General features: G+C 59.4%; 45 protein-coding genes (2 of these 45 running past the window's edge). 27 read left to right on the top strand and 18 right to left on the bottom strand.

Translation table 11 applies throughout. From position 1 onward, the window contains the following. The 6 genes from QFX16_RS03060 to cobG all read right to left on the bottom strand — a co-directional run. A protein-coding gene (locus QFX16_RS03060; RefSeq protein ID WP_283182783.1) for a TcdA/TcdB pore-forming domain-containing protein crosses the window boundary here: on the bottom strand, positions 1 to 5,396 show its 5' portion. The gene continues 1,690 nt to the left of window position 1, outside the view; only the first 5,396 of its 7,086 coding nucleotides appear in the window; its start codon is at positions 5,394 to 5,396; its stop codon lies beyond the left edge, outside the window. Between the two features lie 75 nt (positions 5,397 to 5,471). Then, positions 5,472 to 12,377, bottom strand: coding sequence for a TcdA/TcdB pore-forming domain-containing protein (locus QFX16_RS03055; RefSeq protein ID WP_283184512.1), 6,906 nt, complete (start codon positions 12,375 to 12,377; stop codon positions 5,472 to 5,474). 681 nt (positions 12,378 to 13,058) lie between these two features. Further along, positions 13,059 to 14,762 (bottom strand): precorrin-3B C(17)-methyltransferase, encoded by a 1,704-nt coding sequence (gene cobJ, locus QFX16_RS03050; RefSeq protein WP_283182782.1) that lies wholly within the window; start codon positions 14,760 to 14,762, stop codon positions 13,059 to 13,061. Further along, on the bottom strand, positions 14,762 to 15,493 hold the full coding sequence (locus tag QFX16_RS03045) for a precorrin-2 C(20)-methyltransferase (RefSeq protein ID WP_283184511.1): 732 nt from the start codon (positions 15,491 to 15,493) through the stop codon (positions 14,762 to 14,764). The genes cobJ and QFX16_RS03045 overlap by 1 nt, the downstream gene beginning before the upstream one ends. After that, a complete protein-coding gene (locus QFX16_RS03040) occupies positions 15,493 to 16,119 on the bottom strand; it encodes a precorrin-8X methylmutase (protein WP_008038718.1) in 627 nt (208 codons plus the stop codon). Before QFX16_RS03040 ends, QFX16_RS03045 begins: the two co-directional genes overlap by 1 nt. Continuing rightward, a complete protein-coding gene (gene cobG, locus QFX16_RS03035; protein ID WP_283182781.1) occupies positions 16,112 to 17,419 on the bottom strand; it encodes a precorrin-3B synthase in 1,308 nt (435 codons plus the stop codon). The genes QFX16_RS03040 and cobG overlap by 8 nt, the downstream gene beginning before the upstream one ends. A 144-nt stretch (positions 17,420 to 17,563) precedes the next feature. Between cobG and cbiE the strand changes: the two genes are divergently transcribed. From cbiE to QFX16_RS02995, 8 genes are all read left to right on the top strand, one after another. Beyond that, positions 17,564 to 18,775: a precorrin-6y C5,15-methyltransferase (decarboxylating) subunit CbiE gene (gene cbiE, locus QFX16_RS03030; protein ID WP_283182780.1), complete on the top strand. Its 1,212-nt coding sequence runs from the start codon at positions 17,564 to 17,566 to the stop codon at positions 18,773 to 18,775. Further along, positions 18,768 to 19,865: a cobalt-precorrin-5B (C(1))-methyltransferase gene (locus tag QFX16_RS03025; RefSeq protein WP_283182779.1), complete on the top strand. Its 1,098-nt coding sequence runs from the start codon at positions 18,768 to 18,770 to the stop codon at positions 19,863 to 19,865. The genes cbiE and QFX16_RS03025 overlap by 8 nt, the downstream gene beginning before the upstream one ends. Then, positions 19,862 to 20,590 (top strand): cobalt-precorrin-6A reductase, encoded by a 729-nt coding sequence (locus QFX16_RS03020; protein WP_283182778.1) that lies wholly within the window; start codon positions 19,862 to 19,864, stop codon positions 20,588 to 20,590. The genes QFX16_RS03025 and QFX16_RS03020 overlap by 4 nt, the downstream gene beginning before the upstream one ends. Before the next feature lie 305 nt (positions 20,591 to 20,895). Continuing rightward, a complete protein-coding gene (locus tag QFX16_RS03015; protein WP_283182777.1) occupies positions 20,896 to 21,294 on the top strand; it encodes a DUF2946 domain-containing protein in 399 nt (132 codons plus the stop codon). Between the two features lie 48 nt (positions 21,295 to 21,342). Continuing rightward, positions 21,343 to 21,822, top strand: coding sequence for a copper chaperone PCu(A)C (locus QFX16_RS03010; RefSeq protein WP_283182776.1), 480 nt, complete (start codon positions 21,343 to 21,345; stop codon positions 21,820 to 21,822). A 21-nt stretch (positions 21,823 to 21,843) separates the two neighbouring features. After that, positions 21,844 to 22,293 carry a DUF2946 domain-containing protein gene (locus tag QFX16_RS03005; RefSeq protein ID WP_283182775.1) on the top strand — a complete coding sequence of 150 codons (450 nt, stop codon included), beginning with the start codon at positions 21,844 to 21,846 and terminating at the stop codon, positions 22,291 to 22,293. Positions 22,294 to 22,377: 84 nt separating this feature from the next. Beyond that, entirely contained in the window at positions 22,378 to 24,495 is a 2,118-nt protein-coding gene (locus tag QFX16_RS03000; protein WP_283182774.1) for a TonB-dependent copper receptor, read from the top strand. Between the two features lie 131 nt (positions 24,496 to 24,626). After that, complete coding sequence (locus QFX16_RS02995) at positions 24,627 to 26,003, top strand: PepSY-associated TM helix domain-containing protein (protein WP_283182773.1); 1,377 nt, start codon at positions 24,627 to 24,629, stop codon at positions 26,001 to 26,003. Between the two features lie 68 nt (positions 26,004 to 26,071). Here QFX16_RS02995 and QFX16_RS02990 read toward each other — a convergent pair whose 3' ends face one another. Next, positions 26,072 to 26,386, bottom strand: a complete 315-nt coding sequence (locus QFX16_RS02990; protein WP_283182772.1) for a hypothetical protein — start codon at positions 26,384 to 26,386, stop codon at positions 26,072 to 26,074. Between the two features lie 407 nt (positions 26,387 to 26,793). Here QFX16_RS02990 and QFX16_RS02985 point away from each other — a divergent pair, with 407 nt between their 5' ends. The 14 genes from QFX16_RS02985 (at position 26,794) to ureC (ending at position 40,248) form a co-directional block, all read left to right on the top strand. Beyond that, positions 26,794 to 27,582, top strand: a complete 789-nt coding sequence (locus QFX16_RS02985; protein WP_283182771.1) for an ABC transporter ATP-binding protein — start codon at positions 26,794 to 26,796, stop codon at positions 27,580 to 27,582. Continuing rightward, entirely contained in the window at positions 27,579 to 28,526 is a 948-nt protein-coding gene (locus QFX16_RS02980; RefSeq protein ID WP_283182770.1) for an ABC transporter substrate-binding protein, read from the top strand. Before QFX16_RS02985 ends, QFX16_RS02980 begins: the two co-directional genes overlap by 4 nt. Further along, on the top strand, positions 28,523 to 29,533 hold the full coding sequence (locus tag QFX16_RS02975; RefSeq protein ID WP_283182769.1) for a FecCD family ABC transporter permease: 1,011 nt from the start codon (positions 28,523 to 28,525) through the stop codon (positions 29,531 to 29,533). The genes QFX16_RS02980 and QFX16_RS02975 overlap by 4 nt, the downstream gene beginning before the upstream one ends. 322 nt (positions 29,534 to 29,855) lie before the next feature. Then, a complete protein-coding gene (urtA, locus tag QFX16_RS02970) occupies positions 29,856 to 31,121 on the top strand; it encodes an urea ABC transporter substrate-binding protein (protein WP_283182768.1) in 1,266 nt (421 codons plus the stop codon). A gap of 269 nt (positions 31,122 to 31,390) precedes the next feature. Further along, positions 31,391 to 32,893 (top strand): urea ABC transporter permease subunit UrtB, encoded by a 1,503-nt coding sequence (gene urtB, locus QFX16_RS02965; RefSeq protein WP_283182767.1) that lies wholly within the window; start codon positions 31,391 to 31,393, stop codon positions 32,891 to 32,893. After that, the gene (gene urtC / locus QFX16_RS02960) at positions 32,893 to 33,972 is read left to right on the top strand and encodes an urea ABC transporter permease subunit UrtC (protein WP_283182766.1); all 1,080 of its coding nucleotides are present in this window, start codon (positions 32,893 to 32,895) and stop codon (positions 33,970 to 33,972) included. Before urtB ends, urtC begins: the two co-directional genes overlap by 1 nt. Next, positions 33,969 to 34,841, top strand: a complete 873-nt coding sequence (gene urtD, locus QFX16_RS02955) for an urea ABC transporter ATP-binding protein UrtD (RefSeq protein ID WP_283182765.1) — start codon at positions 33,969 to 33,971, stop codon at positions 34,839 to 34,841. The genes urtC and urtD overlap by 4 nt, the downstream gene beginning before the upstream one ends. A gap of 130 nt (positions 34,842 to 34,971) precedes the next feature. After that, positions 34,972 to 35,670: an urea ABC transporter ATP-binding subunit UrtE gene (urtE, locus tag QFX16_RS02950; RefSeq protein WP_283182764.1), complete on the top strand. Its 699-nt coding sequence runs from the start codon at positions 34,972 to 34,974 to the stop codon at positions 35,668 to 35,670. Positions 35,671 to 35,700: 30 nt separating this feature from the next. Further along, positions 35,701 to 36,540 (top strand): urease accessory protein UreD, encoded by an 840-nt coding sequence (locus tag QFX16_RS02945; RefSeq protein WP_283182763.1) that lies wholly within the window; start codon positions 35,701 to 35,703, stop codon positions 36,538 to 36,540. A gap of 162 nt (positions 36,541 to 36,702) precedes the next feature. Further along, positions 36,703 to 37,005, top strand: a complete 303-nt coding sequence (gene ureA / locus QFX16_RS02940; protein ID WP_033055605.1) for an urease subunit gamma — start codon at positions 36,703 to 36,705, stop codon at positions 37,003 to 37,005. Between the two features lie 9 nt (positions 37,006 to 37,014). Then, positions 37,015 to 37,548, top strand: coding sequence for a GNAT family N-acetyltransferase (locus tag QFX16_RS02935; protein ID WP_283182762.1), 534 nt, complete (start codon positions 37,015 to 37,017; stop codon positions 37,546 to 37,548). 6 nt (positions 37,549 to 37,554) lie between these two features. After that, on the top strand, positions 37,555 to 38,088 hold the full coding sequence (locus QFX16_RS02930; protein WP_283182761.1) for a GNAT family N-acetyltransferase: 534 nt from the start codon (positions 37,555 to 37,557) through the stop codon (positions 38,086 to 38,088). Continuing rightward, positions 38,088 to 38,393: an urease subunit beta gene (locus QFX16_RS02925; protein ID WP_030128285.1), complete on the top strand. Its 306-nt coding sequence runs from the start codon at positions 38,088 to 38,090 to the stop codon at positions 38,391 to 38,393. The genes QFX16_RS02930 and QFX16_RS02925 overlap by 1 nt, the downstream gene beginning before the upstream one ends. A gap of 154 nt (positions 38,394 to 38,547) precedes the next feature. Beyond that, positions 38,548 to 40,248: an urease subunit alpha gene (ureC, locus tag QFX16_RS02920; protein WP_283182760.1), complete on the top strand. Its 1,701-nt coding sequence runs from the start codon at positions 38,548 to 38,550 to the stop codon at positions 40,246 to 40,248. A 4-nt stretch (positions 40,249 to 40,252) separates the two neighbouring features. Here the strand turns inward: ureC and QFX16_RS02915 are convergent, their stop codons facing one another. The 4 genes from QFX16_RS02915 to QFX16_RS02900 all read right to left on the bottom strand — a co-directional run bounded on the left by QFX16_RS02915 (position 40,253) and on the right by QFX16_RS02900 (position 47,448). Next, on the bottom strand, positions 40,253 to 40,414 hold the full coding sequence (locus QFX16_RS02915; protein WP_283182759.1) for a hypothetical protein: 162 nt from the start codon (positions 40,412 to 40,414) through the stop codon (positions 40,253 to 40,255). A gap of 90 nt (positions 40,415 to 40,504) precedes the next feature. Next, positions 40,505 to 45,610: an NEL-type E3 ubiquitin ligase domain-containing protein gene (locus QFX16_RS02910; RefSeq protein WP_283182758.1), complete on the bottom strand. Its 5,106-nt coding sequence runs from the start codon at positions 45,608 to 45,610 to the stop codon at positions 40,505 to 40,507. Between the two features lie 561 nt (positions 45,611 to 46,171). After that, a complete protein-coding gene (locus QFX16_RS02905) occupies positions 46,172 to 46,477 on the bottom strand; it encodes a chaperone modulator CbpM (protein WP_283182757.1) in 306 nt (101 codons plus the stop codon). 23 nt (positions 46,478 to 46,500) lie between these two features. Continuing rightward, on the bottom strand, positions 46,501 to 47,448 hold the full coding sequence (locus QFX16_RS02900) for a DnaJ C-terminal domain-containing protein (protein WP_283182756.1): 948 nt from the start codon (positions 47,446 to 47,448) through the stop codon (positions 46,501 to 46,503). Positions 47,449 to 47,745: 297 nt separating this feature from the next. Between QFX16_RS02900 and QFX16_RS02895 the strand changes: the two genes are divergently transcribed. Then, a complete protein-coding gene (locus QFX16_RS02895) occupies positions 47,746 to 49,020 on the top strand; it encodes an Hsp70 family protein (RefSeq protein ID WP_283182755.1) in 1,275 nt (424 codons plus the stop codon). 130 nt (positions 49,021 to 49,150) lie between these two features. Here the strand turns inward: QFX16_RS02895 and QFX16_RS02890 are convergent, their stop codons facing one another. From QFX16_RS02890 to QFX16_RS02880, 3 genes are all read right to left on the bottom strand, one after another. Beyond that, positions 49,151 to 50,164 carry an AI-2E family transporter gene (locus QFX16_RS02890; protein WP_223433627.1) on the bottom strand — a complete coding sequence of 338 codons (1,014 nt, stop codon included), beginning with the start codon at positions 50,162 to 50,164 and terminating at the stop codon, positions 49,151 to 49,153. A gap of 144 nt (positions 50,165 to 50,308) precedes the next feature. Continuing rightward, positions 50,309 to 50,614, bottom strand: a complete 306-nt coding sequence (locus tag QFX16_RS02885; RefSeq protein ID WP_283182754.1) for a PsiF family protein — start codon at positions 50,612 to 50,614, stop codon at positions 50,309 to 50,311. A gap of 64 nt (positions 50,615 to 50,678) precedes the next feature. After that, positions 50,679 to 51,473, bottom strand: a complete 795-nt coding sequence (locus QFX16_RS02880; RefSeq protein WP_283182753.1) for an AraC family transcriptional regulator — start codon at positions 51,471 to 51,473, stop codon at positions 50,679 to 50,681. A 96-nt stretch (positions 51,474 to 51,569) separates the two neighbouring features. On the opposite strand from QFX16_RS02880, the gene QFX16_RS02875 reads away from it, so the two are divergent. After that, the gene (locus QFX16_RS02875; RefSeq protein WP_283182752.1) at positions 51,570 to 52,457 is read left to right on the top strand and encodes a DMT family transporter; all 888 of its coding nucleotides are present in this window, start codon (positions 51,570 to 51,572) and stop codon (positions 52,455 to 52,457) included. A 222-nt stretch (positions 52,458 to 52,679) separates the two neighbouring features. After that, positions 52,680 to 53,615, top strand: coding sequence for an IS110 family RNA-guided transposase (locus tag QFX16_RS02870; RefSeq protein WP_283180612.1), 936 nt, complete (start codon positions 52,680 to 52,682; stop codon positions 53,613 to 53,615). A 109-nt stretch (positions 53,616 to 53,724) separates the two neighbouring features. Here QFX16_RS02870 and QFX16_RS02865 read toward each other — a convergent pair whose 3' ends face one another. From QFX16_RS02865 to QFX16_RS02855, 3 genes are all read right to left on the bottom strand, one after another. Beyond that, positions 53,725 to 54,615 carry an esterase/lipase family protein gene (locus tag QFX16_RS02865; RefSeq protein WP_283182751.1) on the bottom strand — a complete coding sequence of 297 codons (891 nt, stop codon included), beginning with the start codon at positions 54,613 to 54,615 and terminating at the stop codon, positions 53,725 to 53,727. Positions 54,616 to 54,724: 109 nt separating this feature from the next. Next, entirely contained in the window at positions 54,725 to 55,030 is a 306-nt protein-coding gene (locus QFX16_RS02860) for a DMT family transporter (protein WP_283182750.1), read from the bottom strand. Continuing rightward, positions 55,031 to 55,669: an FMN-dependent NADH-azoreductase gene (locus QFX16_RS02855; RefSeq protein ID WP_283182749.1), complete on the bottom strand. Its 639-nt coding sequence runs from the start codon at positions 55,667 to 55,669 to the stop codon at positions 55,031 to 55,033. It lies immediately after the preceding gene. 110 nt (positions 55,670 to 55,779) lie between these two features. Between QFX16_RS02855 and QFX16_RS02850 the strand changes: the two genes are divergently transcribed. Next, positions 55,780 to 56,694 carry a LysR substrate-binding domain-containing protein gene (locus tag QFX16_RS02850; RefSeq protein ID WP_283182748.1) on the top strand — a complete coding sequence of 305 codons (915 nt, stop codon included), beginning with the start codon at positions 55,780 to 55,782 and terminating at the stop codon, positions 56,692 to 56,694. Between the two features lie 128 nt (positions 56,695 to 56,822). Then, positions 56,823 to 57,353 carry a ferritin-like domain-containing protein gene (locus tag QFX16_RS02845; protein WP_283182747.1) on the top strand — a complete coding sequence of 177 codons (531 nt, stop codon included), beginning with the start codon at positions 56,823 to 56,825 and terminating at the stop codon, positions 57,351 to 57,353. A 130-nt stretch (positions 57,354 to 57,483) separates the two neighbouring features. On the opposite strand, the gene QFX16_RS02840 is transcribed toward QFX16_RS02845, so the two are convergent. Then, on the bottom strand, positions 57,484 to 57,671 hold the 3' end of the coding sequence (locus tag QFX16_RS02840; protein ID WP_283182746.1) for an AsmA family protein. 1,888 nt of this gene lie beyond the right edge of the window; 188 of the gene's 2,076 nt are visible here — the last part of the coding sequence; the start codon falls outside the window, past its right edge; the stop codon is at positions 57,484 to 57,486.

Genomic DNA, 57,671 nt, shown 5'->3' with positions numbered 1-57,671 from the left:
GGCCAAAGTTTCGAGTCCTTGACCAACAGTTCGTAATCCCACAGGAAGTTCGACCACCCAGGCATGGCGCCCTTGAGCAGCAGGTCTTGCTGACGGTCGGTCAGATGACCTGCAATCGCCAGCAGCAAGACTTCGTCCTCACCCAATAGGTAGACCACCTCGGCTTCACGCCCAGTGCGCTGGGTCACTTGCTGGACAATCCGAATGACCCCCGGCCCCAGGACCTGGAACACCGAAATGCTCGAACCGGGCACCGGATCCATCAGCCTATAGAATCGATTGACCTGCCCGGTGACCACGTCAGAGCGCCAGATGAGTGCTTCCCGGGAGCAATAGAAATACGCCTGCCCACCCATCACCGCGCCCAGCCTGGCTTGGTTCGCCAGTGCTGATGGGAGGTCGCGAGCGTAGATAAAACGATCACGGGCCTGCTCATAAAAAGCCGTGGTGAGTGGTGGTTCTTGTGGGTCTGCGAACGGAACCGGGAAATTCTGTACCGCTGTGAATGGGCTGGCCAAACGATTGGTGCGGGCCAGTTTCCTGACTCGGGCCTGGATAATCGCAGTGTCGACAGTCGGATCGTTCTCCAGCTCTTCGAGCAGCAACTGCTGTTTTGCCCAGTTGACTCGAAACGAGTTATGCGAAGTCTGGATAACCAATTCAGGCGTACCCATGACGTGAACGTCGACAGTTCCCACCTTCAAAAGGCCTTCGCCGACAACGATGTCCTCTTCGCTCAACCAGAGCGCACGCAGCGTCCAGGCCATGGGGCGAGCCTTCTGTGCCAGCGACAGATTGACCGATCGCACGCCCGGGGCGAGTGTCAGCGCACAATGACCGCCCACCCCTTCAACACTGTAGGACAGCTTGCCGTGCAACATTTTGGGCAGCTCGGGCACCAGCAACGAACGCGGCTCCTTATCCAGCAAGACACTGATCGTCGTCTCGACCTCTTTCGGATACAAGTTGTGCAAGATGTACTCGGTGGGGAACTTGTAAAAGGTGAACCAGAACTGGCGATTGCCTGCTGTGTCGTACTCCAGCTTCAGCGCAGTTTCAAAATGCTCGGAACGCGTGGTCGAAAACGGCAGGGCCGAGTAATTGAAACCGAACCAGGTGTTGGCCACACACGGCAGGACAATGGCCTGAAAGGTCGTCAAATCGCCAATAGCCGCATGCTCCGGCAACTTAAGGTGTTGTCGAATGTTGATGGCTTTCGAACGATCAGGATTGTCATTCGGCGGGTGCAGCACGGAGGTGTTGGCCGATAAAATTTCCTGACTACCAAACGTCAGTCGCTGGTTGCGCAAATCAATCTCGCGGATGACCGCATAAGGACTCGGATAAAACACACCCTCCCTGATCGAGTGACCGCCCGAGCGATACGCCTTATCGACGCGGTTCAGGTACTGGCCGATCCGCCGTCCTCGCTCCAATGTGCCGTTGAACCCTTCGACCAGCGCGCTCACGCCAATGGCCAGCCCGCCCAGAATCACACCGGCCCCGCCAAGAAACGCAGCTGCCGTACTGGCACCTGCCAGGCCGGCGCCTATGCCGGCCGCAGACAGTGCCAACCCCGCGGAATCGAACGCCAACTGCGTGCCGTATTGCGCCCGTTGCAGATCGTCCTTGGCATTGGCCAGCAGATAGATATCGAAACCCAGAGTAGCCAGCTGCATCACCGTGGCCAAACCATCCCTGGCAATATGTCCCAGCGCGTTGACCACTACCGAGGAGGTGGTCCGGGCGACCAGCGGTGCGTCGTTTAACGCCACCCTGAACAGTTTGACCAGATCCGCGATGTCGAGCAGATTGCCATGGGCCAGTTGCGCGTAACTGAGGTAACCGTGCATTCGCACGGCAGTCGTCAGGCTCCGGTCTTCATTGATGTCGCTGATTTGCTCATGGGACTGGAGCGCCACCAGCAGCGCCTGAACCGTAAAAGCCGCATTCAAGGTATGCACGGCGCTAACATCGGTCGGGTCGACATAACCCGGTACGGACGGCTTGACCGACAGTGTCTGGAAGGTCTCCGTCAGGTAGGAGCGGATCCGCGACAGAACTCCGTCGGTGCTTGACACCCTGACGGTGCGCGTGGGGTCCTTGAGATTGACCAGGCTGATTTCATAGTGTCCACCCGACACCTCTCGCACACTGTCGAACACCGGAACAAAGTCTCGCCCAAGGTTACTTTCCGCGTGGAGGCGATCAGCGCTGTGCTGAATCTGCTGCGCCCAGTGACGGGCGTCCAGCTCGTTCAGTCCACGCCCCAGTCGGGCATTTTCCGCCAATGAACGGGCCCGTAACTCAGCATGGTGTTCCCATGGCGCCACCGTTACACCGGTGCTGATCGGATCATGGCTCAGCAAACCCGACACATTGATCTGCGACGGCAGTGTCAGATCGGCAATACGCGGGCCATTGAGGTCGACGACGTTGAACGTCGCTTCCATCAAGTAACTGATCTCATAGAGTTTGGCCAGCTCAGGGCTGCTCAGAAATCGCTCCAGACCACGGTGCAGGTCCTGCGCCTGGTCAAATCCGAAGACACCGAAATTCGGATCGTAGAAGTGATAGACGCTCGACTCGCCATTGACGACTTTTGCCACCAACAGGGAATGGCTTTCGGTGTTGAGCATCAAGGTACTGGTGGAAGTCCTGGCTTCCAGTGTCTGCATGACCTGATTCAGCCCGGACTCTCCTGACAAAGTGCCCGACCGCGCCATTGGCACGGTTCGCAGCTCATCGAGGGTCCGCAGAAAAGCATGGGTTTCATTGGCGTCGGGCGCAAGGTTGGCATTGGCCAACCTGCCGCTCAAAGCGTCCACGGCCGAGGGGCCTTTTTCGAGGGCTGCCGCCATAGCCAACACCAGTGGATAACAGCGCCTTCCGGGATCGCCTTCACCTCTGACCAGTAACCCCTGGGGCATCAGCCTCCCCGTCGAAGCACCTTGCGCGATGAAGGTTTCCAGCACCGTGGCGCTGCGCTGGAAGATGTGCTGGCGCAGTTCGTATTGGGCCTGAAACCTGATGCGGGCCATGTGATCGCCCCATTGACGCAAGGTCAACGGCTTCTCGAACGCAAGGGCCTTGAGCACCTGAGCGCTGTTTTTCGATGGCTCAACCGATGCCTGGGCAACTGCAAACCCGGCTTCGAATGCAGGATGCCTGCGTGCGAGCAAGGCCTGCTCGATGGCCAGATATCGCTGGGCGAAACCCCGGTCGGCGGTGCTCTGAGCGAGGGTTCGGGTGCGCCGCCAGGCATCGTCGAATCCGGCATTATCCAGCGTCTGCGCGCCGAACAGCCCCCCGAGTAGTACTCGATGCACCGGGCTCAACTGATCAAGCGGCAGAGAGCCGTGGCCAATACGGGCAATCATTTCGTTCAAGTTACCGATCGGCTCAAAACCGTGTGAGACCGGAAGTTCGACACGGGCTTGCGCCAGGATCTGCTGACGCTCATCGAAGCTCAGGGACCAAGGCTTATCGAAGCTCAGGTCGCCGCTGAGTTTTTCGTTCATGGCCCGGATGAAGGGGACACCGAGGTCATCCACCAGTTGCTGCAAGAGGTCGGTCTGCAAAACGGGACGGCCTTCAATCACAGGCCAACCCTTTTCAAACGTCATAAGCCGACCTTTAAGCAGCTCTGTGATGTTGCCTTTGAAATGGGCCTTATAGCCGCCCTGGCTCGCTTTGGTTGTTTCAAGCTCGAACCAGGCCGCCTCAGTCCTGGCATTGTCTTTCCAGCTGTGATGGGTTTCTTCTTCGGTGGCGAGGTTAAAGCCGTCGAACAGGTCAACCTTGTCGCTGATCAGTTGGCGGCTTTCAAGCACCGCATGGTCTTCGACAAAGTCACTCAAACCGCTGGACACCGCCGTCGGCCCGCTCATTACAAGGGCGGATTGGGCACCGAATTTGATGCCGTCGGCATCGTAGTCATTGATCGCCTGCAAAAAACTGTTGAGGCTGTGGATATTCGCCTCCCAGGTTGAAATCGGACCGTGTTGTTTCTCCAGCTCCCGGATAATCAGATCGGGGAATGCCTGACGATCCTGAAGCGATACATTGCTGCTCAAGGCTTGCGCAACGACCCGGTCCAGGAACTGATAGTTGCTGCGAATTTTTTCCATAACGGCGGCGAGTTGCGCAGAACCCGCATGACCACTCAACAGGGCATTGGATAATCCGTTAAATGGCGTCTTGATTTGATCAGACATCGAATCAGGCGTGTTTTTGTTCCCGGCGCGCAGCCCGTTCGCTGCAACCATGACGTCATTGAACGGCGCAAAAATATCGTTGAGGGACGGTGCGCTTTTGGCAAAGGCTATCAACGCATCCCTGTGTCGTTCAGGCACCAGGCGGCGAAAATCCGCATAGGCCTGTCCCCGATTCGGAAGTAGTGTCGGGTTGTGATCGAACAATAACTGCATCACACCTATACGTTCTTCGGCACCGAAGGCGGTGAGATCCACACCACCGAGCACTTTATGCAGAGACGGCAGCAAGTCAGCGTCAAGATAGGTTCCACTCTCGATGTTCAGAACCTGTAAACGTGTGATATCGGATGCAGCCGCCAGGTTGGTGCGAAATGAGATTTCGCGCTCATAAATATCGAACAACGGTTGATCGATAAGCTCTACGTGTATGTCTCGATGGGCAATTTCCACGCGTTGCAGAGATTGAAGATTTCGGGCCTTGAGCGCCTTGAGCACACCTTCGTCCTGGCCATAGGCACTGACTAAAAGATCGATCCGCGCCTGATCGGCGCTCCCGCCCGCCTGGGTGACAGTCTGGATATGCTCGAACATCTGCTGTCGCAACACTCGAGTTCGCTCGATGTAACGACGAGCCAGCGCAGCAGACGTATCGACTGCGCCTTGTGGCGCAGAAATCGCCCCCAGCGCTTTGGCTGACTCGACGATAATGCGATGGGTCTCATGGGCCAGCAAAGCATCGCTGTCATACCACAGGTTGAGGCTGTAACCCTGTGGGGCAAGCATTTGCCTCCAGACATTGATGTAGTCTCCCTGAATAGCGCCAATGCCCCCGCCCACCCAGACAAAGTGCAACTTTTTAGGGACGGGTTTGGCTGTATTCAGTAGTTCGACAGTTGTACTCAAACGCAGGAAATAGTCCGTCAATTTATCCCGGACTTTTTGCAGTGTGGCAGCCGAACCTTTCGGGTTTATTGATTCGAGGGTTTCCTTCAATAGGCTTATCGGCGTCAGTTGGGCGTCAAGACTCGACGCTTCGGTAGCACCGTCGAAGTAACGCAAGGCCGCTGCATGCTCCGGCATGTCTTTGAAACCGCTCAACGCAAACTCCAACTCGCTGCGATCAAACGGCGTGGAAATAGTGTCAGTCTGATTTAGCGTTCCCGTCGTTGTACTTTTCATTTTCATATCCTTATGAAAAAAAAAGACAGCCACTGACACATCGAACAGGTTCAATGTGTCAGTGGCTGTCAGAACTCAATCTTCTATTTTTTCAACTATTGCGGTGGGCAAAATGTCTTTGAGTAACACACTGTTCGTGCTGCCCTTCCTGGCCAGGGCACTCACCAGTGTTGACACCGCGAAGGACTGATAGCTGCTCATCGTCAGAAATACGTTCCGTTGCAAAACGACATCGGTCGAGAACACGTCGCGAAAGATCAAACTGTGTCCGCTGTCCGCATCCACAATCACCAAGTGCTCATCGACCCGGCTCGCCCACAACTGATCCGCAACCACGATATCCCAGATCAGTTTTCCCGGAACCGAAGGCGAGCGGTCGAGCGAATGACGGCAATCGACAATGACCGATTCAAGTTTCAACCACGCGGCTCTGGTAAGCCGACAGGTCGTTGAACCTTGACCCAGTTTGAGCACCAGGATGCTGACATCATCGGCAATCAACGGGAGCAGGTCCGTACGCGTTTTCGACCCCTCGACCACCAGGACTTCAGCGTTTCGCTGGACATAGCCGAGCGGCCCGACCTTGTTGTTCTGCGGATAGGTGTGCAAAAAACCATCCCCGCTGTCATGCAGCATCACATTGGTTTGATGCTGAGTGCCGACGAGCGTGAATTGCGCAGCAATAGCGGCCTTCGGAATACGGATCAACCGTCCGGTCCGGACCACGTACCATTGTTGGTAGTCAGGGTCTTTGACGGACAGAAAATCGGCGCTTCGATGTTCGTTCGCCAGCGCCGCCAGGCCCTCTCTCAATTCACCTTCCAGTGCTGCGACCCAATGGCTGTTAACGCCCGTAATCCGTACCGGTTCGTTGTACTGTAAATCCACCTCCACACCTTCAAGCGTCGTTGCCCTCAGGCCAGAGCCTTCCACTGTTACGTCACTAAAGGTCCAGCTCGCCCATTCCTGCGTCGGGGCTGGCAATGCCTCAGCCAGTAACAGTTTCGTTCCCTGGGCAAATGCCGTGCTCAAGCGGTCTGGATCGATAAAACCCTGACGGATAATCTTGCCGGTTGAAAGATCAAACAGCCAGGTGGCCTGATTGTCTGGAGTAATACTCAGCAACCGTACTTCTTTGCCGTGCCCCATTTCAGCGAGCAGCAGCCGACCACCCAAGTACCAGGCGCACAAACCGGCTTTGAAACCGGTCAAACCCAGGATGGCAAAACTCGGCACCGGGTATTGCAACGCAACCGTTTCCAGCGCCGACCACCATTGGGTATTTCCCTTGAACCAGTGCTCGGTCAGCCCGCCGAGTTTCAGATTCCCGTCCGGCGCAATGTCAAAGAACAGACCAGAGTCGGTCAGGGCGAGATAGTCCCGTTCAACGGCGATAACATTTTTCAACCCCGGGGGAGAGATGTTGCTGGACGACCATTGTGCGCGACCATCCTCCATCGATCTTTGCTGACGCGTGAGGCTTTGGCGAGGTTTGTCGTAGGTAACGAACACGTCGCCCTCGGCACCGGCGGGGGTGATGAGCAGAAGTTCATTCAAGGCCTTGATCGAATCTGCCCATCCCCGCGCATGGTGACGCCTGGCAGGTGCACGAATAATCAACCCATCACTGCTGCGCACCCAAACCAGATCCCGCGACTTTGCATCGATCTGCCAACAAATCGAAACCAGTGCACCGGGACGCCAGTTCACTGTATTGGCGGACTCTGCCAGCAACACATAGTCGCCCAGCACCTGCTTCCAGTCCTTCAGCGTGTCAGCCTCCAAAACACCCTGCAGCGCAGGATCCTGACCGCGGGTGATCGAGCTGAGCAACACGGCCCGGTCATGGATCACATAGGTCAGTTCATCGCGCTGGCCGTCCTTTCCAGGGAGCTGCTGCACGATCTGAATGCCGCCATTGGTCACGGCCTCAAAGCGGACAATCGCCAGGCCATCTCTATAAATCAAACGATAGCGCTGAACCAGCGTCCCGGTGATCGCATCGACCTGCCAGACAATGAAACTCTCGGGGTGATAGAAGTAAGCCGAACCCTCCAACACCGCCCCCAATACCACCTCATCGGACACCAGGACATTCGGGTCGCGGATGTACAGAAAACGATCCTGCGCCGAGTCGTAATACGCGGTTACCTTCCTGGGTTCGTCCGGCTTTTCGAACGGCACCACGAAGTCGCGAACGGGGGTGTAAGACGTGGCCAGGCGATGTTCATGGGTCAGTGTCTTGAAGTGATCCAGCAACGCTTGTTCCCCGAGGGCCGGATCGGCCTCTTCTTCGACAACCTCCAGTCGCCGGGCAGCAAGATCTACACGCACGATTTTGTTATCCGCCAGCTTAAGCAATACATGGTGAACGCCACCGCCACTGAACGTCACATCCAGCGTCCCCGAAACAAGGTGCCCCCCCGCTTCTATCCGGATGTCTGTCTCCGCCAGCCATGGAGTCCGCAGCACCCAGAGCATGGCCGTGTGACCGGGCGCGGCGAGTTCGAGGCTCACTCCAGGATTGAGCAACAGGGAACATTGAGCACCTGCACCTTCTACCCGGTAGGACACCAGCCTGTGCCACACCTTCGGCAGCGCAGGTACCGCCAGTGAACGCTCGATGTTATCGAGACGAACGTTGAATACCGTTGGTTTGTAGGCCGGGTACAGCCGGTTGACCACGTACTCGCCGGGAAACGAATAGAACGAAAACAGAAACTGCCATTGCCCCTGTTCGTTCTTTTTCTCCAGTCGACGTGCCGTGTCGTACCCGCCGGCATGACGAAACGTGACAAACGGCAGCAACTTGTATGCGTAGCCGTACCAGGTCTTGGGTCTGCAGGGCAGAACGATGGTCTGTCCTGCCTGTGGTGAGAAACTTGCCGAGTCCGGCAACTCAAGTCCCTGACGAATATCGATGGCTCGGTTGTAATCCACATCGTAATCCGGGACCCCGAAATGGTCCCGAAGCGGGAACAGTTTCGGGCTGTCGAAATGGACGGTGGATGCGCGCAAATCCAAATCGGCAAACACCAGCAAGGGATGCGCAATCCAGGCATTCGACGCCTTGTCCAGGTAATAGCCGCCTTGTACATACGCCTTTTCAAGCCCATCAAAAAACAGCGCGACCTCCTTGGCTTCCTCCGCAATCGTTGCAAAACCTTCGGCCAGTGCAGTAACGCCCACTGCCAACCCGCCAAGAATCACCCCGGCGCCCCCCAGCACCGCGGCCACCGTACCCGCGCCAGCCAGGGCTGCCCCAAGACCCGCTGCGCCCAACACCGTACTCGCGGAGTCGAAGGCCAACTGCGTCCCGAACTGCGCCTTTTCAATCTCATTGGTGGCATGGCTCAACTGGTAAATATCAAACCCGACATTCACCATCCCCAATACCGTACCGACCCCTTCATTGGCGATATGCCCCAACGCCCTGCGCACTAACGGCGCGCTGGTCCTGGCGATCAGCTTTTCATCGTCCAGTGCCTGGCGGACCAGTTTGATCACACCAATAACGTCCACTACGTTGCCATGGGCCAGCTGGGCATAGTTCACGTAGGCATGGAGGCGAATGGCGGTGGTCAGGGCCTTGTCACCACCGCTCGCTGCGGTCTCGTGACGACGCAGTACGTTCATCAAGGCTTGTACGGTGAAACCGGCATTGAGCGTATGAACGCTGCCGGCGTCCGTCGGATCAAGCGGATTGACCGGCGCACGCGGGCGAGCGGCCAATGAATGGAAGGTTTCGGAGAGGAAGTTTTTAATTCTGAGGAACCGGTGATCGCTGGTGGTGACACGCTCAATGGTCTGCCCGGCATCGGTGTTGACCAGACTGATTGTGTATTCCCCTGTTGGGGTTATCTCCAGTGTCTCGAACAACGCAACAGAATCCGACGCCAGCCCGTGTTGCTCCTGCAACTGCCGTGTCGTCTGCGCGATCTGCCCACCCCACCAGTGCGCGTCCAGTTCCAGCAATGAACTGCCCAGCGCCGCATTGTTGACCAGCGACTGTCCACGGGCACTGGCCAGCCGTTGCCGAACCCTGGGCAGCGCTTGTTCAGGCAAAGCACCCGGCTCGGACAGGCTTGATACCTCACTGCCGGAGGCAAGCACTAGCTTGTTCAGTTTGGCGCCATCGAGCTCGATCAGATCGAAGGTCGGCCGTTGCGCATCGCCAAAGGCTGCGTAATGCGCCGCCATTTGTTTGCGCAGGAAAAAGTGCGTCAATGCGTCACTGAACGCCAACGACGTAACAATCTCGAAGATCCCTAAATTCGGGTCGTAGAGCAGGTAAATGCTGTGCTCGCCTTCAAAGATTTTCGCCACTAGCATCGAGTGGTTGTCCGAATTGAGCATTACGGTCGTACTGGCCGTTTTTTCTTCCAGTATCGCTACGACCTGAGCCAGATCAGAGCGCATCAATGGCTTGCCTATGTCATTGACAGGCGCGTCACGCAACTCCTCGATCATGCTCACAAACGCCTTTGAGTCCGCGGCCTCAGGCTCGATGACGGCCAGGTAAAAGCGTTCTCTCAAAGTGTTTGCCGCATTGTTGCCTTTGTGGAGCGCAGCAGCCATGGCCAGCGCCAATGGGTAACAGCGTCCGGCAACCCGGTCGCCCGCGCCTTCGAGCAACAAGTCCTGCGGCACCATTTTGAAACTGCCGTGATCGAAGCTCTCCATCACCTCACCGATTCGCTCGCCAATACGGTCGCGGTATTCGAGCTTCGCCACGTGCTGAATTCTGGCGACCAAACGCCCCCATTCCACCAGCGTCAGCGGACGTTCGAGTGCCTGTTTCTTGAGTACAACACTCGTTTCGGACAAGGCCACAGGCGGGTTGGAAGCACGCGTCAACCCGGCAAGGAAAGCGGGATGACTTTGCTTGAACAACTCCCGCTCAATGGCCCCGTAACGGTGGATGACTCCCAACTCCGACATCGTATTGGCAAGGTTTTCAAGCGTTGCACTGGCGGCATCAAAATGATGGTTATCCAGGGCATTGACCCCCAATAGCCCACCCAGCAACAGACGTTGCAGCGGGTTTAGCTTCACGGTGAGAAGTGGGTCTTTGGCGACCTGGCTCAGCAGTTCATCCACCGACAGATTTTGTGTCGCCGCGTCCGGGAGGGATGCCGGGGGGCGGATGTTGGCGTCCTGAGCAATGATCGCTTGCCGGTCATCGAAGCTCAGGGACAACGGCTTATCAAACGTCACGCTGCCGTTATGGCGCTGACTCATTGCCTGGCGAAATGGCTCACCGAGATCATCGGCCAGTTGCTGCAACAGATCGGTGATCAACACATGACGACCTTCGATCACCGGCCAGCCTTCTTCGAAATCAATACGCTGGTACTTGAGCAGCTGTGTGACATCGCCGGCATAGCGCGCCTTGAATTGCCCCGTTTCCCATCGTATTTTTTCTCTGCTCAGCCATTGAGTGAAATCATTCTCGTTCTCCTTCCAAGAGTGATCCAGCTCCTCCTCGGTCGCCAGGTTGACGGTTGCGATGGCTGGGATGGCGACATCCGCTCGCGAGGCTTCAGCACTCTGTTGCGTGAAATGCATCTTTGCGTAATCCGCGATGCCATCACGCATGGCGGCGGGTCCGGTCAAATAAATCGTCACCTCGCTATCGGGACGAATACCGTCCCTGAAGTACTTTGCAACCGCTACAGTCAGAAATGCGGCGGACTGAAACTCCTCCGCCGACAGCTCGCCCAAGAGCCTTAACCTTTTCTCGATAATCTCCATGCCAAGGTCGGCCACAGCATGAGAATCGGAAGGAGCAATCTTCCTTTCAAGGGCTAACCGAGTAGTGGCATCAAGCACCTCATAGTTAAAGCTGAAACGGTCGAGAACGGCCTTGAGCATCGCAGAGCCGGGATGAGCCATCATGAACGCATTACTCAACGTGCTTTGCTCGGCGACGGCACGCAGTCCATCCGGTCGCACCTGGCGCTCTACCGGGCGCCGGAAAACACTGCTGATATCAGGGCTGCTCTTGGCAAAATTCTCCAGCGCCTCACGGTGTTCCTCGGGAATTTGCTCGAAATAGCTGGTGTACCTGCTGCGTAAAACCTGCCGACCCGGCATCCACTCAGGGCTGTGGTCAAGTATCAGCTGCAAAACACCCAGGCGTGCATCCGAGCCAAACCGGCTGATATCTACCCCGCCCAGGTTTTCGAACAGCGGCGGCAGGTAATCGACGTCTGCATAACTGCCACCGTCGGCGAACAGCGCCTCGGCGCGGACAACATCGGAGGCGGCAGCAAAGTTGCCACGCAAGCTGATTTCTCGCTCGTAGATGTCCTGCAAGTACAACGGTGTCGCCTCGGTGGCGAGATCGCGAAGAACAATAGCGCCCTCGTTCAACGACAACAGACTCTGGCGGTTTTTTTCCCTGAGTACTTTCAACCGTCCTTCATCTTGGCTATAGGCTCGAACCAACAGATCTATCCTGGCGTCGTCGGCGCTCTCACCGCGCTCTACCGCTTTATTAATGTGCGCAAACATCTGCTGCTTGAGAGCAATGACCCGCGGTTCATACTTATCGCCTAGCTCAATAGCGGTATTACTGGCCTGCCCGCCATTAAGCATGGCGTCAGCCTTGGCCGCCTCGACAATAATTCGATTGGTTTCGTAGGCCAGCAATGCATCGCTGTCGTACCAGAGTTTGAGGGTGTAACCCTGCCCAGACAATGTCTGCTTCCAGATATTGATGTAGTCGCGCTGGATATCGCCCATACCACCGCCGAGCCAGACAAAATGCAGATTGTCCGGAACGTCGGTCTTTGGAGTTTGCAATTGCTGCACGCCGCTCGACAAACGAGCCTCGAAACCTTCGAGCCGTTCGTAGATGCCTGTCACGTCGGGGGCCGCGCGCTCGGGAGGAAGCGACTCAGTCGTTCGTCGTGGTCGACCCTCAGGCCCGACAAAAGAGGCCAAAGCCTGTTTCAACAGGCCCAGCGGCTCCAGCATCCTGGGCGAATCGAGCAAGTCGATGCAGCCTGAGTAATACCTGAAGACGTCGTCATACTCATCGGTACCTTTGTGCGAAATTAACGCCTGTTCAAGATCTTTAAGATTAAAAAGTTTTGCGAACTTTACATATTCACCGACATACGGAACATCCAAATGACTATTAGACAAGGCACTCTCCAGCTTCAATACATGCAATTAAGTTCTGTAAGCCAGCCGCGTAAATACCGCTCGACGACAACGTCAACCATTTCGTATTTTTGAACGAGACCCAACCACTACGCAAAGCAACCACTTCACACGAGACAAAACTAAATCGTAAAAGCAGGCACTTCAAACCCGATGAAATTCAATTAATTTCAATACAATCAAATTTGAAAATAATAAAACTTTATATTGCCGACTTAAATAATCGCACTTAGACAAACAAAAATGGTCGGGACCATCAACAAACAGGCGGCGCTGTGACTCATGCGCAACGCCGAAGTTATCGACTGCAAAAAAAGCACTGCATAAAGGAAGAAATCAGCGACAGAAAACAGTATTGATTCGTCGTGGCGAGAGTCATAAATCCCACAACGACTGGTGAAGTAAATGACGCATCAACGCCAAAGTGAAAGTGCCAAACCAGCAGACGGTAATGTATCAAGTGAAAAACGGCCCACGCGGGGCCGCTGTGGTTCAGGAGGCAGGCTTGATACCGTACCAACGCGGCGTATACACCCACTCACCACCCTCGGCACGAGGAAATGCACAGGTGGTGGACGAGCCGATCAACACCATGGTGCGCATGTCCACCTGATCCGGGGTCAACTGCCCCAGCGTAGTCACGCGCAAGGTCTGGCCCGGGCGACCAATGTCTCGTCCCAACACCACGGGCGTTTCTGCAGTGCGGTGTTGCGCGACAATCTCCAGTGCCCGACCCAACTGCCAAGGACGCGACCGCGAGATCGGGTTGTAGAACGCCAACGCCAGATCGGCTTCGGCGGCCAGGTCCAGGCGCTTCTCGATGATCGCCCAAGGCTTGAGGTTGTCCGACAGCGACATCACGCAGAAGTCATGGCCCAAGGGCGCGCCTGCTTGAGCAGCCGTCGCCAGTGACGCGGAAACACCCGGAAGGATTTCCAGATCGACGCTGTGCCAGCTCGGCTCACTCGACTCATGCAACGCTTCAAGCACCGCCGCCGCCATGGCGAACACGCCGGGGTCACCGGATGAAACCACAATCACCGAACGGCCTTGCGCCGCCAGCTCGAAGGCGTGGCGGGCACGCTGCATCTCTTCGCGGTTGTCAGTGCAATGCAGCACCTGATCTTCACGGAACGGCCCGGCCATGCGCACGTAGGTTTCGTAGCCGAGTACGTCGGTGGCCCTGGCCAGTTCAGCCTTGACCGCTGGCACCATCAGTTCGGCGGCGCCAGGGCCCAGGCCGATCACCGCCAAACGACCGCGTGCACGGCCGATCTGCGCAGCGTCCAGCGGCTGAGTGGCCACCGCGATGGCCATGCCGGTATCCGCTGCCACGATGGTAGCGTTCGGCACGGTGCGGCGGGACAACTCGCTAACGCCGCCGCTGACCGACGCAAACCGCAGAGGTACACCCAGTTCAAGTGCCGCTTCGCGCAATGCCGCGCTAGCCATGTCCAGATCGCTCGCCAACAGGCACGCCACCGATTGCACGGCGATTTTCGCTTGATGCAGGGTCGCGCGAATGGCGTCTGGCAGACCCGTCACCTCACCGCTCACCGCCACCAACACATTGCGCGGGTAGATCATCAATTCATTGGCTGCCGGTGTCCGCTCGGCATGGCCGACATGGATCGACAGATGTGCTTGAGGATCTTGCGGCAACTGCGCCTGCGCCAGCCACGGCGCAGCCCCTTCGACGCGTACGCTTTGGCCGGCGAGCAAATCCGAGACGAAGCGCTTGCCCAGTTCCAAATCGCCGAGGGCGTAACCGCTGGGTGGATTGAGCAAGCAGGTGCCGAAGCGCAATTCACCACTGGTGGTGATCGCCGCAGCAACCTCGAGACCGGCAGCAATCTCGCGCGCCATGACGTTCACGCCACCGAGGCCGCCGAGCAGTGGCACCACGGCGCTGCCGTCTTCAGCCACGGCCAGCACTGGCGGCTCGGCGCCTTTTTCCAGCAGAAGCGGGGCCAGCGTGCGGATCACGATGCCCGCAGCGCATAAGGCAATGATCGGCGTGTCCTGCTGATAGAACTCACGCAAGGTGGCGCCGAACTCGTGATAGACGCGGTCCGCGCCTTGCACTCGTTCGGTGAGGCCATGAATCAACGCGCCGGGGTACACCTGCTGGATCCTGCGCGCGGTGGCGAGGCTGCCATTGCCCAGAATGACAATCGCCGGAACTGGACGGGCCATCAGCCTTGCCACCGTTCGCCGGGCACAATGATCAGCGAGAAGTACGGCGAGGACATCGGCTCGACCTGATTCAGCGGAACGATTTTCTGGTTGGCCATGGTCGCGCGTTCAACGTATAGCGCACGCTCCGCCAGCCCGAGTTCTTCAAGCACCTGACGGACCTTGGGAAAGTTGCGCCCCAGTTTCATGATCACCGCTGCATCGGCATCGGCCAGACGACGCTTGAGATCGTCGGCAGGTAATACGCCCGACAGGACCGACAAACTCTGATTGCGATACACCAGCGGCGCACCCAGCACCGAAGCGCCGCCGAGCATCGAACAAACGCCCGGCACAACTTCGGCTTCATAGCGCTCGGCCAGTCGATCGTGCAGGTACATGTAGGAACCGTAGAAGAACGGATCGCCTTCGCAGATCACCGCCACGTCACGGCCAGCGTCCAGGTGCGCGGCCAGTTCTTCGCCGGCCGCATCGTAGAAATCGCTGATCACTTGTTCATACGACAGCGGCGCCGGCAACGCCTCGGTGGTCACTGGATACACCAGCGGCAGCAGTGTTTGCGCGTCCTGCAAATGCGCCTCGATGATGCCGAAGGCGTTGCCTTTTTTGCCCTTGGCGACGAAGTACGCCACCACCGGCGATTCGCGCAGCAGGCGCAGGGCTTTGACGGTAATCAGTTCCGGATCACCGGGGCCGACGCCCAGGCCGATCAAACGTCCAGGTTGCTGCATCATTCGATCTCCGTGGCGAGGGCATTGACGGCGGCGGCGGCCATGGCGCTACCGCCCAGCCGGCCTTGCATGATGACGAAGGGCACGCCGCGGCTGTCCGCCGCGAGCGCTGCCTTGGATTCTGCGGCGCCGACGAAGCCCACCGGGAAGCCGAGAATCAGTGCCGGTTTCGGTGCGCCGGCATCGAGCATCTCCAACAGGTAAAACAGTGCGGTCGGCGCGTTGCCGATCACCACCACGCTGCCTTCCAGGTGCGGGCGCCACAGTTCCAGCGCGGCGGCGGAGCGGGTGTTGCCCAGCTCGCGGGCAAGCTCCGGAACGCTTTCATCGCGCAGGGTGCAGATGACTTCGTTGTTCGCAGGCAAACGCGTGCGGGTCACACCTTCACTGACCATCCTCGCATCGCACAGGATCGGTGCACCGGCGGCCAGCGCATCACGCCCGGCCTTGCCCGCGCCTTCGGAAAATTGCAGCCCGTCGATGGCGTCGACCATACCGCAGGCGTGGATCACACGGACCGCGAGCTTTTCCAGGTCGGCCGGAATACGCTCGAGGTTGGCCTCGGCACGAATGATCGCGAAGGAGTTGCGATAGATCTCCTGACCGTCGCGGATGTAATCAAGCATCAAGGGGGCTCCATGAGCGGGCGTCGAGCAAGGCTGCGACCGCTTCAATAGTAAGGTTGCGTGCGTGCAGCGCGCCGAAACCCGGCTGCGCTGCGTCGCGAAAACAGAGGTCGTAGTTACCGGGAGAAACCGCCAGCAAGGTGATCGGCGCACTATGCGCGGCGGCACAGGAACGCTGGCAGCCAGACAGGTGCACGTTCAGTGTCTGGCCGTGACGTTGCAGCAGCGCCGCCAGTTGTCGGGCATCGCCCTTGGTGTCGGCCAGGCCTTTGCCGCAACCCGTCGAACCGGTGCAGGCGATCAGGTGCGCCAAGGCATCGTCGGCCGAGCAACGCAGACCGAGTTGTTCAAGGCTGTGGATAACTTCCCGAGCATCGTCGACATGGACACCGGGTAATAACAGGCTTTGCCAGGGTGTGAAGCGCAGGCTGCCGTCGCCCTGGTCACGTGCCAGGTGTGCGACGCCTCTGAGCATCGCGGGATTGAGACGGCCCAGCGGCGGCACCGCGCCGATATACACGCGCTTGGCCTCACGCTGTGGATGAGCACCGATGTGCAAGACACTCGGACTTACCTTGCGCTGCCAACCCTTGATGGGCATCAACGGCACACGTTCGGCCAGACGAGCGAGAAACCCGTCGAGCGAACAATCAGCGAGCAAATGCCGCATGCGTGTCTGCTCGGGACGCGCCAGGTCAAGGAACAACTCCAGAACCGCGACCACCAGCGCGTGGCCCTGCTCCAGTGACACCGCACCCACAGGCGAGTCCACTGGACACCCCGCCAGACCGAATGCAAAAACCAGCTCGCCCTCTCGCTCAGTGGCACACAGCCACAGATCATGAGGGTGTTCGAGCATCGCCAGACCTTCGCCGCCATCCAGTTGCACGGCAAACTTGGCGCTGAGGTCGTGGAAGCGTTCATGGCTTTGCAGCGTAACGAGGATCTGTTCGGCCAGCGGGCGCGTGTCGAACAGCATCTGCTGATCAATTCCCGCACTCGGGCTGAGCATCAGATTGCGCACATCGTCGCCAGCGGCGGTGCTGGGCCCCAACCCGGCCGCCATCAGGCCGTCGATCAAGGCGCCCTGTTCATTGCCAATCCCGCGAATTTGCAGGTTGGCGCGGTTGGTCGCCTCGATCACGCCGCCAGCGAACCACTCAGCTGCACTGGCCACCGCGTCGGCCTGAGCCGCACTGATCGAACCGCCATTCAACTTGATCCGGCAGATACCACCGTCCAGCGCCTGGACGATACGCAGCAACCCCGGACAGGCCGAGGGGCGTAAGGCTGAGGACATCGGGCGTTTGTTCAAGGGGGCGACCGGCAGTGTGGGAAAGGCGCTTCGCGGGCGAAGGCGCGGTATTATGCCTGCTTTGTTCGACGGCATGAAAAGCCTGCCCGTCGGAACAGTCCGTTTGAGGACTTTTTTTGAGGACTGCAGATGTCACCCTGGCTGACAGTAGTGGGAATCGGTGAAGACGGCTTCAAGGGCTTGGGCAAAAACGCCCGGCACGCTCTGCTGCACGCTTCGCGGATCATTGGCGGTCAGCGGCAACTGGATTTACTGCCGGCGTGCATCCGTGGCGAGCGGCAGTTGTGGCCCAGCCCATTCTCCCTTGAACGGGTATTGGCGCTGCGCGGCGAACCGGTCTGCGTGCTGGCCAGCGGCGATCCAATGTTCTTTGGTGTGGGCGCCAGCCTGGCCCGGCAGTTGTCCAGTGATGAAATGCTGATACTGCCGGCGCCATCCTCCTGTTCGCTGGCGGCAGCGCGAATGGGCTGGCCGTTGCAGGATGTGGTCACGCTTTCGGTGGTTGCTCGTCCCATCGCCGCACTCAATGCGCAGTTGTTCAGCGGTGTTCGCTTGCTGGTGTTGAGCAACGACGGCAAGAGCCCGGCCGCCATCGCGACGCTGTTGCGTGAACGCGGTTTCGGGGCGAGTCGCCTCACCGTGCTGGAACACCTGGGCGGTGCCGCCGAACGACGCATCGATGGCGTCGCCAATGACTGGAACAATCCTGTGATCGCCGATTTGAACCTGATCGCCATCGAGTGCATCGCCGAGCCCAACACGCAACGCCTCTCTCGACTGGCCGGCCTGCCGGACTCAGCCTTCAAGCACGACGGCCAATTGACCAAGCGCGACGTACGCGCAATCACGCTCGCGCGTCTCGCCCCGGTTCCCGGCGAACTGCTGTGGGACGTCGGCGCCGGCAGCGGCTCGATCGGCATTGAATGGATGCGCGCTCACCCAAGTTGCCGGGCGCTGGCCATCGAAGCTGACGAAGGGCGGCAGTTGTTGATCGAACACAACCGCGATGCCCTCGGCGTTCCCGGCCTGCAATTGATTCGCGGCAGTGCGCCGCAGGCCTTGGCCGGTCTCGAGCGTCCAGACGCGATTTTCATCGGCGGCGGCGTCACCCGCGAGGGCGTGCTCGACACGTGCTGGGCCGAACTCAAACCCGGTGGCCGACTGATCGCTAACGCCGTCACGTTGCAAAGTGAAATGACTTTGATGGCCTGGCGCGAGCAGCATGGCGGTGAGCTGACGCGCATTCATATCGCTCAAGCGCAACCGCTGGGGGACTTTGATACGTGGCGTCAGGCGTTGCCGATTACCTTGCTGGAAGTGACGAAGCCTTTCGATGCGTGACGAAACCGCCGAACAACCCGCACCGCTGCGCAGTGGCCTGACCACCGGCAGCTGCGCCACCGCCACCAGCCTTGCGGCGGCTCGTCTGTTGCTCAGTGGCGTGGAAGCGGACGCCGTCGAGATCATTCTGCCCAAAGGCAAACAGGTGCAAATGCGCCTGGAGTTCTGTCGGTTGAAGGACGACGGCGCCGAGGCCGGAACGATCAAGGACGCCGGGGACGACCCGGACGTGACCCACGGTGCCCTGCTCTACTCCCACGTGCGCCTGAATGCCCGACCGGGCATTCGCTTCAATGCCGGTCGCGGCGTTGGCACGGTGACCCGGCCGGGGCTGGTGCTGGGCGTCGGTGAACCCGCAATCAACCCGGTGCCACGCAAGATGATCACCGATCACTTGTCGCTGCTGGCCGAGGAGCTGGATTACCGGGGCGGCTTCGAGGTCACCATAAACGTCGAGGACGGCGAAGCCCTGGCGCTGAAAACCATGAACCCGCGCCTGGGGATTCTTGGCGGCTTGTCGATCCTCGGCACCAGCGGCATCGTCCGGCCATTTTCCTGTGCGGCGTACATCGCCTCGATCCATCAAGGCATCGACGTCGCCAAAACCAACGGTTACTTGCACATCGCTGCGTGCACCGGCAATGCCAGCGAAGACACCATGCGCCGGGTCTACGACTTGCCGGAAATCGCCCTGATCGAAATGGGCGACTTCGTCGGCGCCGTGCTCAAACATCTGCGCAAAGTGCCTGTGGATACACTCAGCCTCTGCGGCGGCTTCGGCAAGATCAGCAAGCTAGCGGCTGGGCACATGGATTTGCACAGTCGGCATTCGAGCATCGACCTGCCGCAATTGGCCGAGTGGGCGGCGGCGATTGGCGCCGATGAGGTATTGCAGCAAGGGATTCGCGAAGCCAACACCAGCCAGCAAGCCTTGGCGATGGCCAGCGCTGCGGGCATCGCGCTCGGTGATGCGGTGTGTCAGCACGCGCTGGACTTTGCCCGCAGCGTGGTGCCGGCGCAGGTTCAAGTCGAAGTGTTTGCCATCGATCGCCAAGGCGCGATTGTCGGCCATGCGGGAGCTTTTCAATGAAGCGCGTGTTGTTGCTGGGTGGCGTGACGGAAGCCTTGGCCATCGCCCGGACCCTAGGGCCGGAACATATCTATAGCCTGGCCGGAGTGGGGCGTGTGCCGACAGATCTGAGCTGTCAGGTTCGCGTTGGCGGTTACGGCGGTGCCGAAGGGCTGGCGCAGTTCATTCGCGATGAAGGGATCGACCTGCTGCTGGACGCCACCCACCCCTACGCCGCACACATCAGCCAGAACGCCGCCACCGCTGCGCGGTTGAGCGGCATTGCATGCTGGGCGTTAAGGCGCCCGGCCTGGCAACCACAGGCAGGGGATGACTGGCGAGATGTCAGCGACTGGGCCGAGTTGATCGAAGCGCTGAAACCGCTCCGGAGACCGCTGTTCACCCTCGGCCGCGAACCATTGCAACATCTGCATGAAATCCCGCCAGAGCAATTCTGGACCTTGCGTGCACTGGACGTTTACCCGGGCAATGAGCGCTGCGAAGTCATCGGTGCGCGCGGGCCGTTTCTGATTGAGGATGAACGTGAACTGTTTGAGCGTCGGCAGATTGATGTGCTGATCAGCAAGAACAGCGGCAGCACGGCGACCGAGCCGAAGCTGGAAGTGGCACGGGAGCGTGGGGTGCCGGTGATTGTTTTGCAGCGGCCAGTGTTGCCGGGGGTAGATCGAGAGTTTGGGTCGGTGAAAGACGTGTTGGCAGCCCTAACGGCAGGACTCACAACATAACCTGTAGCAGCTGGCGAAGCCTGCGTCCGGCTGCGCAGCAGTCGTAAAATCAAACGCCTCGATCTTTCAGGTTAATCGCGGATGGAGGATTTACGACTGCTACGCAGCCGAACGCAGCCTTCGGCAGCTGCTACAAAATTGTGTGATGGCTGATCTGCACGGCACTGGCAATCGGTAATTCGCGACTATCATGAAGGCTATGGAGCTTGGCGCTGCGACACCACACCGCACGCTGCTTTTTTACTTATCGGCCCTGATCAGGCTAAATAGCCGCGCCTGATCGTCCACCCAACCGGATTTCTCCCATGTCCCGACAACGGCTCGCATTTGCCTGGATCGCCTGCTTCGCAGTGCTGTTCAACTTGCTCGCCATGCCGATGTCCGGAGCAATGGCGCAGACGGCGAAATCGCCTGCCGAGCAGTTGCTGTGGGGCAGTTTCTGTTCGTCCAGCGGCACGAAGATGGTGGCGATTTCCCTGGGCGATATCGAGCAGAAAGCCCCGCAGAGTGACGATCATTCCAACATGCAGCATTGCTGGTGCTGTTCAGGTTCCGCGCCACTGGTGGCGTTGCCCGGGCACATGCCGCAACTGTACTTCGCGCGTTTCGATGCCAATCGAAGCCTGCCTCACGCCTCTCTCGATACAACGACACCGCGTCAGCAATGGCCAAGCCTGAACCCCCGCGCTTCCCCTCTGGTGTGATTCCTTCTCGCAATTGACCTGCGTTTTGAATCGTTCTGGAGAACTGCCATGTTGAACAAACTCATCGCCCTGGCTGTGTTGCTGCTGCCTGCCTGTTTTGCCAATGCCCACGAATACAAGGCAGGGGAGCTGGAAATCGCTCATCCGTGGTCGCAAGAATTGCCACCCAACGCACCGACCGTTGCTGCGTATTTCGTGATCCATAACAGCGGCAAAACGGCCGACCGACTGCTCAGTGTCGACTCGCCGATTGCAGGCATTGCTCAACTGCACGAGCACGTCATGCAAAACGACCTGATGAAAATGCAGCAGGTGCCGAACGTCGAAATCCCTGCCGGTGGCAACGTCACTTTTGCGCCGATGGCCTACCACGTGATGCTGCTGGAATTGAAAGACCGCAGCCTGTTAACCGACGGCAAACGCTTCCCGCTGACGATGCATTTCGAGAAGTCCGGCGACGTGACGGTCGAAATCGCGGTGCAGAAAAAAGCACCGGACGGCATGCAAGCACACGTGCACGCTCAGTAATCGACAGAGCTGAAAACGTCCATGCGCCCGCTTAGCGCCAGGTCATCCGCACACCGTCGTCAGCCGTTAAGCCTGACGCGCGGCAGCTGGATCAGCCTGTTCGCCATGTTGATGATCTTTATCGGCCCGCTGATTTCTCAGTCGATGCCGATGGATCAACGCGCCTCGTCGATGTCGATGAGCATGTCGATGGACATGAGCATGGACATGTCGGCAATGGAGCACGCCGACCACGGCGCGCAACCCGCCGCCGAGCACTGCCCGCCCAAAGCCTCGGCCCACGCGCTCTGGGAAAAATGCGGTTATTGCAGCCTGCTGTTCAATTGCCCGGCGCTGACTGGCGGCCAGTCCTTCATCGCGTACGACACGCCAACAGCCACCACTTTCACCACCCCTTTCCCCCGACTGGGCCACGCCCGGCAAACCTTCTTCCCCGGCGCCCGCACTCGCGCCCCACCCATCGCCGCGTAAACACCCACATCCGCTCTCACACGGTTTAGAAGACAGCCCCAGGCTGCCGGCCGTGTCGTTTACGACTGTTCGATGGAAATTGTCATGTCCAGGTTTTCTGCTGACACACGCTTGAGCCCTGCCCAAGCTTCTTTTGCCCCGAACGAATCCAGTATTCGTTTGAGGCACGCCACCGCCTTCCTTTGCGGTGCACTGCTGACACCCATGGTGCTGGCCGATGAACACGCCGGTCACAGCGAAGAACTAAGCCCGACGGTGATCACCGCCATTGCGCCGAGTTCGCCACTGACCATCGTCACCAATCCCAAGGACCCACGCCAACCGGTGCCGGCCAGCGACGGTGGCGATTACCTGAAAACCATTCCCGGCTTCGCCCTGGTGCGCAATGGCGGCACCAACGGCGACCCGGTACTGCGCGGCATGTTCGGCTCGCGACTGAACATCCTCACCAACGGCGGCCAGTTGCTCGGCGCCTGCCCCGGCCGAATGGACGCACCGACCTCCTACATCTCGCCGGAAACCTACGACAAACTGACCGTGATCAAAGGCCCGCAAACCGTGCTCTGGGGACCGGGCGCGTCGGCCGGAACGATCCTCTTCGACCGTGAGCCAGAAAGCTTCGGCGAACTCGGCACGCGGGTGAACGCCAGCGTGCTGGCTGGCTCCAACGGGCGCTTCGACAAAGTGGTGGACGCTGCTGCCGGCGGGCCATTGGGTTACGTGCGAGTGATCGGCAACACCGCGCATGCCGACGACTACCAGGACGGCAACAACGACACCGTGCCGTCGCGCTACGACAAGTGGAATGGCGATGTCGCGGTGGGCTGGACCCCGGACGCCGACACCCTGCTGGAGCTCACCGCCGGCAAGGGCGATGGCGAAGCGCGTTATGCCGGGCGCGGCATGGACGGCTCGCAGTTCGAGCGCGAAAGCCTGGGCCTGCGGTTCGAGAAGTCGAACATCGGCGATGTGCTGGATAAAGTCGAGGCGCAGGTTTACTACAACTACGCCGACCACGTGATGGACAACTACACCCTGCGCACGCCGTCCGGCACCGGAATGATGGCCGGCCCGATGGCCTCCAACGTCGACCGTCGAACCCTCGGCGCACGGATCAAAGCCACCTGGCGCTGGGCCGATGTGCAGTTGATCAGCGGCATCGATGCGCAGACCAGCGAACACCGCCAACGCAACGCCATGGGCATCGACGTCTACAAGGATCTTCCGCGCAACAAGGACGCCGACTTCCACAACTACGGCGTGTTCAGCGAACTGACCTGGTACGCCGCCGACCGCGACCGGCTGATTACCGGCGCGCGACTGGACCGCGCCTCTGCCAAGGATTTCCGGCAGACCACTGGCTCCGGTATGATGGCGCGCCCGAACCCGACTGCCGACGACACCCGCGCCGACACCCTGCCGAGCGGGTTCGTCCGTTATGAGCACGACCTGGCTGACAGCCCGACCACGCTGTATGCCGGCCTCGGCCACACCCAGCGTTTCCCGGATTACTGGGAGCTGTTTTCGCCCAAATCGGGGCCCGCCGGATCGGTGAATGCCTTCGATTCGATCAAGCCTGAGAAAACCACCCAGCTCGACTTCGGCCTGCAATACAAGACCGAAGACCTGGAAGCCTGGGCCTCGGGGTACGTCGGGCAGGTGCGCGATTACATCCTGTTCAACTACACGCCCGCAATGATGGGCATGACCTCGCAAGCACAAAACATCGACGCACGAATCATGGGCGGCGAATTGGGTGCGGCCTACAAGCTGACCAGCAATTGGAAAGCCGACGCAACCCTGGCCTACGCCTGGGGCAAGAACAGCAGCGACGGCAACGCACTGCCGCAAATGCCACCGCTGGACGCACGTTTCGGCCTGACCTACAGCGAAGACAACTGGAGCGCCGGGGCCTTGTGGCGCGTGGTCGCGGCGCAAAACCGCATCGACCAGAACAAGGGCAACGTCGTCGGCAAGGACTTCGACAAGACCTCGGGTTTTGGCGTGTTCTCGCTCAATGGCGCCTACCGAATTAACAAAAACTGGAAGGTCAGCACCGGCGTCGACAACCTGTTCGGCAAGGCGTACGCCGAGCACTTGAACCTAGCCGGCAACGCTGGTTTCGGCTACCCGGCCAATGACCCGCAAGCCATTAAAGAACCGGGGCGCACGCTCTGGACCAAGGTGGACATGAGTTTCTAAAAAAGCTTCGCGAGCAGGCTCGCTCCCACAGGTACACCACTGTCCATGTGGGAGCGAGCCTGCTCGCGATTGGTTGCGAAGCAACCGCAAACAAACAACTAAAAGATCCATGCCAAAGCGGAGCACACGTGATGAAACAGCCCAAAGTGAATTTCTACAACCTGGCCTGGCGCTGGCATTTTTATGCCGGTCTGTTCGTCGCGCCTTTCATGGTGATGCTGGCCCTGACCGGCATCATTTACCTGTTCAAACCGCAACTCGATCCGTTGATGTACGGCAGCCTGCTGAACGTCCCGGCCGGGCATCACAGCGTCTCGGCCGACGACCTGCTCAAGCGGGTAAAAGCGGCGTATCCACAGAGTCAGATCAAGCAGTACCTGCCACCGGTCAACGCCGAACGCAGCGCGCAATTTGTCGTGATCAATGGCGGTAACGAGCTCAACGTATTCGTCGATCCCTACCACGGCGATATCCTCGGCGAGCAAGACGCCAAAAAAAATCTGCAAGCCGTTGCGCGAGCGATTCATGGCGAGTTGATGATCGGCACCGTCGGTGATCGACTGATCGAACTGGCCGCCGGTTGGGGCGTGGTGTTGGTGGTCTCCGGCGTCTTTCTGTGGTGGCCGCGTGGCCAGGCGGCCGGCATCCTGTGGCCGCGTTTGAGCAGTCGCGGTCGCGTGCTCTGGCGCGACCTGCACGCGGTGACCGGGTTTTGGGGCGCGTCGTTGCTACTGGTGATGCTGCTCAGCGGCATGACCTGGACCGGGTTCTGGGGCAAGCAATACGCCGAAGTGTGGAATGTCTTTCCGGCAGCGATGTGGGATGACGTGCCCAAGTCCGATGTCGAGGCCCGAAGCCTCAACACCGCCACCCGCCAGACCGTGCCATGGGCGATGGAAAACACGCCGATGCCGATGTCCGGCGACCACGCCGAACACATGGCCCACGGTAGCGCGCAAGCTGGCCCCGCCGCGCCGACCATCAGCTTGCAGGACGTGCAGAACATCGCTGCGCAACGCAAGGTCGAACCGGGTTACAGCATCACCTTCCCGACCACGGCGACTGGCGTGTTCACCATAGCGGTGTTCGCCGACGACCCGCGCAACGACGCTACGCTGCACGTTGATCAGTACACCGGCGATGTCCTCGCCGACGTGCGTTTCGAGCAGTACGGCACCGTCGCCCGTGCAACAGAAATCAGCGTGATGCTGCACGAAGGCAAAATGTTCGGTGTGTTCAACCAGATCATCGTGTTGCTGATCTGCCTGATGATTCTGCTCAGCGCCGTCAGCGGCGTGGTGATCTGGTGGAAGCGCCGTCCACAAGGAACATTCGGTGTTCCGCCGCTGCGCCACGATTTGCCGAAATGGAAAACTGCGATGGTGATCATGCTGACGCTGGCAGTGATCTTTCCGCTGGTGGGGGCTTCGTTGATCGTAGTGTGGCTATTGGATCGAGTTCTGTTATCGAGGCTCAACGAGCGAGTAGAACCTACCGCCTCAGCGTGATCAGACTGCGCGGTTCGCGCGGAAAAACGCGGGCCGCACAACCTGAAAACGAAAATACCGAAGTTGCATTACTTGTCCGAATACAGGCTGCCATTAATATTCTGCAGCCCTTTCACTTGCTCGGCGCTGCCCTTGTAACTCGTGCTGGTGGGTACGCCTGACCCACTTTGGCATTTGACGGTAATCCAGCAACGCTGGGTATCGTCAAGCCTGATAATGTCGGTCGGCACACTGTTGATTCTCTGTGGCACCTCGCAAGTTGCATTGGCACTGCTGACATTCCAGGCAGCAGCGCAAGAGCCCCAATCTTCGGCCTTCAAAGACTGAACACACAGCATAAAACCCAAAGAAACAAGTAAAACACTCACCTTTAAACTGTCCATCGCAATGTCCTCGTAGCAGCGTTAATTCGCCTGCACGCTAAAACTACGAGGGCCGGGAGGGCAGGTCTACTGTCATAACTGACAGGTTTTATCTGTTTTTCTAGATTGTTTTAATCTAAAAAATACTCGTAAAAAAACAATCGACGATATGCGATGTTCCAAGGTTTGCGCTCGATAAAACAGCGCAATTGACAACCTGAATCCGCCTCACCTTCATCATGAATCAGGCGAGATGCGCGTATTAGAGGGTTCTGTAGACTTCGCACACGCTTATCTCCCGGCCATTTTTAGTGTTACTGCATAACGCAAAGAGCAAGCTCGCTCCCACATTGAAATGCGATCAACTGTGGGAGCGGGCTTGCTCGCGATGAGGCCGTCAGCAACACCGAATATTTCAGAGTAGATGCATGACCTCGCTGAACCTCACAAACCTCGCCTGGACACCCCTGGGCCACGGCCATTGCCATCACCAGTTCCAACTGCGTGATGCAACCTTGCACGTGCTCCCGGGTGAGTTCGTCGGTCTGATCGGCCCCAACGGCAGCGGCAAAACCAGCCTGCTGCGGTGTGCCTGGCGCTTCAGCAAACCCGAGCGCGGCGAGGTCAAGCTCGACCACCACAACGTCTGGAAGCAATCCTCACGCTGGTGCGCGCAGCGCATCGCCGTGGTCCTGCAGGAGTTCCCCGACGCCTTCGGCCTGACCGTCGATGAAGTCGTCGCCATGGGCCGCACACCACACAAAGGTCTGTTCGACGGCGACACCCTGGGGGACAGAAAACTCGCAACCCAAGCCCTCGAATCAGTCGGTCTGAAAGGCTTCGAGGATCATGCCTTCGCCACCCTCTCCGGCGGTGAAAAACAGCGCGTGATCCTCGCCCGCGCCCTGGCTCAGCAACCGCAAATGCTGATCCTCGACGAGCCGACCAATCACCTCGACCCGCGTTATCAGCTCGAACTGCTGCAACTGGTCAAACGCCTGAAGATCGGCACCCTGGCGAGCATTCATGACCTGAACCTAGCGGCTGCGTTCTGTGATCGGCTGTACGTGATCAATCACGGTCGCATCGTCGCCAGCGGCACACCCAAAGAAGTCCTGACCGCCCCACTGCTGCGCGACGTGTTCGGCGTCGAAGCGCTGATCGATGAGCATCCCTTGCACGGCTACCCACGAATCACCTGGATAACCCAATCATGACTTTGCGTTCCCTGCTTTGCGCCGCCCTGTTGCTGGGCAATGCCCAAGCATTTGCCGAGGCCACTCACTACCCTTTGACCGTGCAGAGCTGCAACCGCGAAGTGACCTTCAAGCAAGCGCCGAAACACGCGGTCAGCCACGACATCAACATGACCCAGATGATGCTCGCCCTCGGCCTGAAACCAAACATGGCCGGGTACAGCGGCGTGACTGGCTGGAAGTCGGTCACGCCCCAGATGCAGACCATCCTCGATGGCTTGCCGGAGTTGGCGGCCAAGTACCCGTCGGTGGAAACCCTGCTCAACGCCAACGTTGATTTCTTCTTCGCCGGTTGGGATTACGGCATGCGCGTGGGCGGTGACCTCACGCCGCAAACGTTGCAGCCGCTGGGCATCAACGTCTACGAGCTAACGGAGTCCTGCGCGTTCGTGATGAAGCGTCCGCCGGCCAGCCTGGAAGACACCTACAACGACCTGCGCAACCTCGGCAAAATCTTCGACGTGCAGGATCGCGCCAACGCCGTGATCGCCCAGATGCGGGCGCAAGTCGCCGAAGTGCGCAAGGATCTGCCGGCGGACAAACCTCGCGTGTTCCTCTATGACAGCGGTGAAGACCGCGCCATGACTTCCGGTCGCCTCGGTATGCCGCAAGCGCTGATCGACGCCGCTGGCGGGCGCAATATTCTGGATGACGTCGAATCGAGCTGGACGCGGGTCAACTGGGAAAACGTGGTCGAGCGCAATCCGCAGGTGATCGTGATCGTCGACTACGGCGAAGTCACTGCCGAGCAGAAAGAACAATTCCTGCTCAACAACAAGGCGCTGCAGTCGGTGGACGCGATCAAGCATCACCGCTTCATCGTGATTCCGTATGTGCAGGCCACGCCGGGTATCGACAACGTGCTGGCAGTTGAAACCCTGGCCAAGGGTTTCCACGGCGAATGATCAATCGTCGCTACGCCCTGTTGCTGGTGGCCCTCGGCGCGTTGTTGCTGGTGTCGTGCGTGGTGTCGCTGGGCTTCGGCCCGGCGCGGGTGCCGGTGGATGTTGTGTGGCGGATTCTGTTGCACAAGATTTTTGGTTTCGGCGTGCCGGACTGGGCCGCCGGGCAGGAACATATCGTCTGGCTGATCCGCGTGCCGCGCATGTTGCTTGGCGCGTTGGTGGGCGCCGGGCTCGCGCTGATCGGTGCGGTGCTGCAAGCGGTGACGCGCAATCCGCTGGCCGACCCGCACCTGCTTGGAGTCACCTCCGGCGCGACCCTTGGTGCCGTGATCGTGGTGTTGCATGTCGGTGAAATCGTTGGTCTGCTGACCTTGCCGATCGCGGCGTTTATCGGCGCGTTGCTGAGCATGCTTATCGTGCTGATGATCGCCAACCGCAACGGGCGGCTGGACAGTGATCGGCTGCTGCTGTGCGGCGTAGCGGTGTCCTTCGTGATGATGGCGATCGCCAATCTGCTGCTGTTTCTCGGCGATCACCGCGCGAGTTCCGCGGTGATGTTCTGGATGCTTGGCGGGCTCGGGTTGGCGCGTTGGGAATTGCTGGCGGTGCCGGCGGCCAGCGTGTTGCTCGGGTTGGTGTTGTTGCTGGGAATGGCGCGGCCGTTGAATGCGTTGATGGCGGGCGAGCAGACGGCCGTGACCCTCGGGCTCAATGCTCGCACCGTGCGGTTACGGGTGTTTTTGATTGCGTCGCTGATGACTGGGGTGCTGGTGTCGATCAGCGGGTCTATCGGGTTTGTCGGGCTGATGGTGCCGCACATTGCGCGGCGTGTGGTCGGGGCGGAGCATCGGCGATTGTTGCCGGTGTGCGTGTTGTTGGGCAGCCTCTTTCTCGTCTGGGTCGACGTCGCCGCCCGCACCCTGATCGCCCCCGAAGACTTGCCCATCGGCGTCGCCACCGCCGCCATCGGAGGCCTGTTCTTCATCGGCCTGATGCGCCGCCGCTGATTCACCTCTTTTCAAACTGTGGGAGCGAGCCTGCTCGCGAAGACGTCGGCACATCCAACATCATCGTGACTGACAAATCGCTATCGCGAGCAGGCTCGCTCCCACAAAGGCATCGTCCCCCAAACCAATGCGCCCCAATGTGGCGCACCTCTTCGCACCAACGCGCCAGGCGCGATCCTTCATGGTGCGTCGCCCAAACCGTGCAACCGCTCTAATACGACATTTCCCTGCCTTTTGCCGACCAGGCACAGCCCTTGCTAAAGACCCTTCAGTAGTCCGCATCTGCCACCAAGAAAATTCATAAGTTCATGGAGATCGCACAATGAAGCGTCGCAGCTTGATCAAGGCTTTCACACTTACGGCAAGCATTGCCGCGATGGGCATGACCTGGAGCCTCCAGGCCGCCGAGACCATCAAGGTCGGTATTCTGCATTCATTGTCCGGCACCATGGCGATCTCCGAAACGTCGCTCAAAGACATGGCGATGATGACCATCGACGAGATCAACGCCAAGGGTGGCGTGAACGGCAAGATGCTGGAACCGGTGGTCGTCGACCCGGCGTCGAACTGGCCGTTGTTCGCTGAAAAGGGTCGTCAACTGCTGACTCAGGACAAGGTGGCGGTGGTGTTCGGTTGCTGGACGTCGGTGTCGCGTAAATCGGTGTTGCCGGTGTTCGAAGAGCTTAACGGCCTGCTGTTCTACCCGGTGCAATACGAAGGTGAAGAGATGTCGCCGAACGTGTTCTACACCGGCGCCGCGCCGAACCAGCAAGCGATTCCGGCGGTGGAATACCTGATGAGCGAAGAAGGCGGCAGTGCCAAGCGTTACTTCCTGTTGGGCACCGACTACGTCTACCCGCGCACCACCAACAAAATCCTGCGTTCGTTCCTGCACGCCAAAGGTGTGGCGGACAAGGACATCGAAGAGGTTTACACCCCGTTCGGTCATAGCGATTACCAAACCATCGTGGCCAACATCAAAAAATTCTCGGCCGGCGGCAAGACCGCGGTCATCTCCACCGTCAACGGCGACTCCAACGTGCCGTTCTACAAAGAGCTGGCCAACCAGGGTTTGAAAGCCACCGACGTTCCGGTCGTGGCGTTCTCGGTCGGCGAAGAAGAGCTGCGCGGCATCGACACCAAACCGCTGGTGGGCAACCTCGCGGCATGGAATTACTTCCAATCGGTCGAGAACCCGGCGAACAAGAAATTCGTCGCCGACTGGAAAGCCTACGCCAAGAAACACAACTTGCCGGGCGCCGACAAAGCGGTGACCAACGACCCGATGGAAGCCACCTACGTGGGCATCCACATGTGGGCGCAAGCGGCTGAGAAAGCCAAGTCCACTGACGTCGACAAAGTCCGCGAAGCCCTCGCTGGCCAGACCTTTGCCGCGCCGTCCGGTTACACGCTGACCATGGACAAGACCAACCACCACCTGCACAAACCGGTGATGATCGGCGAGATCCAGGCGGACGGTCAGTTCAACGTGGTGTGGCAGACCGAAGGGCCGATCCGTGCCGAGCCGTGGAGCCCGTTCATCTCGGGTAACGACAAGAAGCCGGATTATGCGGTGAAGAGCAACTGAGACGGATCGAGGTTTTTGGGTGGGCTTTAAATCCACCCCTCATCGGAACGCCGCCCGCCCATCCCTCTCCCCACGGGGGAGAGGGGGAAAGGGAGCCGATCTTCATGCTTTTCCAAGCTTGAGTTCGACTCGACATTTCAGGTCGCAGTATTTCGTCCAAGCGCCTCGGTTAGTCCCCTCTACCCTCTGGGGAGAGGGTTAGGGTGAGGGGTCGATCCAAAGCCGAACGCAGTTCCATCGGCCGTAGCTAGACAGGGAACACCATATATATGCCCACTGCCCTTTACCGCTTCATCCTCGCCATCGCGCTGTTATTACCGATGGCCACCTATGCCGGCGACGCCGAAGACTTCGTCGCCACCAATCCCGTGCAACAAGCAAAACTCCTGGAAACCTGGGCCGCGCAGCCCGATCCGGCCCGTATCGAGCTGATCAACGCCCTGCAGCAAGGCGAGCTGACCGTCGACGGCCAACCGAAAACCCTGCGCCTGAACAACCGTCTGCGGGGTCTGATCGACACCGCTATGGCGAGTCACCAATTGCTCGCCACCGACGCCAAAACCCGTCTGGCCGCCGCGCAGCAATTGCAGAAAAGCGCCAAACCGGCGCAGTTGAAATTTCTCGACCAGCGACTGGCTGGTGAAAAAGATGAAAGTGTCCATGCCGCTTTAAGCCTGGCGCTGGCCAACCTGCAACTGGTGGACACCGACCCGGCCATACGCCTCGCCGCTGTGCGTCTGCTCGGTGAAACCGGTGATCCGCTGGCTCGCACTCGCCTCGAAAGCCTGCTGCAACCCGGTGTCGAAGCCGACGCCGGCGTACGCACCGCTGCCGAAACCAGCCTCGCTCAGGTCAAACGCAAACTGCTGATCGGCGAGATCCTCGGTCAAGCCTTCAGCGGCATGTCCCTCGGTTCGATCCTGCTGCTCGCGGCCCTCGGTCTGGCGATCACTTTCGGCCTGCTCGGCGTGATCAACATGGCCCACGGCGAGATGCTGATGCTCGGCGCGTACTCGACGTACGTGGTGCAGCTGATGTTCCAGCGTTTCGCCCCGCAAGCCATCGAGTTCTACCCGCTGATCGCGTTGCCGGTGGCGTTTTTCGTCACCGCCGCCATCGGTATGGCGCTGGAACGCACGGTGATTCGCCACCTCTATGGCCGCCCATTGGAAACCCTGCTCGCCACGTGGGGCATCAGCCTGATGCTGATTCAACTGGTGCGATTGGTGTTCGGTGCGCAAAACGTCGAAGTGGCCAACCCGGCGTGGTTGTCGGGCGGGATTCAAGTGCTGCCCAACCTCGTGCTGCCGTACAACCGCATCGTGATCATCGCCTTCGCGCTGTTTGTGGTGGTGCTGACCTGGCTGCTGCTGAACAAGACGCGCCTGGGCTTGAACGTGCGCGCCGTCACCCAGAACCGCAACATGGCCGCTTGCTGCGGCGTGCCGACCGGGCGCGTGGACATGCTCGCTTTCGGCCTCGGCTCAGGCATCGCTGGCCTTGGTGGCGTAGCCCTCAGCCAGATCGGCAACGTCGGCCCGGACCTCGGCCAAAGCTACATCATCGACTCGTTCCTGGTGGTGGTGCTCGGTGGTGTCGGTCAGTTGGCCGGTAGCGTGCTCGCCGCATTCGGCCTCGGCATCGCCAACAAAATTCTCGAACCGCAGATCGGTGCCGTGCTCGGCAAGATTTTGATCCTCGCGCTGATCATTCTGTTCATCCAGAAACGTCCGCAAGGCCTCTTCGCACTGAAAGGACGGGTGATCGACTGATGAACCAGCCACTGCTGCTCACGGCCACGCAAAAGGCCGGCCCCAAAGTCACGATCGCCGTTGGCGCGGTGATCCTCGTTCTATTGCTGGCGTTGCCGCTGCTGTCGTTGTTGTCGCCCGACAGCGCGTTTCACGTCTCGGCCTATACGCTGACGCTGGTGGGCAAGATCCTTTGCTACGCCATCGTCGCCCTCGCGCTGGATCTGGTCTGGGGATACGCCGGTCTGCTGTCCCTAGGCCACGGCCTGTTTTTCGCCCTCGGCGGTTATGCGATGGGCATGTACCTGATGCGCCAGGCTTCCGGTGATGGTTTGCCGGCATTCATGACGTTCCTGTCGTGGACCGAACTACCGTGGTACTGGACCGGCACCAGCAGCTTCCTCTGGTCGATGTGTCTGGTGGTGTTGGCGCCGGGGTTGCTGGCGCTGGTGTTCGGCTTCTTCGCCTTCCGTTCGCGGATCAAGGGCGTGTATTTCTCGATCATGACCCAGGCCCTGACCTTCGCCGGGATGCTGCTGTTCTTCCGCAACGAAACCGGGTTTGGCGGCAACAACGGCTTCACCAACTTCCGCACCATCCTCGGCTTCGGCATCACTGAACCGGGGACTCGCGCGGTGCTGTTTTTCGCCACCGTGGTGTTGCTGGTGGCTAGCCTGTTCATCGGTTGGCGCCTGGCGCAGAGCAAATTTGGCCGGGTGCTGACCGCGTTACGCGATGCCGAAAATCGCCTGATGTTTTGCGGGTATGACCCACGTGGTTTCAAGCTGTTTGTCTGGGTGCTGAGCGCGGTGTTGTGCGGGTTGGCCGGTGCGCTGTACGTGCCGCAAGTCGGCATCATCAACCCGAGTGAAATGTCGCCAACCAACTCCATTGAAGCCGCGGTCTGGGTAGCGCTGGGTGGTCGCGGCACGCTGATCGGCCCGTTGCTCGGCGCCGGTGTGGTCAACGGGATGAAGAGCTGGTTCACCGTGGCTTTCCCGGAATACTGGCTGTTCTTCCTCGGCGCGTTGTTCATTGTCGTGACCTTGTACCTGCCCAAAGGCGTGATCGGTCTGCTGAAAAAAAGGGGTGAACAATGAGAGTCACTGCAACGGCTGAATTCATGCTCGAACCGGCGTTTTTTCCGCCACTGGAACCCAACAGGGACGCCGGCAGCAGCCGCGACGCCATCGGCCTCGGCCAACGCGTCGGCCCCGGCCTGGATACCCGCCACGGCACCATCCTGACGCTGGAAGACATCAGCGTCAGCTTCGATGGCTTCAAGGCCCTGAACGCGCTGAACCTTTACATCGGCGTCGGCGAATTGCGTTGCATCATCGGCCCCAACGGCGCGGGCAAGACCACGCTGATGGACGTGATCACCGGCAAGACTCGTCCCAGTCACGGCAAGGCCTGGTTCGGTGAAACCCTCGACCTGACGCAGATGAGCGAAGTGCAAATTGCCCAGGCCGGCATCGGCCGCAAATTCCAGAAGCCGACGGTGTTCGAAGCCTTGAGCGTGTTCGAGAACCTCGAACTGGCGCAAAAAACCGACAAGTCGGTGTGGGCCAGCCTGCGGGCTCGCCTGAGTGGCGAACAGAAAGATCGCATCAGCGAGGTGCTGGACACCATTCGCCTGACCACGTCGGTCAATCGCCCGGCGGGTTTGTTGTCCCACGGCCAGAAGCAGTTTCTGGAAATCGGCATGTTGCTGATGCAAGACCCGCAACTGTTGCTGCTCGACGAGCCGGTGGCGGGCATGACCGACGCCGAAACCGAATTCACCGCCGAACTGTTCAAGCGCCTGGCGGGCAAGCATTCGCTGATGGTGGTGGAACACGACATGGGCTTCGTCGGCTCCATCGCCGACCACGTCACCGTGTTGCACCAGGGCAGCGTGTTGGCCGAAGGGTCGCTGGAACAGGTGCAGGGCAACGAGCGCGTGATCGAGGTTTATCTCGGTCGTTAAGATTGCGAATACAGACCCTGTGGGAGCGAGCCTGCTCGCGAATGCGGTGCATCAGGCGACTTATATGTTGAATGTGCCTGCGCCTTCGCGAGCAGGCTCGCTCCCACAGGGGATTGAAGGGGATTTTAAGATGCTGCAAGTCGACAAGCTGCACCAGTATTACGGCGGTAGCCACATCCTGCGCGGTCTGACGTTTGACGTGAGAGTTGGCGAAGTCACCTGCCTGCTCGGGCGCAACGGCGTGGGCAAGACCACCCTGCTCAAGTGCCTGATGGGTTTGTTGCCGGCCAAAGAAGGCGCGGTGAACTGGGAAGGCAAAACGATCACCGCGTTCAAGCCACACCAGCGGGTTCACGCCGGGATCGCTTACGTACCTCAGGGTCGGGAAATTTTCGGCCGGCTGACCGTGGAAGAAAACCTGCTGATGGGCCTGTCGCGATTTCCCGGCGCTGAAGCCAAGGAAGTCCCGGCGTTCATCTACGAGCTGTTTCCGGTGCTGCTGCAGATGAAGCAGCGCCGCGGCGGCGACTTGTCCGGTGGCCAGCAGCAGCAATTGGCGATCGGCCGAGCGTTGGCCAGCCGTCCACGCTTGCTGATTCTCGACGAGCCCACCGAAGGCATCCAGCCATCGGTGATCAAGGAAATCGGCGCAGTGATCAAGAAGCTTGCGGCCCGTGGTGATATGGCGATTTTGCTGGTGGAGCAGTTCTACGATTTCGCCGCCGAACTGGCCGATCAGTACCTGGTGATGTCCCGGGGCGAAATCGTGCAACAGGGTCGCGGAGAAAATATGGAGGCCGAGGGTGTGCGCGGTCTGGTTACGATCTAATCTGTAGCGTCCTAACGATAATTAGAGATCATGAATTTACCTCTTCCCACTGCCGTGTTTACCCCCAGCTGGCACGCTGAGCTGGAACTCGGCTATGCCCGATTCGGCGACAGTACGCGCCCGGTTCAGCGCCGCCACAAAGGCCCGCTGCGGGTACAGAAGCACCTGTATGCCGAAGGGCCGGAGGTTTGCCAGCACATCATCGTGCACCCGCCGGGCGGGATTGCCGGCGGTGATCGGCTGGACATCTCGGCCAGTGTCGGCCGCGATGCCTGGGCGCAAATCACCAGCCCCGGCGCGGCCAAGTGGTACCGTGCGGCGGGGCCCGCTTATCAGAAGCTCGACTTGAAAGTAGCCGCCGGCGCGACACTTGAATGGTTGCCACAAGAGACGATCATTTTCAGTGCCGCCCAGGCTGAACTCAGTACGTGCATCGACCTTGAAGGCGATGCCCGGGTGTTCTACTGGGACGTGGTCGCGCTGGGCCGGCCGGCCAGCGGCGAGCGTTTCGACCTCGGGCATTTTCAGGCGCAGTTGGACATCCGCCGCGACGGCCAGTTGCTCTGGCATGAACGCCAGCGCATTGTCGGGGGTGATGGTTTGCTTGATTCGCCGATTGGGCTGGATGGGCAACCGGTGTTTGCGACGTTGCTGGTGACTGGGGAGGTTGATAGTGAATTACTGGAGAAATGCCGTTCGTTGGCCCATGACGTGCGCGGGGATTTGACCCAGTTGCCGGGGCTTTTGGTGGCTCGGTGTTTAGCCAGTGAAGCGTTGCTGGCGCGGGGTTGGTTGATTGATTTGTGGCGGTTGCTGAGGCCCGCGTTGCTTGGCCGCGAAGCTGTCCCCCCCAGAATATGGAGCACCTGAAACAAGATCCAATGTGGGAGCGAGCCTGCTCGCGAAAGCGGTGTCTCAGGCAACTCATGTGTTGAATGTTCCGGCGCATTCGCGAGCAGGCTCGCTCCCACAGGGGTTTTGTGTTTACAGATCCGAATACTCATTTTTATCTGCCCAGATGGATTCCAAACGATGGACCTGACCCCACGCGAAAAAGACAAGCTGCTGATCTTCACCGCCGGCCTCGTGGCCGAGCGACGTTTGGCGCGCGGCGTGAAACTCAACTACCCGGAAGCCATGGCCTACATTTCCGCCGCGCTGCTCGAAGGCGCCCGTGACGGCCGGACCGTGGCCGAGCTGATGCACTTCGGCACCACCCTGCTCAGCCGCGAACAAGTGATGGAAGGCATCCCGGAAATGATCCCGGAGATCCAGGTCGAAGCGACCTTTCCCGACGGCACCAAGCTGGTCACCGTCCACCAACCGATCGCCTGAGGCCGCGCCATGACTTACCCCATCCGCGATGCAGCGCATGCCGACTTGCCGGCGATCCGCGACATCTACAACGACGCCGTGCTCAACACCACGGCCATCTGGAACGAACAGGCCGTGGATTTGGGTAACCGCCAGGCCTGGTTCAGCGCCCGGCAATCCCAGGGCTACCCGATTCTGGTGATCGTCGACGGCGACAACACGGTGCTGGGCTACGCTTCATTCGGTGACTGGCGGCCGTTCGACGGGTTCCGCCACACCGTCGAACATTCGGTTTACGTGCGCAGCGACCAGCGTGGCAATGGTCTCGGCCCGCAATTGATGATCGCGTTGATCGAGCGCGCCAAAGCCTGCGACAAACATGTGATGGTCGCCGCCATCGAAAGCGGTAACGCCGCTTCTATTCGCCTGCATGAACGAGCCGGTTTCGTGACGACCGGCCAGATGCCTCAGGTGGGCACCAAGTTCGGTCGCTGGCTCGACCTGACTTTTATGCAACTGACCCTCAATCCTGGCGCGGAGCCGCCGACCGCCAACAAGGAGTAATTGCCCATGAACGCCGCCCAACTGCGCCGCGTCAATGTTGAAAGCTTTGCGCACTATCGTCAGGGTTTGATTGATCTGCTGCTCGACGCCGTCGGCTATGGCGCCAGCGTCGGGTTCATGGCCAATCTGGACGCCACCCAGGCCCGAGCCTATTTCGATGATGTCCAGGAGAACCTGAACAAGGGCAACGTGCTGCTGTGGGTGGTGGTCAAGGACGAGCAAGTGCAGGCCAGTGTGCAACTGACCCTGTGCCAGAAAGCCAACGGCCTGAATCGCGCCGAAGTGCAAAAACTGCTGGTGCGTGAACATGCGCGTCGCCGGGGTCTGGGGCAGCAGTTGATGAGTGCGCTGGAAACGGCCGCCCTCCAGCACAAGCGCGGCATGCTCTACCTCGACACCGAGGCCGGCTCTCCCGCCGAAGACTTCTACAAGGCCCTGGGTTACACCCGCGCCGGCGAAATCCCCGACTTTGCCTGCGACCCGAGCGGCCGCTACAAACCGACCGCCCTCTACTACAAGATCCTCCAGGGAGCCCATTGATGATTCCCGGTGAATACCAGATCCAGCCCGGTGACATCGAACTCAACGTTGGCCGCCGCACCCTCAGCCTGAAGGTGGCCAACAGCGGCGACCGGCCGATTCAGGTTGGCTCGCACTATCATTTTTTCGAAACCAACGACGCCCTGACATTCGACCGCGCCGCCAGCCGCGGTATGCGCCTGAACATCCCCGCCGGCACCGCCGTGCGTTTCGAGCCGGGGCAGAGCCGCGAGGTCGAGTTGGTGGACCTGGCCGGGCATCGCCGGGTGTTCGGGTTTGCCGGGCGGATCATGGGGGATCTCTAAATATTCCGGCGTCTGCACCGGCCCCTTCGCGAGCAGGTCGAATCGTCGCACCGTCGCTCCCACAGGGGAATGCGATCAACTGTGGGAGCGAGCCTGCTCGCGAAAGTGAGCGCAGCGAACGATTTCAAATTCAATTGAATCTCAAGGCGAACGAATGAAGATTTCCCGTCAGGCCTACGCCGACATGTTCGGCCCCACCGTCGGTGACAAGGTCCGTCTGGCCGACACCGAGCTGTGGATCGAAGTGGAAAAGGACTTCACCACCTACGGCGAAGAAGTGAAATTCGGCGGCGGCAAAGTCATCCGCGATGGTCAGGGTCAAAGCCAATTACTGGCCGCAGAAGTGGTCGACACCCTGATCACCAATGCACTGATCATCGACCACTGGGGCATCATCAAGGCCGACGTCGGCCTCAAGGACGGCCGCATCGCCGCCATCGGCAAGGCCGGCAACCCGGACATCCAGCCGAACGTGACCATCGCGGTCGGTGCCAGCACCGAAGTCATCGCCGGTGAAGGCATGATCCTCACCGCGGGCGGCATCGACACGCACATCCATTTCATCTGCCCACAGCAGATCGAAGAAGCATTGATGAGCGGCGTCACCACCATGATCGGCGGCGGCACCGGCCCGGCCACGGGCACCAATGCAACCACCTGCACGTCCGGACCGTGGCACCTGGCGCGCATGCTCCAGGCCGCCGATGCGTTCCCCATGAACATTGGCTTTACCGGCAAGGGCAACGCCAGTCTGCCGGAGCCGTTGATCGAGCAGGTCAAGGCCGGCGCCATCGGGCTGAAGTTGCACGAAGACTGGGGCACCACCCCGGCGAGCATCGACAACTGCCTGAACGTCGCCGACCAGTACGATGTACAAGTGGCGATCCACACCGACACGCTCAACGAGTCGGGATTCGTCGAAACCACCCTCGCCGCTTTCAAGGGCCGCACCATCCACACCTATCACACCGAAGGTGCGGGCGGCGGTCATGCCCCGGACATCATCAAGGCCTGCGGGTTTGCCAACGTGCTGCCGAGTTCCACCAACCCGACCCGGCCGTTCACCCGCAACACCATCGACGAACACCTCGACATGCTGATGGTCTGCCATCACCTGGACCCAAGCATTGCCGAAGACGTGGCCTTCGCCGAAAGCCGTATCCGCCGTGAAACCATCGCCGCCGAAGACATCCTTCACGACCTCGGCGCGTTCTCGATGATCAGCTCCGACAGCCAGGCCATGGGCCGCGTTGGCGAAGTGATTACGCGCACCTGGCAGACCGCCGACAAGATGAAAAAACAGCGCGGCCCATTGCCCGGTGACGGCGAAGGTAACGACAACTTCCGCGCCAAACGCTACATCGCCAAGTACACGATCAACCCGGCGATCACTCACGGCATCAGCCATGAAGTGGGCTCGGTCGAAGTGGGTAAATGGGCCGATCTGGTGCTCTGGCGTCCGGCGTTTTTCGGGGTCAAACCAACGCTGATCCTCAAGGGCGGCGCCATCGCGGCCAGCCTGATGGGCGATGCCAACGCGTCGATCCCAACACCGCAACCGGTGCACTACCGCCCGATGTTCGCCAGTTACGGCGGCTCGCTGCATGCCACCAGCCTGACCTTCATCAGCCAGGCGGCGCAGACGGCCGGTTTGCCCGAAGCCTTGGGCCTGAAGAAGAAAATCGCCGTGGTCAAAGGTTGCCGCGAGGTGCAGAAAACCGACCTGATACACAACGATTACCTGCCGAACATCGACGTCGATCCGCAGACTTATCAGGTAAAGGCTGACGGCGTTTTGCTGTGGTGTGAACCGGCGGATGTGCTGCCGATGGCTCAGCGCTATTTCCTGTTCTGACGCCTCAAGCGCACAAAAGCCCCGAGTGCACAATGCGGCACTCGGGCGAGGCCTTGATCCGCCAGTGCGGGATGGCATTTTTTATAATCTCGGTATTGGGTCCGTATTCTTCAGCGGTCAACGCCCGCGCATGATCGGCACCGTTGCTTCCTTGCAACGCAGTCATCAGATGTTCCTCATGTTCTTTTCAATGAGTTGCTCAGCACGCTCGATGCGAAGCACAACGGCTTCGCATCGAGGCTGAGACGTTCAGGTATCAGTTGCCCGGGGCAACCGTAAAAGGTATTTCAACCCGATTCAGTTTCGCCCGGTCCATGGCTTCCTGGGTCAGCTGCAACAGCAAGGCTTCACGCTCGGCCTTGATCGTTTCCAGCGCTTGGGCATAGGCCTCGTCGGTCATGATCTGGCCGGGGGCGAAGGCACTTTCCGGCTCACCAAGCTCAGCGGCCAGTACGCGGATTCGCTCTTTCAAACCAGCCTTTTCCTCCAGCGACAGAGTTGCGCTGTCCGCCCGTTCATCCAAAGCAACCTTGAACTCGGTGGTGGTAAAGGTCTTGCGATCAATCGCCCTGAAGCGCGAGCCATTCAAACGCTCGACGAAGGATTTCCAGAAAGGTTGCTCGGCAATCGAGTTACGCAGCAGGTCACCCTCCTCCAGCCCCAAAACCCGTTGATAGGCGCCCTCGATCATTTCGCTGGTGACGCCTGCGATCTTGCGAAACTGCATGCCGCGCGCCTGCCACGGCAGGTCCAGCCGCTGCGCCAGGTCCGTCATGAAGGCCAGGTGAACCTCCACCTCATCAATGGTACCTGTGACATTACGTGCGGCGTCCTCACGTCGGAATTGCTCACCCGCCGCCTCGCGCTCCACGATATGACGCTTGGCGATTCTCTCGACTTCATCCAGGCGCGACTTGCCCCTTGCCAGGCTCACCAGCTCAGCCTCGATCAAACCGTTATTGCCGAGCGCCAATGCTTCGTGGACCAGCACCTCCACACCCATGACGTTGAAAAGCTGTGTGGCGCCATCGACGCAGTTGGATCGCATGTTGGCCTCCCTGAAAAACTGCTCTCGTAATGGAGCGTTCTCAGCCATGGTGTCCAGCATTCGCCAGACCTTGGCCGTCAAATCGGCTCGATAGACCTTGCTGGCGGTGAAGTCGGCGGACTGGGTCAGGGCATTGATTTCTTCAAAAAAATCCGTTGAGTTGAATTCATCCTCAACCGCGTTCCAGACCTCTTGCTTGCTGACCCAATCACGTCGGGTCAATCCTTCCTCCCACTGGATGCTGGTGCGCACACCCATGGGAGGGTAAGGACGCTCAGGGTCCATGCCCACCGACCGAACATAGTCTTTGAGGCGTTCCAGATTTTCAGCTGATATCCACGCGGGCTCGCGACTGAGCCACGTGCGCCCCAACAGCTCTGCTCCCCACGTGCCCGGAGTAACCTGCGGAATGTCTGTCAACACGTTGTAACGCAGGTCCAGGAAAAAGTGCCTGAACCGTGGTCGGTCAAACAGTCCGGACGGCCACGTGGTGGCCCCTGTATTAGACAGCACCAGGGTATGCAAGTCAGGCATGCGACTGATGTTAGGTAATAACCCCAACGGGTTTTCACCCAGACGTAAACTGGTCAGCAGGGTACGGTTTTTGAGCATCTCGCGATCAAGGATGTTAAGCACAATCCGGTTGTGCGTGAGATCCAGGTCTGTCAGGTGTGGCATATGGGCGATGCTCGATGGCAGCGACGTCAATTTGTTCCGCGCAAGATCCAGTACGTGCACCTTGCGAAAGGGACGAAGAAAAGGTTGCTCGACATTCGATAGCCCGGTATTGCGTAACCACAGACGCGTGACGTGATCGAAGTTGGCCGCCAGTCGGGGCATACGATCGATGTGCATATGCAATTCAAAATTGCTCAGGTCCAGTGTCTGTCCAAGAACCCTCCCATTCGCATCCACGTGCCTTGGACCAGTACGCTGCCAACACTGCCTGATCTTTTTGGCGAGGGTATTCCTGGCTTCCACTTCGGCAAAGCCGCTGGGGCTCAAACGAAAATCCCGGGTCGGCCCGTTCACCCAGCGGGTCAGGGTTGAAACCATCTGGTTGAATTCGATTTCAAGCGCCTGGACCTCTAGCCCAACCGAGGTATTTCGCTGGCGCAAGGTCTCAATAAACGCATCGAGTTCTGTATCTGTGAGGGTTGGATAAAGGCTGCGTACGCGAAGCCGTGAATTCGACTCCCCGGAAACGCTTCGATAGCCGTCCATGCCTCCAGGCAGCTTCATCGTGTGCGGATCGTAAGTCGGCTTACGAATCGGATGTTCAAGCAACGTCGACGCGAACTGATCATGGCTCAGGGGTGAGCGCTGTACATCAAACTTGAGCCGTGCGCCTTCGTGAATGCCATAGCCCAACGCGTTGCGTTGCGCATCCGGCAGGGCGTGCAAGACCGAAGCATAGAACTCATCGGTGCCGTGCAAATGCCGATCATCCGCGTCCCGCGTCTGGTAGCGCCCGTCTTCCTCAAGAATCAGCACCTTGCGGATCTGCGCATTTTCCGGACCCACGCTGGCGTGCAGCTTCCCGGCAAACCCCAGTTCGCGAATTTCGATCCGCACCTCATCGGACCATCCTGGCAGGCCGGCCAAGGAGTCCAGTTCGAGCCTGCGCGAGTCGGCACTGGCCAGCTCCTCAAGATAGAGGCCCTCATACGCACGGTTCAATCGCACCCGGTCACGCACCGCCCGGGCCTGTTGACGCAAACGCAGCGAGAGGCGCTGTTTTTCGCTCAGGTGTCGCAAATCGGCCGGCTCGGCATGCTCCAGCAGTTCCAGCGCAACGCTGGCCGGCAACTCTGGAACGTCACTGAGCACTCGTTGCACACGAGGGTCGCTGGAAACATCGCGGCCTTTGTAAAGTGCATCGAATACGGTTTTCTTGTGCTTCCCTGCCTGCACGACCAACTGCTTGCGCAGCGCATCAATACGCTCAGGGGTACCCACCACGACGTCTTCGCCGAGCAGGTCGCGAATCTCGGTTTCGTTCAGCGATTCAATGACTCGCTCGGGCAGCTTTCCGGCAGCCACTTCGGAACGACTGACCTTGATCGTCATCGGCTCAGATGCCGTTGCATTGCCGTGTTTGACGGAGGTCCCGGAACGATCCGACGCCTCGAAAACTTCCAACGTCCGGTTCTCGGGCCAGCGCGGCAGTTCAACCGTGACCTCTGGCACAAAGCCGATCATCGTCTCTGGAATCTGGTTAGCCTCGATGTGCTGCGAAAATCGCTCTGCATCGGCATAGGTATTGAAGCGCAAGAAGGTATCGCGCAGCAGCGCGGGCGGTGTTTCATGCTCGACGTGCAACCGGCGCAGCAGACTTTCGTCTACCCCGCTCACGTGTTGAATCATGCCTAACGTCTGCGCAGAGTATCCGTCAAGCGTGGTGTCCATGCGTTGCATCAACCGTTTCGCTTCCCACTCCAGCGGTCGCTCGGTCTCGACCTTCCAGGCACCGGCCTTGTTGTGCTCCACCACTGGTTTGTAGGCCGTGCGGCGCTGCGGATGTTCCAGTCGATACTGCCCCTTCAACGGGTCCTGGCTCACCTGATAGTTTTTTTCCTCCAGCCGTAGCCACTGCTTGCCGCCCTGTTCAATCAGGCCGATGTCGTTGGGCACGGCGTTGGCCGGCAGCGCCACCGGGTGCGCGTAAGGCCCGACGTCGGGTTTCCACAGGCGGGTCTTGCCACCGGGCAGTTCCACCGGTTGCAGGCTGTCGATCAACGCGCTGGGCTTGACCGCTGCGACGGCTCCCCGAGGCAGCACGTGCCCGGCGCCCATCAGCGCCAATTGGGCAAAGTTGATCAGTACCCCATTGATGTGCGCCCCGGCCTCCTCCCGGTCGCCCTTGCTCCAGTCCTCGATGCCCTCCACCAGCTCATCGGCGATCTGCGCGACCATCACCCCCAACAGGACTTCCCCCAGGCCGGGGATCAACATCCCGACAAAGTTGAACACGTTCCAGCCAATGTCCAGATAGCTGGTCAGGCGCTTCCAGCGCGTGGTGGCATCCTCATCGCCGGTCGGCACCGCGATCACGCGCGCATCGGCGATGGCTTTATTGCGTTTGTCGACATACAACCATTGCCACAAGTCCCCGGCAATCAGGTTGGTGATGGGCTCTGCGGTCGGGTTCTCGACTGCGGTTTCCCGCCACCAGGGGCCCATGTCCAACGGCTCGCGTTGTTGCCAGACAACACGCGTCAGCCGCTCTTTGACCCGGGCGAAGAATTTGCCCTTGTCCTTTTGCGCCACGAAGCGACTGAAAAATTCCTGATACTGCGTATCGCGCAGTTGGCCAAGCAGCTCTTTCATGAAGTCGGCGAGCGAGTTGTACTCTTTCAGCGGGTGCAGCGGATCGTCCGGCACGTAGGCAATGACCGGTCCGTCCAGATGACTTTGCTGATAGATATCTTCGCGGCGCAGCATGTCCTCATGCACGCCGGCAGGGCCGTTGGCCAGGAACGACTGCAACAGTTTGTACTTGTCGTAGTAACTACCCGTCAGCGCCGGCATGCGTTGCGACCAGTCGCTCCAGAACTTCAGACCGTCAGGCGTCAATTCGTCGACCAACGACTTGACCCTGGACGGCTGGCTCACCGCACTGAACAACACGATGCCGTGCAACGCGAAACCCATCAGTGAGAGCCGATGCCGGTGCAGTGGCTGACCATGAAAGTTGATATCGCTTTTGCCATCACGCACCTGTTGAAGTTTGCCGTAGGCATAGTCGCTGATATCTTTTTTCAAATAAGCCATCAACGCGTCCAAATTAAAGGACGCTTTCTGCGCGGCCAGCGCATGCTCTTCCAATAGCTGCCTGGCCTTTGGATCAGCCGGCAACAGAATGCTTTTTATATGGGTTTGATACTGTGCCCCCACGTCCAGCCGCCGACACAGCGTGGCGATTTTTTTGGTCGTCATTGTTGCTTCAAGTTTCAACTCTCCTTTGAAGTTCCTCGAATACACACCGGAACCGGTCCTGAAATGATCTTCAGCGATTTCCGGCTCTTCGAAGTTATGCAAGGCCGCCTCCAGCAGCGTGGATTCGCGCAGATAGCTGGCGCCACGGTCGATACCGAAGAGAATCTTGTCTGGCACATACAGCTTCACCGTCAGTTGGCTGACGTCGACACGGGTGTTGAAATTCGACCTGATGAGCGTGGACAGCAAGGGTTTGGCGAACGCCTGAATGTCCTGTTGCAGGTTTTTCAGCGGGCCATCGACCTTCGCTTGCAAGCGCCAGCGCTCCTCGACCAGTTCCTTGAGGTGTTGCCGATTGAGGCTCGACGCGTTCATGTACCAATCGGGAAAAATTGTATTTAAATCATTTAAACCGTCCAGTGATAACAGTCGGCTCACCGGCGCTTCTGTTATGGCGCGGGGCAGTACCTGGACAATACGTTCGTGGTGAGGACCTTTATGTGCAACTGGATTAAGCGGACCTTGCTCAACACTTTCCAACCCTTTTAATTCAGACATTATGTAACAACCAAAGTAACGATAGGAGTGATCAGCTTAAGCGGCACCCCCTGAAATAAAAGACTAAAAAACTGCTGGACCGACGGCCATTCAATAGCGTGATCGTTCAACTATTAAAGAGTTGAACATATATAAATAACACCCGTTGGTCTTATGCTCTTGCCGCACGCTGTTTTACCGACGGGTCATGGCGTTATCAAACAAGTGGTATCAGGCACGATCGAGGTCAGCTCCAGCGAGACCGAAGGCACGACGTTTAGTGTGGTGTTGCCGAGAGTGTCGCGGGTGGTTTTGTAGCCGATGATGTTCAGCAGCACCGCATTGTGGTGAGGGGCTTGTCGGAACGCCGCATATCGAGTGTTTATCCCTATATTTTGGCTACTCGACGATCAACCGAGCCAACCGCTGCTTGAGCATGCGGTTCTCGGCCCGCAGTTGCTGGACCTCTTCCAGCAGGTCCAGCGCCAGGGCGACGCCTGCCCACTCCAGCTCCAGATCGTGACGCAGCTTGGCGGCACGCTTGGCCAGCGCCAGCTCATAATCGTTGAAACGCCAATCCTTGGGCAGTGCGCCCTGAGGTTCGAGGATGCCGTGTTCGACGATTTCGATCACGTAGACGTCCGACAGGTCGGTCGCCTCACAGAATTCTGCCATGTCCAGTTGAACGATCAGGGGGTTGCTCATGATGGGCTACTCCGTCTCTGGGATCAGAAGTGTTCTCTGGGGTTGAAAGCCGCTTTTTTCGCCAGTTCCTGCCACAACGCCTTGACCTCGTCGTCCGAGGTTTTAGGCATGACTGCCTTGAGCTGTACAAACAGATAACCGCGATGACCGGCCTTGTTCAGCAAACCGTGGCCCTTGGCGCGCATGCGCTGGCCATTCTGACTGCCGGCCGGAATCTTGAGGTTGATCTTGCCTGTCAGTGTAGGCACTGCCACCTCAGTACCTAATGCCAACTCCCACGGAGCCAGCGGCAAGGTAATGATCAGGTTTTCGCCTTCGACGTCGAACTTGGGGTGCGGCGCAAAGCGAATGATCAAGAACAAGTCGCCATTGGCCCCGCCACCAGTGCCCGGTGCACCCTGGCCCTTGAGGCGGATGCGCTCGCCGTCGGCCACGCCGGCCGGGATCTTCACGTTCAGGCTTTTGCTGGTGTTGCTGACATGCTGGCCGGCAGCGTTGTACTGCGGCACCTGGAAGGTGACCTTCTTCGATTCGTTCGAAAGGGTTTCTTCCAGAAAAATCCCGAGTTCCATTTCCACGTCTTGCCCTCGACGCCCGGCGCTTCGGCCCGGCTGTCCACCACCAAAACCAGGACCACGGTTGCCGAAAATCGAACTGAAGAAGTCCGAAAAATCGCCTGTGTCCTGACCACCGCCGAATCCGCCTGCGCCACGACCCTGCCAACCCGGCGGGCCCTGGAACGGTTGGCCGTGCTGGCCGTATTTGCGCAAGTCGTCGTATTCGGCGCGCTTGTCGGCGCTTTTCAGCGCTTCATAGGCTTCCGAGGCGTCTTTGAATTTGGACTCGGCGTCCTTTTCCTTGCTGACGTCCGGGTGATACTTGCGCGCCAGTTTGCGATAGGCGGCCTTGATCGTCTTATCGTCCGCGGTCGGTTCCACACCGAGAATCTTGTAATAGTCTTTGAAGTCCATCTAAGGATCACCATCCGTTATCGATATCGCGCCACCACCGGCAGCATGCGCTTATTGGCAGCCGCGAGGTTGACCGATCTCAAGGTTGTGACCGGGCAGCGCATCAGAAGTTTATCGGCAGCGGTGGGCAGTTCTTGCGACCGCCGAATGGCTGCCAGGGTCGATGCAGACAAGTTTGGGGCATCGGGCCAGCTTATCAAGGCGCTATTCGTGGTGATTTAGCAGATAGTCGGCCTTCGAATCTGCGCCGCACTGACATACACTGCGCGGCCGTTTTTTAACCGGAACTCGAAAGACATGAAAAACGCATCTCCAGCCCGTGCCTGTGGTATCGACTTCGGCACGTCCAACTCCACCGTCGGCTGGCTGCGCCCCGGCATGGAAACGCTGATCGCGCTGGAGGACGACAAGATCACCCTGCCTTCGGTGGTCTTCTTCAACATGGAAGAACGCCGCCCGGTGTACGGCCGGCTGGCGCTGCACGAGTACCTGGAAGGCTATGAAGGCCGGCTGATGCGCTCGCTCAAGAGCCTGTTGGGCTCCAAGCTGATCAAGCACGACACCAGCGTCCTCGGCACGGCGATGCCGTTCAAGGACCTGCTCGGACTGTTTATCGGCCAGCTGAAGAAGCGCGCCGAAACCGCCGCCGGTCGCGAGTTCGAGGAAGTGGTACTGGGTCGTCCGGTGTTCTTCGTCGACGACGATGAAATGGCCGACCAGGAAGCCGAAAACACCCTGGTGGACGTGGCCCGCGCCATCGGTTTCAAGGACGTGTCGTTCCAGTACGAACCGATCGCGGCGGCATTCGACTATGAGTCGACCATCGAAAAAGAAGAGCTGGTACTGATCGTCGACATCGGCGGTGGTACGTCGGACTTCTCGCTGGTGCGCCTGTCCCCTGAACGCCGTACTCACGACAACCGTCACGATGACATCCTCGCCACCGGCGGCGTGCACATCGGCGGGACCGATTTCGACAAGCAGCTGAGCCTCCAAGGCCTGATGCCACTGTTCGGCTACGGCAGCCGGATGAAGAGCGGCGCTTACATGCCGACCAGCCACCACATGAACCTGGCGACCTGGCACACCATCAACTCGGTGTACTCGCAAAAGTCGAGCCTGGCGCTGGGCAGCATGCGCTACGACATCGAAGACACCGGCGGCATCGATCGCCTGTTCAAGCTGATCGACCAGCGCGCCGGCCACTGGCTGGCCATGGAAGTGGAAGAAACCAAGATCCAGCTCACCCACGCCGACAGCCGCCATGTGCCGCTGGACCGCATCGAACCGGGTTTGAGCGTGGAGTTGAGCCGGGCACTGTTCGAATCGGCCATCGACAACTTGCTGGAGCGCGTGCGCAACAGCGTGACCCAGTTGCTGAACGACGCCAACGTGCGGGTCGATCAGGTGGACACGGTGTTCTTCACCGGCGGTTCGAGCGGGATTCCGGCACTGCGCAACAGCGTCTCGGCGATGTTGCCGAACGCGCAGCATGTGGAAGGGAACATCTTCGGCAGCATCGGCAGTGGCTTGGCGATTGAAGCGATGAAGCGCTACGGCAACATGGACTGATCAAGACCGAGGCGAGCCCTTCGCGAGCAAGCCCGCACACATTCGACCGTACTCCATCTGAAGGAACTCGGTTTAATGTAGGAGCGGGCTTGCTCGCGATGGCGTCAGACCAGGCACTGCATCCCTTGGATCAAACCATCCCCACCTGCTTCAACTCACTCTTCAGATACGCGTAGTAAATCGGCCCTGCCACCACCCCCGGCAGGCCGAACGCGGCCTCGAACACCAGCATCGCCAGTAGCAACTCCCACGACTTGGCACTGATCTGCCCGCCGACAATGCGCGCGTTGAGGAAGTATTCGAGCTTGTGGATAACAATCAGGTAACCCAGCGCCGCCACGGCCACCCAGATCGACAGCGACAAACCGACGATGGTGATCAGGGTGTTCGACATCAGGTTGCCGATCACCGGCAGCAGGCCGAGCAGGAACGTCAGTACGATCAGGGTTTTGGTCAGCGGCAGCTTGATCCCGAACATCGGCAGGACCACCGCCAGGAAAATCCCGGTGAAGAAGGTGTTGAGCAGGGAAATCTTGATCTGGGCGAACACGATGTTGCGAAACGCCTGGACCAGCAGATGCAAGCGGTCGAACAGCGCGGCGGCCAAGGGCTTGCGCTTGGTCACGTCCGGCACGCGCTGCAAGGCAATGATCGCCCCCAGCACCATGCCGATCAGCAGCGTCACAAACATGTGCGCCGCGTCCTTGCCCACCAACTGCAAGTCGCTGAGGTGCTTGCTCACCCACTCGCCAATCGCCACACGGAACTCGGCGGCGCTGGCGGGCAGATAGGCGTCGATGAACGGCGGCAGTTGCCCGCGCGCCCGATCAACCACAACCATGAATTTGTCGAGAGAAGCGCCGGGGTTTTCCGCTTCATGCAGCAGAAAGCTGAAGGCACCGGCAAAGATCAGCGTCAACACACTGACCACTAGCGTCCCCAACAACGCCACCGCCAGCCACCGCGCACGCCGACCTTCGATCAGGCGCTGCAATTGCGGGGTGAGCATGTTGACCAGTTCGAACACCAGCAGCCCGGCCAACAGACTGGGCAGCAATCGCAGCGGGATCACCAGCAACAAACCACCAAAGATGATGACCCAACTGATTGACAACAAGACTTGGCGTTGAGAAAACGTTGGCATACAGCCTCAAAACGAACGGCGTAAAAGGATTGGCAGTCTGCCAGCGTTCCGATGCCAGCACTAGGGATTGTGTAGGTCGACCTTAGTGGGGGCGCTGGCGACTTTTTTCAGTGCCTTTCCCGCCCCCACACCCAAGCATGTTGTTTATTTTTTCTTCAGGCAATCGCTCATGAAGGTTTTGCGCGCGTCGCCCTTGAGCGCCTGAGTGGCGGCATCGGCGTTGCAGGTTTTCATTTTTTCTTGCTGAGGAGTCAGGGGTTTGGCGGCATCGGCGGCGGGTGCAGCTTTGAGGCAATTGCTCATGAAGGCTTTGCGTTCGTCTCCCTTGAGGGTTTTCGCGGTAGCGTCAGCATTGCAGGTGGTCATCTTGTTCTGTTGCTCGGTGGCGGCAAAGCTTTGGGCGCAGAGCAGCAAACCGATGATCAACAAAGGGACACGCAACATCTTCATGGAGTTTTCTCCTTGTTGCCGCACCGACGAGCACGGCCTCGCTCTGGAGTGTAGACAACACCTGTTACACCTTCCGGGTCTCAAGGTGACTGCGTCGATACTGTTCCGGCGTGCACTCCGCCTGGCGTTGAAACATCGCGATAAACGCTGAACCGGTGCTGTAGCCCATGTCGAACGCGATCTCCTGGATGCTGCGGTGGCTGTCCAGCGCTTCGATCGCCGCCAGAAACCGCAACCGCTGCCGCCACTCACCAAAACTCATGCCCAACTCACGCACGAACCGCCGCGCCAGGGTGCGTTCGCTGACATGGATCTGCGCGGCCCATTCCGCCAAGGGCCGGTTATCACCGGGCTCGGCCTGCAAGGCTTCGAGTATCGCGAGCAAGCCGGGGCTGCTGGCGTAGGGCAAATAACACTCATGCACCGGCGCCTGCTGCAGCTGATCTACCAACACCTGAGCCAGACGTTTGTCGGCTTCGTGCTCGGGAATCTTCATATCCCGGGCGGCAAAGTCTTTGAGGATCGCTTTGAGGATGTCGCTGATGGCCAGGGTGCAGGCCTGTTGCGGCAGGTCGTGGCACATCATCGGCGCCAGGCAGACCGCGCGATAGTTGATTGGCTGATGGCTATAGAAGCTGTGCTCGGTCTGCGGCGGCACCCACACCGCATATTGCGGCGGTGACATGAAGCGGCTGCCACCGATTTCCATGTGCAATACGCCGTGGGCTGAATACTCCAGCGTGCCCCATGGATGACGGTGCGCCGAGGCATAACGATGCGCATCAAAGTCGGCATAACGGAAGTACACCGGGGCAGGCAGTTCGCTGAAGTCGAGCAAATTGATGTGTTTACTATTCATGCTGTCCGTCATCAGGGGCAGGCTGTCTGTATCGAAGTATAGGCTTGTATCCAGACAGGCGATAATCCCCCCTCATTAACGCTCTGGTTTTCTCTGATGCAATACGCTTATCCCCTGCTGGCCATTTTCATCTGGGCCGGCAACACCGTAATCACCAAAATGTCGGCCGGGGCGATCTTCCCCGCCGAGATCGGCTTTTATCGCTGGCTGCTTGCCGGACTGCTGTTCACACCCTTCATGCTCAAACCGGTGATCGCCCATTGGCCAGCGATCCGCCCGAACCTGGGCAAGATCGTTGTGCTCGGCGTGCTCGGCATGGCTGTTTACCAAAGCCTGGCGTACTTCGCAGCGAGCCTGACCTCGGCCACCAACATGGGCATCATCCTGTCGCTGATGCCACTGATGTCGCTGGTCATGGCGATCATTAGCCTCGGCCAGCGCCTGACCATCGGCGCACTGGCTGGTGCGGTGCTGTCGCTCGCGGGGGTTTTGGTGGTCGTCTCCTCCGGCAGCCTTGGCGCGTTGCTGGAACACGGGGTGAACCTGGGTGACGCAATGATGCTGATCGCCACCCTGGCCTACGCGATCTACAGCACGCTATTGAAAAAGTGGCAGCTGCGTTTGCCGCCGCTGGTGTTGCTGTATTTGCAGGTATGGGTGGCGGTGGTGGTGCTGTTTCCGCTGTTCCTCGCCTCACCGAAGATCGGCCCGACGGTGCAGAACATTCCGCTGGTGCTTTACGCCTGCCTGCTGGCCTCGATGGTTGCGCCATTGGCGTGGATGCAGGCCGTGATCCGCCTGGGGCCGAGCCGGACCACGCTGTTTTTCAATCTGCTGCCGCTGATTACTGCGCTGATTGCGGCGGTGGTGCTGCATGAGCAGTTGGCGATGTATCACCTGGTCGGTGGGGTGTTGACGCTGGGTGGGGTGATTCTTTCGGAGCGCTGGACCACAGTTCTAGGCCGTAAGGTCAGTGTTGCCTGATCTGACGCTATCGCGAGCAAGCTCGCTTGTATGTTTAGACTTGAAGGGGTGGGCGGGACTAAAAGCTCGATTCTGACCAGTACAGACCGTGGGAGACTTCTCATCCCGCCCCTTCTACCCAAAGCGCCGATAAGGAATTCATCGGTAAAACCGACGATAGAGGCAAGCCAGCGCAACGGTAGACCCCGACAAGCTCTTAAACCCTAGCTCCGAGGATTCGTCATGACAATCCTTACTTCGCAGACGGTGGTTGGCGTCGATATCGCCAAGACCGAAATAGTTGTCTATCGCTCCGACCGGCTAACCACTGACACCATCAAGAACGATCGAACAGCCCTCAAACGCTGGCTTAAAACATTGCCCGCCCAAAGCGCTATCGCCGTTGAAGCCACCAACATCTACCACCTGGACACCGTCGAGCTGGCCCATGCGATGGGGCACCAGGTCTATGTCGTGGATGCTTATCGGGTGAGCAACTATCGCCGCGGCATCGGCCAACGAGCCAAGAACGATCCCTGCGATGCCCGTCTGCTGGCGCGTTATTTGACGAACGAACAAGACGGACTGCGGATCTGGAGCCCACCACCCAAGGCCTACACCTCGCTGAAAAGCCTGCTCCACAGACGTGCAACGCTGATCCAGAACCATGCCGGTCTGATGCTGAGCTGGGCCAATGAACCCTTGTTGAAGAAAGTACAGAGCGCCCAGCAAAAGGCCTTCAAGCAAGCGGATCAGGCCATTCAGAAACTGCTGCGCAAGGTCAGCAAAGAGGCGGGTATTGAAGAGAATATCGACCGCTGCAAAGCCATCGAAGGGGTTGGCGAACTGACTGCAACCGGGTTGGCGACGACCTTTATGCGCGGTGATTTTGCCAATAGTGATGCGTTCATCGCGTTTCTAGGGATGGACCTTACGGTCGATGACTCCGGGAAGAAGAACGGCCCCCGGCACCTGACAAAAAAAGGGGATCCGGAAGTCCGCCGGTTGGCTTACAACGCCGCAATGGCAGCCTGTCGCTCAGCTAAATGGAAACCGTTTTACGAGTCGTATTTGGCAAGAGGCTTCTCGAAAACCCAGGCCTTGGTGGCCCTTGCCCGGAAACTCTGCCGGGTGGCATTTGCCCTGATGAAAAATCAGAGCGAATACCACCCGGCCTGAGGTTGCGGGGTTGCCCTGCAACATAGAATCTCCCACATTTTGGAATGCATTGCCCCTGTGGGAGCGAGCCGGCTCCGGGCGGCGTTCCGACGATGAACGATAACGCGGTCTAAACCCCGGCAGCTTTCAGCCGCGCAGCATGCTCGACAAACAACCGGACCGGCTCCGCGCCCTTGCCCACCAAACCCAACGACTGATTGACGATATCGAAGTGATCCATCGGATACCCGTCACCAATCACTGTCCCCAGATGCGAGCTGTAACGCCCGACCATCCCGTCGCAATGCCCGACCTCCCGAACGAAGGTTCTGGCAAATAACCGACAACTGCGGTTGGTCCCGTCAAACAGATTTCGCCCGCGGTCGGTCTTGCCCGGCTGCAAGGTCCCGGACCATGAGTAATACCGCACGCCGTTGACCTCTTCCGGCCCATGCCCGCCCCAGGTTTCAGGCAAACCCTGTGGATAACGCTGGTTGAACAGCGCCACGCCTTCCGTCGTCAGTGAATGATGGGAGGCATGGATATCCACCGGCAATTTCGGCCCGCGATAACCGGTTTCAAGCAGGCTCATCAGCGCACTGATCCAGCGCAGCAAAACGCTGAGCAAACGCCCCTTGGCGCTGTCTCCCGGATAGTGTTCGTGCAGGTAATCCGCCAGCTCCGAACCGTGATTGGGTCCTGCCACCGACGTCACCGACGCCACCCGATCCGGGCGTTTGGCGGCGGCGTAACGGGCGGTGAGCGAGCCTTGGCTATGGCCGATCAGGTTGACCTTCTCGGCCCCGGTTTCGCGCAGAATCTCCTCGATCCGCGCCAGTAACTGCTCGCCACGTACTTCGTTTGAATTGAGCGGCGAGACCTGCACCGCAATCACCGTCGCCCCACCCCGACGCAACGCCGAGATGATCCCGTACCAGTACGGATAGAGCAGCAGACGGATAAACCCGAGCATTCCCGGGACCAGCACCAACGGGTAACGCGTGGCGGAACCTTGCGACATGGGCGAACTTCCTTGTGATCGGTGAGGTGACGCAAGGCTGAATGCAAGACATCAGCCAAGCATCGGCATCGAAGATGACAACTCGACGACCAGTCTATGACATCCCACCCTACTTCAGCCCCACCACCCCCGCCACGATCAATCCGACCGACACCAGTTTGACCGCCGTCAGGCTTTCGCCGAGCAGCGCAAAGCCAAGAAACACCGTGCCCAGTGAGCCGATGGCGGTCCAGATCGGGTAAGCGATGCTCACCGGCAACTCGCGCATGGCCAGGGTCAGGAAGTAGATCCCGCCCACCACGGCCACCACGGTGATCATCGACGGCCAGAGCCGGGTGAAGCCTTCGGCGTACTTCATGCCCATGGCAAAGGTGACTTCGAAGCCGGCGGCGATCAGCAAAAACAGCCAGGCCATCTAGAACTCCTTGGCCAGCGCCCGCAAACGCTGCTCGGCCTCGGCGGCGGAGATCTGGAAGGTGCGCGCCTCGGATTCTTCGCCTTCGGCGGCCACGACCGTGATGTCGGTAATGCCGATGAACCCCAATGCCGTTCGCAATAACGGATCGGCATGGTTCATCGCCTCAAGTTCTCCACCGGGCCCGAAACCGAACCCACCGCGACTGGTGACGATCAACGCCTTTTTGCCCTGCACCAGCGGCTCGTATTGAGCGACGCCATTGTCCAGGGTGTGATTGAAGGTCAACCCGAGTCGCACAATCTGATCGATCCAGGCCTTGAGGCCGCTGGGCACGCTGAAGTTGTGCATCGGTGTGGATATCACCAATAAATCGTGACCGAGCAACTCGCCTACCAGTTCATCGCTGAACGCCAGGTCGGCCTGCATCGACAGCGGCCGCGCATCGGGTTCGGGGTAAAACGCGGCGGCCACAAAAGCCTCGTTGACCGGCGGAATCAACGCTCGACCGACTTCGCGACGGGTCAGGTGCGACTGAGGATTGGCCGCCTGCCAGGCTGAAAGAAACACCTCTGCCAGGCGCCGGGAGTGAGAACGGTCGCCACGGGGGCTGGCATGCACGGCAAGAATTGTGCTCATCTGAATCTCCTGAAGGACTAAACTCAATCTGCTTGTGGCTTGCAGCTTGAAGCGCCTAGCCGCCCCTCTTCAAATGAGCAAAAATCAGTCTGGATGAATTTACTTCATCCATGGAGCTTTCAATGTTTGCCTCGCTACCGCTGACCGCCCTGCGCGCCTTTGAATCCGCCTCGCGCCTGCTGAGCTTCAAGGCAGCCGCCGAAGAACTCTCGGTGACGCCGACGGCGGTTTCCCATCAGATTCGTTCGCTGGAGACCTGGCTCGGTGTGCCGTTATTCGAGCGGTTGCCACGGCAAGTTCGCCTGACGGACTGCGGTGAACGGCTGTTCCACAGCTTGCACGGCGCCTTGCTGGAAGTGGCGCAAAGTGTCGATACACTGCGCCCGCAACGCAGCAGCGCGAGCCTGACGATCTCCACCACCGCCGCTTTCGCTGCGTTATGGCTGGTGCCCCGGCTGGGCCGGTTCTACGCCCGGCACCCGAACATCAGCCTGCGGCTCGATACCCATTGCGAAGTCATCGATTTGCATCAGGACGCCAGCGTCGATCTGGTGCTGCGCTACAGCCTCGATGATTACCCGAACCTGTATGGCCTGTGTCTGTTCGACGAATCCTTCGGTGTCTATGGCTCGCCCGAGCAAGTCGCCCTGGCCGCCAGTCGAGCGCCGACGCTGATCAGCGTGCGCTGGCACAACTCAAAGCTGTACGCCCATGGCTGGGAGGCCTGGTGCGCGCAGTCCGGCGAGACCTGGCTTGCGGGGCAGCCAGCGGTCCGTGAATACGACGAGGAACATTACGCCCTGCAAGCGGCGATTGCCGGGCAAGGCCTGGTGTTGGCGAGCAATATTCTGGTGTCCGAGAGCGTGGCCAGTGGTTTGCTGGTGGCGTATCGGGGCGAAATCCAGGTTGATGGCGCCGGATACAGCGCCCTCTGCGTGCCGGGACGTGAACGACACCCGCCGGTCCGGGCGTTTTTTGCCTGGCTGCGCGAGGAGGCGCTGCTGTCCGGGCATGCGCTGGCGTGATTGCTTTGAGCAACGCTGGTGAATGGCAAATTACATAAAACTTTTCGCCGCGCTCATCACTCACACCCTAGGTAGCGATCACTTCTATAGAAGGTGACGCAAACCGGATTAGCCTCCAGGAGATTGAGATGAGCGACATGCAATTGTCCGATGTAACCACCCTTCGCGAACGTGCCCGCAAGAACGTCGAGAACGGTGCGGTGACCGAAAGCTACAGCGCCAACCGTGAAGAAGTGCTGCGCCTGCTCAACGAATCGCTGGCCACCGAACTGGTCTGCGTGTTGCGTTACAAGCGCCACTACTTTATGGCCAGCGGCCTGAAAGCCCAGGTCGCCGCCGACGAATTCCTCGAACACGCGACCCAGGAAGCCCAACACGCCGATCGTCTGGCCGAGCGTATCGTGCAACTGGGCGGTGAGCCGGAGTTCAACCCTGACTTGCTGTCGAAAAACTCCCACGCGCAATACGTGGCCGGCAATTCACTTAAAGAGATGGTCTACGAAGACCTGGTCGCTGAGCGAATTGCCATCGACAGCTATCGCGAGATCATTCAGTACGTCGGCGAGAAAGACCCGACCACACGGCGCATCTTCGAAGACATCCTGGCCCAGGAAGAAGAGCATGCCGATGACATGGCCGACCTTCTGAAAGATCTGTAGCGCCTGTTAAACCGCTTTCGCGGGCAGGTCGGGCGCCGCATCGCTCGCTGCTACAGGGGATCACCTAGTCTGTAGGAGCGAGGCTTGGTCTGGGCGGCATTCCGACGAAGGCGTCCTCATAGCCAACCGTTTACTTTGTGGGTTTGACGGTGACTGGCGCCTTGCCGGCCTTCATCTGCTCCAGCAACGGCGCGCACTGATTCGGTTCGCCACCGCTCGGCGCCACCAGCGCCAGCAACCCCGCCGCCGGTGCGGCAATGACGCCCAACGCCACCATCCCGGCCCCGCGCAGTATCAGCGGCACAGCCTTCACACCTG

Origin of the sequence: Pseudomonas svalbardensis, assembly GCF_030053115.1 — a bacterium.
Lineage (GTDB): Bacteria > Pseudomonadota > Gammaproteobacteria > Pseudomonadales > Pseudomonadaceae > Aquipseudomonas > Aquipseudomonas svalbardensis.
The sequence above is the reverse complement of the archived record's forward strand: the minus strand, read 5'-3'. Positions and strand labels throughout refer to the sequence as shown.

Excerpts from the sequence above, each read along its gene's own strand:
- QFX16_RS03055 (WP_283184512.1), bottom strand. The coding sequence starts at position 12,377 with ATGCTGGAGCCGCTGGGCCTGTTGAAACAGGCTTTGGCCTCTTTTGTC.
- cobJ (WP_283182782.1), bottom strand. The coding sequence starts at position 14,762 with ATGGCCCGTCCAGTTCCGGCGATTGTCATTCTGGGCAATGGCAGCCTC.
- QFX16_RS03045 (WP_283184511.1), bottom strand. The coding sequence starts at position 15,493 with ATGCAGCAACCTGGACGTTTGATCGGCCTGGGCGTCGGCCCCGGTGAT.
- QFX16_RS03040 (WP_008038718.1), bottom strand. The coding sequence starts at position 16,119 with ATGCTTGATTACATCCGCGACGGTCAGGAGATCTATCGCAACTCCTTC.
- cobG (WP_283182781.1), bottom strand. The coding sequence starts at position 17,419 with ATGTCCTCAGCCTTACGCCCCTCGGCCTGTCCGGGGTTGCTGCGTATC.
- cbiE (WP_283182780.1), top strand. The coding sequence starts at position 17,564 with ATGTCACCCTGGCTGACAGTAGTGGGAATCGGTGAAGACGGCTTCAAG.
- QFX16_RS03025 (WP_283182779.1), top strand. The coding sequence starts at position 18,768 with ATGCGTGACGAAACCGCCGAACAACCCGCACCGCTGCGCAGTGGCCTG.
- QFX16_RS03020 (WP_283182778.1), top strand. The coding sequence starts at position 19,862 with ATGAAGCGCGTGTTGTTGCTGGGTGGCGTGACGGAAGCCTTGGCCATC.
- QFX16_RS03015 (WP_283182777.1), top strand. The coding sequence starts at position 20,896 with ATGTCCCGACAACGGCTCGCATTTGCCTGGATCGCCTGCTTCGCAGTG.
- QFX16_RS03010 (WP_283182776.1), top strand. The coding sequence starts at position 21,343 with ATGTTGAACAAACTCATCGCCCTGGCTGTGTTGCTGCTGCCTGCCTGT.
- QFX16_RS03005 (WP_283182775.1), top strand. The coding sequence starts at position 21,844 with ATGCGCCCGCTTAGCGCCAGGTCATCCGCACACCGTCGTCAGCCGTTA.
- QFX16_RS03000 (WP_283182774.1), top strand. The coding sequence starts at position 22,378 with ATGTCCAGGTTTTCTGCTGACACACGCTTGAGCCCTGCCCAAGCTTCT.
- QFX16_RS02995 (WP_283182773.1), top strand. The coding sequence starts at position 24,627 with ATGAAACAGCCCAAAGTGAATTTCTACAACCTGGCCTGGCGCTGGCAT.
- QFX16_RS02990 (WP_283182772.1), bottom strand. The coding sequence starts at position 26,386 with ATGGACAGTTTAAAGGTGAGTGTTTTACTTGTTTCTTTGGGTTTTATG.
- QFX16_RS02985 (WP_283182771.1), top strand. The coding sequence starts at position 26,794 with ATGACCTCGCTGAACCTCACAAACCTCGCCTGGACACCCCTGGGCCAC.
- QFX16_RS02980 (WP_283182770.1), top strand. The coding sequence starts at position 27,579 with ATGACTTTGCGTTCCCTGCTTTGCGCCGCCCTGTTGCTGGGCAATGCC.
- QFX16_RS02975 (WP_283182769.1), top strand. The coding sequence starts at position 28,523 with ATGATCAATCGTCGCTACGCCCTGTTGCTGGTGGCCCTCGGCGCGTTG.
- urtA (WP_283182768.1), top strand. The coding sequence starts at position 29,856 with ATGAAGCGTCGCAGCTTGATCAAGGCTTTCACACTTACGGCAAGCATT.
- urtB (WP_283182767.1), top strand. The coding sequence starts at position 31,391 with ATGCCCACTGCCCTTTACCGCTTCATCCTCGCCATCGCGCTGTTATTA.
- urtC (WP_283182766.1), top strand. The coding sequence starts at position 32,893 with ATGAACCAGCCACTGCTGCTCACGGCCACGCAAAAGGCCGGCCCCAAA.
- urtD (WP_283182765.1), top strand. The coding sequence starts at position 33,969 with ATGAGAGTCACTGCAACGGCTGAATTCATGCTCGAACCGGCGTTTTTT.
- urtE (WP_283182764.1), top strand. The coding sequence starts at position 34,972 with ATGCTGCAAGTCGACAAGCTGCACCAGTATTACGGCGGTAGCCACATC.
- QFX16_RS02945 (WP_283182763.1), top strand. The coding sequence starts at position 35,701 with ATGAATTTACCTCTTCCCACTGCCGTGTTTACCCCCAGCTGGCACGCT.
- ureA (WP_033055605.1), top strand. The coding sequence starts at position 36,703 with ATGGACCTGACCCCACGCGAAAAAGACAAGCTGCTGATCTTCACCGCC.
- QFX16_RS02935 (WP_283182762.1), top strand. The coding sequence starts at position 37,015 with ATGACTTACCCCATCCGCGATGCAGCGCATGCCGACTTGCCGGCGATC.
- QFX16_RS02930 (WP_283182761.1), top strand. The coding sequence starts at position 37,555 with ATGAACGCCGCCCAACTGCGCCGCGTCAATGTTGAAAGCTTTGCGCAC.
- QFX16_RS02925 (WP_030128285.1), top strand. The coding sequence starts at position 38,088 with ATGATTCCCGGTGAATACCAGATCCAGCCCGGTGACATCGAACTCAAC.
- ureC (WP_283182760.1), top strand. The coding sequence starts at position 38,548 with ATGAAGATTTCCCGTCAGGCCTACGCCGACATGTTCGGCCCCACCGTC.
- QFX16_RS02915 (WP_283182759.1), bottom strand. The coding sequence starts at position 40,414 with ATGACTGCGTTGCAAGGAAGCAACGGTGCCGATCATGCGCGGGCGTTG.
- QFX16_RS02910 (WP_283182758.1), bottom strand. The coding sequence starts at position 45,610 with ATGAACGCGTCGAGCCTCAATCGGCAACACCTCAAGGAACTGGTCGAG.
- QFX16_RS02905 (WP_283182757.1), bottom strand. The coding sequence starts at position 46,477 with ATGAGCAACCCCCTGATCGTTCAACTGGACATGGCAGAATTCTGTGAG.
- QFX16_RS02900 (WP_283182756.1), bottom strand. The coding sequence starts at position 47,448 with ATGGACTTCAAAGACTATTACAAGATTCTCGGTGTGGAACCGACCGCG.
- QFX16_RS02895 (WP_283182755.1), top strand. The coding sequence starts at position 47,746 with ATGAAAAACGCATCTCCAGCCCGTGCCTGTGGTATCGACTTCGGCACG.
- QFX16_RS02890 (WP_223433627.1), bottom strand. The coding sequence starts at position 50,164 with ATGCCAACGTTTTCTCAACGCCAAGTCTTGTTGTCAATCAGTTGGGTC.
- QFX16_RS02885 (WP_283182754.1), bottom strand. The coding sequence starts at position 50,614 with ATGAAGATGTTGCGTGTCCCTTTGTTGATCATCGGTTTGCTGCTCTGC.
- QFX16_RS02880 (WP_283182753.1), bottom strand. The coding sequence starts at position 51,473 with ATGAATAGTAAACACATCAATTTGCTCGACTTCAGCGAACTGCCTGCC.
- QFX16_RS02875 (WP_283182752.1), top strand. The coding sequence starts at position 51,570 with ATGCAATACGCTTATCCCCTGCTGGCCATTTTCATCTGGGCCGGCAAC.
- QFX16_RS02870 (WP_283180612.1), top strand. The coding sequence starts at position 52,680 with ATGACAATCCTTACTTCGCAGACGGTGGTTGGCGTCGATATCGCCAAG.
- QFX16_RS02865 (WP_283182751.1), bottom strand. The coding sequence starts at position 54,615 with ATGTCGCAAGGTTCCGCCACGCGTTACCCGTTGGTGCTGGTCCCGGGA.
- QFX16_RS02860 (WP_283182750.1), bottom strand. The coding sequence starts at position 55,030 with ATGGCCTGGCTGTTTTTGCTGATCGCCGCCGGCTTCGAAGTCACCTTT.
- QFX16_RS02855 (WP_283182749.1), bottom strand. The coding sequence starts at position 55,669 with ATGAGCACAATTCTTGCCGTGCATGCCAGCCCCCGTGGCGACCGTTCT.
- QFX16_RS02850 (WP_283182748.1), top strand. The coding sequence starts at position 55,780 with ATGGAGCTTTCAATGTTTGCCTCGCTACCGCTGACCGCCCTGCGCGCC.
- QFX16_RS02845 (WP_283182747.1), top strand. The coding sequence starts at position 56,823 with ATGAGCGACATGCAATTGTCCGATGTAACCACCCTTCGCGAACGTGCC.